Source organism: Kitasatospora sp. NPDC127035 (assembly GCF_042726075.1).
Classification (GTDB): domain Bacteria; phylum Actinomycetota; class Actinomycetes; order Streptomycetales; family Streptomycetaceae; genus Kitasatospora.
Genome location: NZ_JBHXDN010000012.1, coordinates 1 through 43,054, shown reverse-complemented (window position 1 = coordinate 43,054; position 43,054 = coordinate 1). Strand labels below are relative to the sequence as shown.

General features: G+C 74.8%; 41 protein-coding genes and 1 pseudogene. 18 read left to right on the top strand and 24 right to left on the bottom strand.

Annotated features, from left to right (window positions below):
* The 10 genes from ACFWIC_RS10605 to ACFWIC_RS10560 form a co-directional block, all read right to left on the bottom strand.
* The coding region (locus ACFWIC_RS10605) for a chitinase (protein WP_380517654.1) at window positions 1-1,242 on the bottom strand (1,242 nt) is incomplete at its 3' end.
* A gap of 693 nt (window positions 1,243-1,935) precedes the next feature.
* Entirely contained in the window at window positions 1,936-2,592 is a 657-nt protein-coding gene (locus tag ACFWIC_RS10600; RefSeq protein WP_380517651.1) for a hypothetical protein, read from the bottom strand.
* A 313-nt stretch (window positions 2,593-2,905) separates the two neighbouring features.
* Window positions 2,906-3,859, bottom strand: coding sequence for an ABC transporter substrate-binding protein (locus tag ACFWIC_RS10595; RefSeq protein WP_329879527.1), 954 nt, complete (start codon window positions 3,857-3,859; stop codon window positions 2,906-2,908).
* A gap of 188 nt (window positions 3,860-4,047) precedes the next feature.
* On the bottom strand, window positions 4,048-4,740 hold the full coding sequence (locus ACFWIC_RS10590; RefSeq protein ID WP_329879528.1) for an ABC transporter permease: 693 nt from the start codon (window positions 4,738-4,740) through the stop codon (window positions 4,048-4,050).
* Window positions 4,737-5,405: an ABC transporter permease gene (locus ACFWIC_RS10585; RefSeq protein ID WP_329879529.1), complete on the bottom strand. Its 669-nt coding sequence runs from the start codon at window positions 5,403-5,405 to the stop codon at window positions 4,737-4,739. The genes ACFWIC_RS10590 and ACFWIC_RS10585 overlap by 4 nt, the downstream gene beginning before the upstream one ends.
* Window positions 5,395-6,579, bottom strand: coding sequence for an ATP-binding cassette domain-containing protein (locus ACFWIC_RS10580; RefSeq protein WP_329950452.1), 1,185 nt, complete (start codon window positions 6,577-6,579; stop codon window positions 5,395-5,397). The genes ACFWIC_RS10585 and ACFWIC_RS10580 overlap by 11 nt, the downstream gene beginning before the upstream one ends.
* 326 nt (window positions 6,580-6,905) lie before the next feature.
* Window positions 6,906-7,292 carry a rhodanese-like domain-containing protein gene (locus tag ACFWIC_RS10575; RefSeq protein ID WP_329950453.1) on the bottom strand — a complete coding sequence of 129 codons (387 nt, stop codon included), beginning with the start codon at window positions 7,290-7,292 and terminating at the stop codon, window positions 6,906-6,908.
* Window positions 7,286-8,008 (bottom strand): cysteine dioxygenase, encoded by a 723-nt coding sequence (locus ACFWIC_RS10570; protein WP_380517646.1) that lies wholly within the window; start codon window positions 8,006-8,008, stop codon window positions 7,286-7,288. The genes ACFWIC_RS10575 and ACFWIC_RS10570 overlap by 7 nt, the downstream gene beginning before the upstream one ends.
* A 190-nt stretch (window positions 8,009-8,198) precedes the next feature.
* Entirely contained in the window at window positions 8,199-8,276 is a 78-nt protein-coding gene (locus ACFWIC_RS10565; RefSeq protein WP_101948289.1) for a putative leader peptide, read from the bottom strand.
* A gap of 47 nt (window positions 8,277-8,323) precedes the next feature.
* Window positions 8,324-11,818, bottom strand: a complete 3,495-nt coding sequence (locus ACFWIC_RS10560) for a hypothetical protein (protein ID WP_380517643.1) — start codon at window positions 11,816-11,818, stop codon at window positions 8,324-8,326.
* Between the two features lie 480 nt (window positions 11,819-12,298).
* On the opposite strand from ACFWIC_RS10560, the gene ACFWIC_RS10555 reads away from it, so the two are divergent.
* From ACFWIC_RS10555 to ACFWIC_RS10545, 3 genes are all read left to right on the top strand, one after another.
* A complete protein-coding gene (locus ACFWIC_RS10555) occupies window positions 12,299-13,141 on the top strand; it encodes a nitrilase-related carbon-nitrogen hydrolase (RefSeq protein WP_380517640.1) in 843 nt (280 codons plus the stop codon).
* A gap of 16 nt (window positions 13,142-13,157) precedes the next feature.
* The gene (hydA, locus tag ACFWIC_RS10550) at window positions 13,158-14,573 is read left to right on the top strand and encodes a dihydropyrimidinase (protein WP_355399700.1); all 1,416 of its coding nucleotides are present in this window, start codon (window positions 13,158-13,160) and stop codon (window positions 14,571-14,573) included.
* A 116-nt stretch (window positions 14,574-14,689) separates the two neighbouring features.
* The gene (locus tag ACFWIC_RS10545; protein ID WP_380358660.1) at window positions 14,690-15,706 is read left to right on the top strand and encodes a TIGR03842 family LLM class F420-dependent oxidoreductase; all 1,017 of its coding nucleotides are present in this window, start codon (window positions 14,690-14,692) and stop codon (window positions 15,704-15,706) included.
* A gap of 189 nt (window positions 15,707-15,895) precedes the next feature.
* Here ACFWIC_RS10545 and ACFWIC_RS10540 read toward each other — a convergent pair whose 3' ends face one another.
* Together ACFWIC_RS10540 and ACFWIC_RS10535 are read right to left on the bottom strand one after the other, a co-directional pair.
* Complete coding sequence (locus tag ACFWIC_RS10540; protein WP_329879537.1) at window positions 15,896-16,240, bottom strand: hypothetical protein; 345 nt, start codon at window positions 16,238-16,240, stop codon at window positions 15,896-15,898.
* Between the two features lie 563 nt (window positions 16,241-16,803).
* Complete coding sequence (locus ACFWIC_RS10535) at window positions 16,804-18,054, bottom strand: glycosyltransferase (RefSeq protein WP_380517635.1); 1,251 nt, start codon at window positions 18,052-18,054, stop codon at window positions 16,804-16,806.
* A gap of 140 nt (window positions 18,055-18,194) precedes the next feature.
* On the opposite strand from ACFWIC_RS10535, the pseudogene ACFWIC_RS10530 reads away from it, so the two are divergent.
* The 3 genes and pseudogenes from ACFWIC_RS10530 (at window position 18,195) to ACFWIC_RS10520 (ending at window position 19,464) form a co-directional block, all read left to right on the top strand.
* A pseudogene (locus ACFWIC_RS10530) lies at window positions 18,195-18,460 on the top strand (GlsB/YeaQ/YmgE family stress response membrane protein).
* 69 nt (window positions 18,461-18,529) lie between these two features.
* Window positions 18,530-18,826: a barstar family protein gene (locus ACFWIC_RS10525; protein WP_329880630.1), complete on the top strand. Its 297-nt coding sequence runs from the start codon at window positions 18,530-18,532 to the stop codon at window positions 18,824-18,826.
* A gap of 230 nt (window positions 18,827-19,056) precedes the next feature.
* Window positions 19,057-19,464, top strand: a complete 408-nt coding sequence (locus ACFWIC_RS10520; RefSeq protein ID WP_329950460.1) for a VOC family protein — start codon at window positions 19,057-19,059, stop codon at window positions 19,462-19,464.
* Window positions 19,465-19,516: 52 nt separating this feature from the next.
* Here the strand turns inward: ACFWIC_RS10520 and ACFWIC_RS10515 are convergent, their stop codons facing one another.
* Window positions 19,517-20,107, bottom strand: a complete 591-nt coding sequence (locus ACFWIC_RS10515; RefSeq protein WP_380517632.1) for a TetR family transcriptional regulator — start codon at window positions 20,105-20,107, stop codon at window positions 19,517-19,519.
* Window positions 20,108-20,269: 162 nt separating this feature from the next.
* A complete protein-coding gene (locus ACFWIC_RS10510; protein ID WP_380517629.1) occupies window positions 20,270-21,286 on the bottom strand; it encodes an aldo/keto reductase in 1,017 nt (338 codons plus the stop codon).
* Window positions 21,287-22,344: 1,058 nt separating this feature from the next.
* Between ACFWIC_RS10510 and ACFWIC_RS10505 the strand changes: the two genes are divergently transcribed.
* From ACFWIC_RS10505 to paaE, 6 genes are all read left to right on the top strand, one after another.
* Entirely contained in the window at window positions 22,345-23,937 is a 1,593-nt protein-coding gene (locus tag ACFWIC_RS10505) for a M20/M25/M40 family metallo-hydrolase (RefSeq protein WP_380517626.1), read from the top strand.
* A gap of 507 nt (window positions 23,938-24,444) precedes the next feature.
* Window positions 24,445-25,425 carry a 1,2-phenylacetyl-CoA epoxidase subunit PaaA gene (gene paaA, locus ACFWIC_RS10500; protein ID WP_329880671.1) on the top strand — a complete coding sequence of 327 codons (981 nt, stop codon included), beginning with the start codon at window positions 24,445-24,447 and terminating at the stop codon, window positions 25,423-25,425.
* Window positions 25,422-25,715 (top strand): 1,2-phenylacetyl-CoA epoxidase subunit PaaB, encoded by a 294-nt coding sequence (paaB, locus tag ACFWIC_RS10495; RefSeq protein ID WP_030056311.1) that lies wholly within the window; start codon window positions 25,422-25,424, stop codon window positions 25,713-25,715. Before paaA ends, paaB begins: the two co-directional genes overlap by 4 nt.
* 17 nt (window positions 25,716-25,732) lie before the next feature.
* Window positions 25,733-26,614 carry a 1,2-phenylacetyl-CoA epoxidase subunit PaaC gene (gene paaC / locus ACFWIC_RS10490; protein WP_380517623.1) on the top strand — a complete coding sequence of 294 codons (882 nt, stop codon included), beginning with the start codon at window positions 25,733-25,735 and terminating at the stop codon, window positions 26,612-26,614.
* Entirely contained in the window at window positions 26,611-27,219 is a 609-nt protein-coding gene (gene paaD / locus ACFWIC_RS10485; RefSeq protein WP_380358674.1) for a 1,2-phenylacetyl-CoA epoxidase subunit PaaD, read from the top strand. The genes paaC and paaD overlap by 4 nt, the downstream gene beginning before the upstream one ends.
* Window positions 27,220-28,305: a 1,2-phenylacetyl-CoA epoxidase subunit PaaE gene (paaE, locus tag ACFWIC_RS10480; RefSeq protein ID WP_329880617.1), complete on the top strand. Its 1,086-nt coding sequence runs from the start codon at window positions 27,220-27,222 to the stop codon at window positions 28,303-28,305. It abuts the gene before it with no gap.
* An 81-nt stretch (window positions 28,306-28,386) separates the two neighbouring features.
* Here the strand turns inward: paaE and ACFWIC_RS10475 are convergent, their stop codons facing one another.
* On the bottom strand, window positions 28,387-29,520 hold the full coding sequence (locus tag ACFWIC_RS10475) for an NAD(P)-binding domain-containing protein (protein ID WP_380517618.1): 1,134 nt from the start codon (window positions 29,518-29,520) through the stop codon (window positions 28,387-28,389).
* A gap of 159 nt (window positions 29,521-29,679) precedes the next feature.
* Window positions 29,680-30,054, bottom strand: a complete 375-nt coding sequence (locus tag ACFWIC_RS10470) for a YbjQ family protein (RefSeq protein WP_329880614.1) — start codon at window positions 30,052-30,054, stop codon at window positions 29,680-29,682.
* Window positions 30,055-30,199: 145 nt separating this feature from the next.
* Between ACFWIC_RS10470 and ACFWIC_RS10465 the strand changes: the two genes are divergently transcribed.
* Together ACFWIC_RS10465 and ACFWIC_RS10460 are read left to right on the top strand one after the other, a co-directional pair.
* A complete protein-coding gene (locus ACFWIC_RS10465; RefSeq protein ID WP_329880612.1) occupies window positions 30,200-31,129 on the top strand; it encodes a hypothetical protein in 930 nt (309 codons plus the stop codon).
* A gap of 102 nt (window positions 31,130-31,231) precedes the next feature.
* Entirely contained in the window at window positions 31,232-31,945 is a 714-nt protein-coding gene (locus ACFWIC_RS10460; protein ID WP_380517614.1) for an aminoacyl-tRNA hydrolase, read from the top strand.
* A 132-nt stretch (window positions 31,946-32,077) separates the two neighbouring features.
* Here ACFWIC_RS10460 and ACFWIC_RS10455 read toward each other — a convergent pair whose 3' ends face one another.
* From ACFWIC_RS10455 to ACFWIC_RS10445, 3 genes are all read right to left on the bottom strand, one after another.
* The gene (locus ACFWIC_RS10455; RefSeq protein WP_380517611.1) at window positions 32,078-32,611 is read right to left on the bottom strand and encodes an SRPBCC domain-containing protein; all 534 of its coding nucleotides are present in this window, start codon (window positions 32,609-32,611) and stop codon (window positions 32,078-32,080) included.
* Window positions 32,612-32,711: 100 nt separating this feature from the next.
* Window positions 32,712-33,515: an ABC transporter permease gene (locus ACFWIC_RS10450; protein ID WP_380517608.1), complete on the bottom strand. Its 804-nt coding sequence runs from the start codon at window positions 33,513-33,515 to the stop codon at window positions 32,712-32,714.
* A complete protein-coding gene (locus ACFWIC_RS10445; RefSeq protein ID WP_380517605.1) occupies window positions 33,512-34,441 on the bottom strand; it encodes an ATP-binding cassette domain-containing protein in 930 nt (309 codons plus the stop codon). The genes ACFWIC_RS10450 and ACFWIC_RS10445 overlap by 4 nt, the downstream gene beginning before the upstream one ends.
* 182 nt (window positions 34,442-34,623) lie before the next feature.
* Here ACFWIC_RS10445 and ACFWIC_RS10440 point away from each other — a divergent pair, with 182 nt between their 5' ends.
* Together ACFWIC_RS10440 and ACFWIC_RS10435 are read left to right on the top strand one after the other, a co-directional pair.
* On the top strand, window positions 34,624-35,919 hold the full coding sequence (locus tag ACFWIC_RS10440) for a sensor histidine kinase (RefSeq protein ID WP_380517602.1): 1,296 nt from the start codon (window positions 34,624-34,626) through the stop codon (window positions 35,917-35,919).
* A complete protein-coding gene (locus tag ACFWIC_RS10435; protein ID WP_380358698.1) occupies window positions 35,919-36,581 on the top strand; it encodes a response regulator in 663 nt (220 codons plus the stop codon). The genes ACFWIC_RS10440 and ACFWIC_RS10435 overlap by 1 nt, the downstream gene beginning before the upstream one ends.
* A gap of 147 nt (window positions 36,582-36,728) precedes the next feature.
* Here the strand turns inward: ACFWIC_RS10435 and ACFWIC_RS10430 are convergent, their stop codons facing one another.
* The 5 genes from ACFWIC_RS10430 to ACFWIC_RS10410 form a co-directional block, all read right to left on the bottom strand.
* On the bottom strand, window positions 36,729-37,856 hold the full coding sequence (locus ACFWIC_RS10430; RefSeq protein WP_380517599.1) for an ABC transporter ATP-binding protein: 1,128 nt from the start codon (window positions 37,854-37,856) through the stop codon (window positions 36,729-36,731).
* A gap of 151 nt (window positions 37,857-38,007) precedes the next feature.
* Complete coding sequence (locus ACFWIC_RS10425; protein WP_380517835.1) at window positions 38,008-38,892, bottom strand: ABC transporter permease; 885 nt, start codon at window positions 38,890-38,892, stop codon at window positions 38,008-38,010.
* On the bottom strand, window positions 38,892-39,731 hold the full coding sequence (gene modA / locus ACFWIC_RS10420) for a molybdate ABC transporter substrate-binding protein (RefSeq protein WP_380358696.1): 840 nt from the start codon (window positions 39,729-39,731) through the stop codon (window positions 38,892-38,894). Before modA ends, ACFWIC_RS10425 begins: the two co-directional genes overlap by 1 nt.
* A 709-nt stretch (window positions 39,732-40,440) precedes the next feature.
* Window positions 40,441-40,845, bottom strand: a complete 405-nt coding sequence (locus ACFWIC_RS10415; RefSeq protein ID WP_329950473.1) for a hypothetical protein — start codon at window positions 40,843-40,845, stop codon at window positions 40,441-40,443.
* Between the two features lie 216 nt (window positions 40,846-41,061).
* Window positions 41,062-41,259: a hypothetical protein gene (locus ACFWIC_RS10410; RefSeq protein WP_329950531.1), complete on the bottom strand. Its 198-nt coding sequence runs from the start codon at window positions 41,257-41,259 to the stop codon at window positions 41,062-41,064.
* Here ACFWIC_RS10410 and ACFWIC_RS10405 point away from each other — a divergent pair.
* On the top strand, window positions 41,173-41,712 hold the full coding sequence (locus tag ACFWIC_RS10405) for a sigma-70 family RNA polymerase sigma factor (protein WP_380517833.1): 540 nt from the start codon (window positions 41,173-41,175) through the stop codon (window positions 41,710-41,712). The genes ACFWIC_RS10410 and ACFWIC_RS10405 overlap by 87 nt on opposite strands.
* A 45-nt stretch (window positions 41,713-41,757) precedes the next feature.
* Window positions 41,758-42,897: a hypothetical protein gene (locus ACFWIC_RS10400; RefSeq protein ID WP_380355030.1), complete on the top strand. Its 1,140-nt coding sequence runs from the start codon at window positions 41,758-41,760 to the stop codon at window positions 42,895-42,897.
* The last annotated feature ends 157 nt before the right edge of the window (window positions 42,898-43,054 follow it).

Genomic DNA, 43,054 nt, shown 5'->3' with positions numbered 1-43,054 from the left:
GGCGTTGACGCCGGCCGGGGCACCCGAGACGGTGAGGCTGACGCTCTGCGCCGAACCGGTGGTGACGGCGGTGGTGATGTTCGCGCTGGTCGACGAACCGGCCACCACCGAACCCGAGTCGGGGCTCACGCCGACCGAGAAGTCGTTCGTCGGCTGGGTGTTGCTGGTGAACGCCTTGAAGATCTTGGTGAAGTCCCAGGTGTTCTGGCTGATCCCGGAGCAGTTGTCACGGGCGGTGGCGCCCGGGCAGCTGCCGTTGTCGCGCTGCAGCGCCCAGAACGACAGGGTGTTGATGCCCTTCGAGACCGCCCAGTTGTAGACGGTGGTCGCGTTGGCGAGCGTGAAGGTCTCGGCCGGACCGAAGTCGTCGACGCCGATCATCTCGGTGACGCCGATGGAGCCCCACAGCTGGGCGGGCGTCTTGGTCGGGTACAGCCGGGCCAGCTGGTTGTAGAGGCCGGTCGCCGCGGTCTGGGTGTCGGCGGCCATGTCGTGCTGGGCGTTGTCGTAGTAGTCGAAGGTCATCAGGTTGACGACGTCGATCCGGGCGTTGTTGGTGACCGCGTTCCGCAGCACCGCGAGGCCGCTGGCGGCCAGGCCGGTCGGCGTGGTCGGCAGGGTGTAGGAGAACTGGATCTGCCGGCCGTTGGCGGCGGCCCAGTCCTGCACCACCTTGATCGCCTTGTTGCGGCGGTCGATGCCCGCGGTGTTGTCCAGCGAGTCGACCTCGATGTCGAGGTCGATCCGGCTGATCTCGTACGTGGTGATCAGCTTCTGGTACGCGGCGGCGATCTGGTTGACGTCGGTGCAGCTGTCGGCCAGCTCGGTGCCGGTGGTGTCGGCGGTGTAGCCGCCGAAGGACGGGATGACGTCGCCGCCGTTGGCGCGGATGGTGGCGATGTCGGCGCCGAACGAGGACTGGGCGACCGGCAGCGAGGTGTCGCCGTTCCAGTACGGCGTGCACGAGCCCTTGGTCGCGGTCTGCAGGAACGCCATCGTCAGGTGCTTGGCACCGGACTGGGCGGCCAGGGCGGCCGGGCTCTCGCCGGTCCAGGCCTCGAAGTAGGGGGCGAACACCCGGGTGGGCAGCGGGGTGGCGGCGGCCGAGGCGGAGACCGACGAGGTGGTCGCTGCCGTGGGGGCCGCTCCCGCGGTGGTCGCCCCGGCGGCGACGATTCCGGCCGAGGCGGCCAGGGTGACACAGGCCGTCAGGGCGGCCTGAATCGTTCTGCGTAGACGCATTGGTTCTCCAACAGACTTGGTGGGGCCGGACGTTGGTGAAGTGTGCGGAGTTTCGCGGCGGAACGGTCGAACGGTGGGGGCCGTGGAGCGGGGCACTGTGGAGCGGGAGATGCGAACCGTGCGGCGGGGGCGGCGGAGCGGGCATGCGCACCCCGTGGACACGCGGCACGGACGGCCGGCGGTGCGCGAACGCGCGGACGCCGCAGCGGGTCTGGGGGTGGAGCATGGCAGGGCATGGCAGTGCCTCAGCCGCCGGTGGTCACACCCCCACAGTGCATCCCGGTCGGATCGACATGCTTATGGTTGGACTAGACCACTCGTCTGTCAAGACTCCTAACAGTTCGTCGGCGGAGCATGTGCGCCCACCTCGTGGCCGTGATCCGGCCTGCCGGCGGGCCGGGGCCGGCGGTGGGCCGGGTGGTTCGTGCCGCCGTCCGCCGGTGTGGTCACGGCAACGGCCGGCGCGGCGGTGGGCGGCGGCGCCGGGTGCGGTTCACGGCCGGCGCTCTGCGGCCCCGTCCGTCGTCCGGGCGCGCCGGCGCCGGACGCACAGGCGGTGGCGCAGGCCGCCCGCTGACGGCGGGCGTGCGGGCGCCGGGCATGCGGGTGCCGTGGCCGCGCGCTGGTCGACGCGCGCGGCCACGGCGGCCCGGCGCTCAGGACACCGGGCCGTCCAGGGTCTGCCGGACCGGCTCAGGCCGGCGGGCAGAGGGTGGAGCGCAGTGCGTCGAGGATCTTCTCCGCCTTCTCGGCGCCGAAACCCTGAGGACGGTCGGGTGTGGTGAACCGCTGGTCGGCGAGCTCGACCAGCTTGGCCCTGTCCTTGGGGAACTGGTACATCGACTGGCACTGGGCGCGAGCCCTGTCGACGGCCTGCTCCGGCTTGCCGCCCACGATCGCCGGGTCGATCGCGTCCAGCGCGGCGACCAGTTGGGCGGAGACGTCGGCGGCCGGCTTGCTCGGCAGGCCCGCGTCCGTGGGCGGGGCCGGCTTGGGCGGTGCGGAGGCCGGGGCCCCCGGGGAGTCGGCGGCGCCGGGGGAGCTCGGGGCGGGAGCGGCGGTCGCGCCGGGCGCGGTGGCGCCCGGAGCGTCCGGGGTGGCCGCCGGGGTGGGCGGGGCGCCGGTCGCGGACCCGGTCGGGGCTCCGGACGTGCCCCCGCCGGTGGTCGCGCCGGTGGCGGTCGGGGCCGGGGCGGACGCGGTGGCGGTCGGGGTGTCGCCGGTGGACGTGGCGGGGGTGCCGGATGCGGAGGCGCCGGCCGCGGCGGTGCCGGACTCCGAGCCGGAGCAGGCGGCGAGGCTCACCGCGGCGAATGCCGTGAGGGTGGCGGCGAGGAGACGAGTGCGCATGTCGTCACACTGTCATGTCCGCGCCGCTCAGGGGAAGATCTGCCGAACCGGAGATCCAGGTCACCGGCCCGGTCGGGCGGTGGTCACCCGGCGGCTCCGGGTGGAGCTCCGGACGGCTCCGGGCGGTCCTCCGATCGGCGCTCGACGGCGAGGGACGGCTGGGGGCGACGGGGGACGGCTGGGGGTGGCAGGGCGGCGGGCGCGGTCCGGCCGCGAGAGGTCCGCGCCGGGTGTCCGCCCCGGAGGTGTCCGCGCAAGGGTGATCCGCCCGCGCGCGGGGCCGTCCTCCCGACCGGCCCCGCGCGACGCGGTGTCAGCCGAGCCCGTTGCTCTTCAGCCAGTCCTTGGCCACCGCCGACGGGTCCTCCTTGTCGATCGCGACCTTCTTCATCAGCGCCAGCAGGCCGGCCGTGTCCAGCTTGGCCGACACCGCGTTGAGCGCGGCCGACGACGTCGCGTCCACCTTCGCCTTGTTGACCAGCGGGGTGACGTTCTGCGCACCGAACAGGTTCTTCGGGTCGGTGAGCGCGACGAGCTTCAGCTGGGCGATCTTCGGGTCGGTGGAGAAGACGTTGCCGACCTGGATCGACCCGTCCTTCACGGCGTTGGCGGTGGTCTCGCCGGTGGGCTTCCACTCCTTGAAGGTCAGCCCGTAGACGTCCTTGAGCGGCTGCTCCTGGCGCGACTTGAACTCCGGCGGGCCGCCGATGGTGAACTCGCCCGCCTTTCCGGCCAGGTCGGCGATGCTCTTGAGGCCGTACTTGTCGGCGCTCTCCTGGCTGACGCTCAGGGTGTCCTTGTCCTCGGCGGGGGAGGAGTCGAGGATCGCCAGCGAGGCCGGCAGCGTCTTCGCCAGCTCGGCGTTGACCGCGTCCTTGGTGGGCTCGGCCGTCTTGCCGCCGAGGTAGGCGAGCAGGGCGCCGTTGTACTCGGGCAGGACGGTCAGGCTGCCGTTCTGCAGCTGCCCGTAGAGCACCTCGCGGCTGCCGATGTTGAACTTCTCCTCGACCTTGACGCCCTTGGCCTTGAGCGCCTGCGAGTAGATCGAGCCGAGCAGCACGTTCTCGGGGAAGTTGGCCGAGCCGACCACCACCGTGCCGCCGGACCCCGCGCCCGTCGCGGCGGAGCCGCCGGCCGTCGAGGGTGCGGCGGCCAGCGGGTCGCCGCCGGAGGAGCCGCAGGCGGTGGCGGTGAGGGCGAGTGCGGCCAGGGCGGCGAGGGCGGCGGCCCGGTGGCCGGTTGCTCTGCGCGGCACGGATGTCGACATGGTGATACGGGTCCTTTCGGGATGTACGTGTCGGGTGTCAGGTGCGTCGGGAGTCTGAGGACGTGGGGGCTCCGGCCGCCCCGGGAGGCCCGGGGCGGCCGGAACGCGGAGCTGTCGCGGCGCGCCCCGGGCGGCACGGACCGCCCGGAGGGCCCGGTCCTCCCGGGCGCTCCGGTGGCCGTCCGGCGTCACGACGGCTGCCGCGACGCGGCCCGCTGCTGTGCGCGCAGGCCGGGAGGCAGCGCGTACCGGGCGAGCAGGGCGAAGAACAACTGGGCGGCGACGGCGAGCAGCACGACCAGCAGCGCGCCGCCGATCGTCATCGCGAAGTCCCGGGTGGCCAGGCCGTCGATGACGTACCGGCCGAGCCCGCCGAGCCCGACGTAGGCGGCCACCGTCGCGGTCGCGATGACCTGGACGGTCGCCGTCCGGAAGCCGGCCAGCAGGGTGGGGAGGGAGGACGGCAGGCAGACCTGCCACAGCACCTGCGGGTGCGTCAGCCCGACGCCCCGCGCCGCGTCCCGGACGTCCGGGTCGGTGCCGCGCACCCCCTCGACCGCCGCGACCAGCAGGGGCGGCGCGGCCAGCGCGACGAGCGGGAACAGGACGGCGGTGTCGCCGACCCCTGCCAGCAGCACCGCCAGCGTCACCAGCCCGAGCGTCGGCAGGGCGCGGGCGGCGCCGGCCATCGCGGTGACCACGGTGACGCCCCGTCCGGTGTAGCCGATCAGCAGTCCGAGCGGGACGGCCAGCACCGCGGCGTACAGCAGCGCCTCGCCGGAGAGCAGCAGGTGTTCGGCGATCCGGTGGACGATCGCGTTCGGACCGCTCCGGCGGTCCGGGGCGGAGAAGAAGTCCCCCAGCCAGCTGAGCCAGTTCACCGGCCCGCCCCCTTCTCCCGGACGGCCCAGGGCGCGAGCACGCGGCGGGCGCCGACGAGCACGAGGTCCACGGCCAGGGCGAGTGCGGCGATCAGTACGATGCCGGCCACGATCGGCGTCGGGAAGGTGCGCTGGAACCCGTCGATGAAGAGGTAGCCGAGCCCGCCGCGGCCGACCAGGGCGCCGACCGAGGCGAGCGAGATGCTGGAGACCGCGGCGACCCGCAGGCCGGCCACCAGGTACGGCACGGAGGCGGGCAGCTCGACGGCGGCCAGCCGGTGCCACGGCCCGTAGCCCATGGCGGTGGCCGCCTGCCGGACCGCGTCCGGGACGGCGCGCAGGCCGTCCACGGTGGTCGGCAGCAGGACGGCGACCGCGTAGAAGGTGAGCGGGATCATCACGGTGGCCTGGGTGGCCAGCCCGGTGTAGGGGATGAGCACCACGAAGACGGCCAGCGAGGGCAGGGCGTAGACGATGTTGAAGACGGCGGCGAGCGGCTGGTACAGGCGGGGGAAGCGGGTGCAGGCGAGGCCGAGCGGGATCGCCAGCAGCAGGCCGATCAGCACCGGGAGCAGCGCGATGACGGCGTGGTCGGCCAGCAGGTCGCCGAGGTAGCCGAGATGGTCGCCGATCCAGTACCAGCGGATGATCGGTTCATCGTCCACCGCCGGCTCCGTCCGCGTCGCTTCCGGTCCCGGTTCCGGCGCCGGCCTCGCCCGCTCGTGCCTCGCCTGCTCCGGTGCCGCCGGCGCGCGTGGCCACGTCCGGCCCGCCGGGCCCGGCGGATCGTCCGACCGTCACCGTCGGCGCCCCGGCGAGCGCGGCCAGGACGGCCTCCCGGTCCGCCGTGCCGGTGGCCCGGCCGTCGGCGTCCAGTGCGACCGCGACCCCGGAGGGGGACAGCACGGCGGCGTCCAGTGCGCCGCGCAGGGTGTCGGCCTCGGGGTGGAACCCGGGCGCCGGGTGCAGGACGGCGGAGGCCGCGTCCCGGTCTATCCAGCCGATCGGCCGGCGCTCGTCGTCCAGCGCCAGCTCCCAGCCGCCGTACCTCGGCCCGTCGTGGACCGGGTGCACGGCGACGGTGCGTGCGGAGCGCAGGCCGAGCCCGCGCAGGCCCCGGTCACGGCCGAGGAACGCGGCGACGTCCTCGTCGGCGGGCGCGGTGAGCAGCGTGTGCGGGTCGGCGAGCTGGGCGATCCGGCCCTGCTCGCGCAGCACCACGACCTGGTCGCCGAGCCGGACGGCCTCCTCGATGTCGTGGGTGACGAACAGGACGGTCTTGTGGAGCTCGGACTGGAGCCGCAGCAGTTCCTCCTGGAGCCCGGCCCGCACCACCGGGTCGACGGCGCTGAACGGTTCGTCCATCAGCAGGACCGGCGGGTCGGCGGCCAGCGCCCGGGCGACGCCGACCCGCTGCTGCTGGCCACCGGAGAGCTGGAACGGGTACCGCTTGGCGGTCTCGGGCGCGAGCCCGACCAGGTCGAGCAGCTCGGCCGCCCTGGCGCGGGCCTTCTTCCGGTCCCAGCCGAGCAGGTAGGGGACCGTCGCGATGTTGTCGATCACCCGCCGGTGCGGGAACAGCCCGGCTTGCTGGATCACGTACCCGATGCCGCGCCGCAGTTTGGCCGGGTCCAGGCGGGCGACGTCGTCCCCGTCCAGCAGGACCCGCCCCGAGGTCGGCTCGACCATGCGGTTGACCATGCGCAGCAGGGTCGTCTTGCCGCAGCCGGACGGGCCGACCAGCACGGTCGTGCGCCCGGTGGGGACGTCGAGGTCGAGGCCCTCGACGGCGATGGTGCCGTCGGGGTGGCGCTTGCCCGCGCCGTCGAATCTGATCACGGGGAGTTTCCTCGTCTCGGCGGCCCCCGGTGGCGGCGCCGATGGTGGTGTAGGTCGGTCGATAGGCGGTGGGAGAGTGACGGACGGTCGGGTCGGTGGCGTTTTGTCGACAAACTGCGGCGTGTGACGTCGTCGTCTGCCCGGGCGTTCCTCCGCCCGCGTGGCTGCCCAGTATCGAACCGGCTGAAACTCCGATCAGCCTATGACCTCATGAACCTCCTGTCCCTGATTTCCCGGCCGCCGCAGGACGGCGGACGATCCAGCGGCGTCGAGGCCGGCGGATCGGCGGCGTCCTGCGGCGCCGGTTTCACGGTCCTGGCGCGGGATCAGCCGCCCTGACGCGTCGGCAGTCCGGCGGCGGCCCACCCGACGAAACCGCCGTCGAGGTCGGTCGCCCGGTGCAGACCCAGCTCGCGCAGCGAGGCGGCCGCCAGGCTCGACGCGTACCCCTCCGAGCAGACCACGACCACCGCCACGTCGTGTCCCGCGGCCTCCGGGATCCGGTGACTGCCCGTCGGGTCGAGCCGCCACTCCAACACGTTCCGCTCGATGATCAGCGAGCCCGGGATCTCCCCCTCGGCCGCCCGCTGCGCCGCCGGCCGGATGTCCACCAGCAGGGCGCCGTCCAGCTGGGCCCGGTAGGCCTCCTCGGCCCCCGGCCGGTGGACCCCCTCACGGGAGCGCGCCACCAGGTCGTCGATCGTGGTCACCACTGTTCGGGTCCTTCCTCGGAGGTGCGGACCAGGCCGCCGGCCCGCAGTTCGTAGTGCGCCATGGAGCTGAGCGGCGGCGAGTACGCGTGCAGCGTGACCGCCGGTCCGGACGCGGTGTTGCGGACGTCGTGCACGTACTCGGGCCCGAACGCGCGGGTGGTTCCGGACTGGATCCGGCGGATCAGCAGGCCCTGCTCCGGGCCGCCGAGCGACAGCTCCTCCAGCTCGCCCAGCGCCACGGTGAACGCGCCGCGCGAGCCGCCGTGGTCGTGGAACCCGGTCGACTGGCCGGGCAGCCAGCTGATCAGCCAGACCTCGTGGTCGTCGTCGGCGACCAGCCGCCGGTACCAGCGCTCCTCGGTGGAGAGCCGGACGTGGTGGATCCACTGGTCGGGCTGCTCGGCCAGCTCGCGGACGACGGCCCGCAGCGCGCTCGGGGTGAGCGGTACCCGGCCCTCCTCGGTGACGACGGTGCCGGACCCGGTCGGGGCCGCCGTGCCGGTCGCTCTCCCGGCCGCGCTGCCGCCGGGAGCGTCGGCGCCGGCGGTGGAGGCGCCGGTGACGGGGGCGCCGGGGGCGGACGTGCCGGGAACGGGGGCGCCGGGGACGGACGCGGCCGGGGAGGCGGTGGCAGGGGACGCCGCAGCCGAGGTGGCGGCGGCGGATGCGACGGATACGGCGGAGGCGAGCGTGTCGGTGGCGAGGTCCAGGCTCATGTGGGTGTCCTCGGGGAAGGCGGGCGCTGGGTGGTGCCGTGCGGCGGCGGTACGGCCGTGCCCGGGTGCGGTGCGCCGGGCCGACGGGGCGGCCGGAGGCGGGTCACACGGGGAGGCGCGTCAGGAGAGCGGGTGCGCGGCGCGGGTCCTGGGGAGGGTCACAGGGAGGGGCCGGCGGGGAAGGACAGGGTCAACAGGCACAGATGGAACTCGCCTGGCGTCGGAGATCGACGTGCAGGCGGCAGACCAGAGTGGTGCCGGAGTCCATGCGCCGGATCCTTCCCGACGGAACGGGCACGAGTCAAGCGAGCACCCTCATGGTCGCGGGCCGCGCGCCCGATCGGGCGGGGCGGGCGGACCGGTCGGCGGACCGCCCGCCACCTCGGCGTCCGGCGCCGGAGCGGGCCCGGGCAGAGGAACCGACGCGGCCCCCGACGGGGGCGCCGGTCCGGTGCCGGGGGCGGCCCCGGAAGCGGTATCGGCGGCGGTCCCGGCCGGGGTCCCGGTCCCGGTTCCGGAGCCCGAACCGGCCCGGGTCCCGGACGTGGCTCTCGGCCCGGCGCCGGACAGGGCCGCCTTCACCGCGGGTTCGGCCTGCTCGCCGAGGTACCGGCCGAGGGTCTGGTAGGCGTCGAACTGCCGGTGGTCGAACCACTGGTCGCTGGTGCTGTCGTTCGGGAAGGACGCGTCGGTCATCGCGTACGCGTGCAACTCGTACGGCATGCCGGCGGTGAGGGCGGCCTGGGCGACGATCAGCGTGCCCCGCCGGGCGGCCGACGGATCGGCGCCGTCCGCGGAGCGGCCGTCGTCCAGGTCGAGCGGCCACGGGTACTCGATGTCACCGACGACCACCGCCCGGGCGGAGAGCCGGTCGGCCAGCCGCGCCGCCAGGCCGCGCAGTGGCGGGTGCCCGGCCCCGTCGGAGGAGGGGCTCCCGTGGGGGCCGTCCCCGGCGGCGCCCGCGGTCCCGGCGCTGCCCGGGATCAGCAGGTCCGGTTCGCGGAGGGTGATGGTGATGCCCAGCTCCTCGCGGGCCAGGGTGATCGCCGCCGCCAGGGTGGCGGCGAAGGTCGAGTCGCCGCTGGCGTCGATGCAGACCGCCGTCCGCACGCCGTGCCGCAGGAGTTCGACGAGTCCGAGGTTCTCGTAGTGGCCGCCGTCGGTGGTGAGCAGGAACCGCGCGTCCATCGGGTACCGGCCGCAGACCTCGCGCAGCTGGTAGGGGAGCCGGCGGACGGCGGGCTGCGGCGCGTACCGCCAGTCCCGGTCGGCGGCCCAGAGCGGGGCGAGCGCCGCCGGGTTGGGCAGCCAGGTCCCGAGCCGCGCGTTGGTGATCGCGAACAGCCCCTGGTAGCCGCGCGACTGACGGCCCATCGCGGACGAGAACGCCGCGCCGGAGACGGCCATCGCGGACTGCACCGTGAGGTCCCGGCCGATGTGCCGCCGGGTGCGTCGCTCCAGCAGGTCGGTGCGGGCGTACCCGACGTCCGGTCCGCCCACGTAGTCGGACGAGAAGGTGAACGAGACCGCCCGGCGGCCGGGCGGCGTGCGCGCGTTGCCGGAGAGGTTGGCCGCCGCGGCGAAGATCACCTGCGGGAAGTCGGGGTGCCGGGCGCCGTAGTGGCTGAGGCGGGTCTGCTCGCGGAAGAAGTGGTACGGCCGGGCGAGCACCTCCCCGCCGTCACGGTCACTGGCACTGGCACTGGCACTGGCACCGGCACCGTCCTGGCCGCCGTCACCGCGCTCGACCGAGCGGCGGACGGCGAACGCGGCGGCGAGGCGCCGACGGTAGAAGGGGTGCAGGCCCATCCATGTCTGGTCGAGGTTGAGGCCGACGGTGCCGAGGACCAGGGGCAGCAGGAGCTGCGCGGCCGGCGGCCAGGCGTGCCCGGTGGCCACCGCCCAGCCGAGCGCCAGCAGCGCGCCCGCGGTGAGCGCGGCCAGCGCCGACCAGAGCACCAGGTACTCGGCGATCCGCCCGGTGAGGCTGCCGCCGATCCGCCGGGTGCCGCGGACCAGCCCGCCGAGCACCGCCGCCCCTTGTTCGATGGCGTGCCGGCCGTGCCAGAGGATCCCGAGCAGCAGGGCCAGGTAGCTGAGCAGCACGGTGGCGCTTATGCCGGCGCCGGTCTGCCGTGCGCCGACGGCGAGCGCCTGTTGCAGCCGGACCGCGCCCCAGGCCAGCCCGGGTACGGCCAGGACGCCGAGCGTGACCAGGGCCGCCACGGCGAGTGCGGCCTGCGAGAACCGGCGCAGGACGCGCGGCAGGAGGGTGTCCCAGCCGAGCCAGGAGAAGGTCAGCAGCCAGAGCAGCCAGCCCAGGGCGGCCGCCGTCAGCAGCCCGGCCAGGGTGAGCAGGGCGGGGGCGCGGAGGGCGAGCGGGCCGAGCCCGGGCCCGCCGACGCCGCCCCCGGTGACCGGGCCTTGGGTGTGCAGGCCGACGGCGGCCAGGGCGTCCAGGTCGGTGAGCGGTACGAGGTGGTAGAAGCGGCTCAGCCCCAGGCCGATCACCAGGACGGAGGCGAGCAGCAGGGCGAGCGCCGCGACGAGGCCGCGCAGCAGCGTGCCCAGGGCGACCAGCCACTCGCCCGCGCCGTCCGCCAGGTACTTGGCGTGGCGTCGGAGGTGGTCCTCCTCGGGGGATCCGGGCTCCAGCACGGTGTCGGCGGTCAGACCGGAGACGGCCCGGACGGGGCAGGCCGGCGCGGAGTCGCTGAGCGCCAGCTGCATGGCGCCGACCGTGTAGCCGCCGCCGGAGACGGAGACCAGGTAGCGGGCTTGCTTCAGCCACGGGCGCAGGGACTGGAGGGCCCCGAGGGTGACGCAGGCCGAGCGGATGCCGCCGCCGGAGACGCAGAAGCCGAGCGGGGCGTGCTCGCGGCCGGGCGGGACCCGGGCGGCGTTGCGCCAGCGGGCCTGTCGGGTGAGCGGCCCGTGGGTCCGAGGTCCGGGTGGCCACCGTCCGCCCCGCGCCGTCGCCACCGGCCACGGGGGGATCAGCTCCGGTCCGCGGTCCGGTTCGGCGTCGGGTCCGCCGTCGGGTCCGTGATCCGGTCCGCCGTCCGGTTCGTCGCCGTGGACGGCGCTCGACCCGGCCTCCGGTACGACGCTCGTCCCGCCGTTCGGCCCGCGGTTCGGACCGTGGGTCGTCTCGCCGTCCGGCCCGCCGTTCGGCCCGCCGGCCGTCTCCTCCGCAGGCCGCCGCAGCACCCCGCGCGCGGCCCGGTGGACGGTGGCGGAGCAGACCACCGTGCCGACCACCCCCGCGGGCAGGAGCAGCAGCCACTTCACGGTGGCGAACGCGGCCGCCGCCAGGAAGGGTGTGTCACCGCCCGCCGGTCCGGGACCGCCCCCGCCCAGCCCGGCGTCGAGCAGGAGGTCCTCGGCGAGGTCACAGGCACCCGCCAGCACGCCCGCGAGGCCGGCGACGAGCGCGACCAGCCTCCAGTGCGGCCGCGTGAACACGTATCCGCCGAGCATCCCGGCGGCCGTCAGCGTCACCGAGTAGCCGCAGACCAGCCAGAGGTCCGCGTCCAGGGACGCGCGGAAGTCGGCGGCCCGGTCGGCGACCACGGCCGCGGCGGCGGAGCGGGAGCCGGCCAGCTGGAGGCGGATGTCCCGGGCGCCCTGGCCGTCCGCCGTCCACCGCGCGAAGAGCAGCCACCCGAGGGCGGCCGGTACCGGGACGCCGAGCCCGAGCAGGACTCCGGCCCACGCCGGTACCGGGCGTCGGCGCGCCGGGTGCGGAGGCGCCGGGTACGAGCGGGCCGGGTGCGCGGGGCCTCCGCCCTCCTCGGGTACAGCCGTCACGTCCACCTCCCCCTGCACACGCGTGAACGACCGAACGCCGGGGCCGGGGACCGGCGGTGGCTCACCGTCGGCGACCGCCCGGCGACGGACCGGAGCAGCATCATCAACCCTCTTGCCCGGACCCGCACCACCTCGCACACGATTCACCCGAATGAGTAAGGCGAGCACTGCCGGGGTAGATGACCGTTTCATCCCATCTACGAGACCCCGCGTGTCCGCGTAACAGGATCGCCCCGGGCGCGTTACGTCCGACGTATTGTCAGGCGACCGAGGCCGGGCCTACGGTCGACGCACCAACTTTCTACGCACGTAGACACCGTGCACGGTCGTGCCGGAACGCGCCGGCGCGCGGAGCCGTGCGCGGCGCTCCACGTGGCCCGTAGTGCGGTGCCGTCCGCGGTGCCGCAGGCAGAACCGCCCCGTCAACCCTCAGACCGCAGGCCCGACCCCCGGACGGACCGCGGAGTTGCGGAGGTACCCATGTCGCAGATCGTCCGTGCCGCCCTCGTCCAGACCCGGTGGACCGGCGACCAGGAGAGCATGATCGCCCTCCACGAGCGGTACGCCCGCGAGGCCGCCGCGCAGGGCGCGCAGATCCTCGGCTTCCAGGAGGTCTTCAACGCCCCGTACTTCTGTCAGGTCCAGGAACCCGAGCACTACCGCTGGGCCGAGCCCGTGCCCGACGGACCCACCGTCCGCCGGATGGCCGAACTCGCCCGCGAACTCGGCCTCGTCCTCGTCGTCCCCGTCTACGAGGAGGAGCAGCCCGGCGTCTACTACAACACCGCCGCGGTGATCGACGCCGACGGCAGCTACCTCGGCAAGTACCGCAAGCACCACATCCCGCAGGTCAAGGGCTTCTGGGAGAAGTACTACTTCAAGCCCGGCAACGTCGGCTGGCCCGTCTTCGACACCGCCGTCGGCAAGGTCGGCGTCTACATCTGCTACGACCGCCACTTCCCCGAGGGCTGGCGGGCCCTGGGACTCGCCGGCGCGCAGATCGTCTACAACCCCTCCGCCACCAGCCGCGGCCTCTCCGCGTACCTCTGGCAGCTCGAACAACCCGCTGCCGCCGTCGCCAACGAGTACTTCGTCGCCTCCATCAACCGCGTCGGCACCGAGGAGTACGGCGACAACGACTTCTACGGGACCTCCTACTTCGTCGACCCGCGCGGACGGTTCGTCGGCGAGGTCGCCTCCGACAAGGAGGAGGAACTCGTCGTCCGCGACCTCGACATGGGCCTCATCGAGGAGGTCCGGCAGCAGTGGGCGTTCTACCGCGACCGCCGCCCCGACGCGTACGGGCCGCTGGCCGAGGCGTGAGGGGGACGACCACACCATGACCACCCGCACCGTCATCCGCGGCGGCCTCGTCATCACCGCCACCGAGGAACTCCGCGCCGACGTCCTCATCGAGGGCGAGCGCATCGTCGCCCTCGCCACCACCGGCAGCGAGGCCGCCCTCGCCTGGACCGCCGACACCCTGATCGACGCCGCCGGCCACTACGTGATCCCGGGCGGCGTCGACGCCCACACCCACATGGAACTGCCGTTCGGCGGGACCCACGCCTCCGACACCTTCGAGACCGGCACCCGCGCGGCCGCCTGGGGCGGCACCACGACCATCGTCGACTTCGCCGTCCAGCCCGTCGGCGGCAGCCTCCGCGAAGGTCTCGACGCCTGGCACGCCAAGGCCGACGGCACGTGCGCCGTCGACTACGCCTTCCACACCATCGTCTCCGACGTCAACGACGCGGTCCTCAAGGAGATGGACGCCCTCGTCGACTCCGGCGAGTCCACCTCCTTCAAGCTGTTCATGGCCTACCCCGGCGTCTTCTACAGCGACGACGGCCGCATCCTGCGCGCCATGCAGCGCGGCGCCGCCAACGGCGGGCTGATCATGATGCACGCCGAGAACGGCATCGCCATCGACGTCCTCGTCGAACAGGCCCTCGCCGCCGGCCGCACCGCCCCCCGGTACCACGGCGAGGTCCGCCGCGAACTCCTGGAGGCCGAGGCCACCCACCGCGCCATCAAGCTCGCCCAGGTCGCCGGCAGCCCCCTCTACGTCGTCCACGTCTCCGCGGCCTCCGCCCTCGCCGAACTCGCCCGGGCCCGCGACGAGGGCCTCCCCGTCTTCGGCGAGACCTGCCCCCAGTACCTCTTCCTCTCCACGGACAACCTCGCCGAGGAGGGCGCCGACGGCTTCGAGGGGGCCAAGTACGTGTGCAGCACGCCGCTGCGCCCCCGGGAGCACCAGGAGGCGCTCTGGCGCGGCCTGCGGACCAACGACCTCCAGGTGGTCTCCACCGACCACTGCCCGTTCTGCTACACCGGGCAGAAGGAGCTCGGCCGCGGCGACTTCTCGAAGATCCCCAACGGTCTGCCCGGCGTGGAGAACCGCATGGACCTGCTCCACCAGGCCGTGGTCGACGGGCGACTGAGCCGCCGCCGCTGGATCGAGATCGCCTGCACCACGCCCGCCCGGATGTTCGGCCTGCACCCGCGCAAGGGCACCATCGCTCCCGGTGCCGACGCCGACGTGGTCGTCTACGACCCCAACGCCGTCCAGACCGTCTCCGCCGCGAGCCACCACATGAACGTCGACTACTCGGCGTACGAGGGGCGCACGCTCACCGGCCGCGCCCGCACCGTCCTCTCCCGGGGCACGGTCGTCCTCGACCACGGCACCTGGCTCGGGCGGGCCGGCCACGGCACCTTCCTGCGCCGGGACACCTGCCGGTACCTGGACTGAGCCCCGCCCGTCCGGGCCCACCTCCCCGGCCTCCGGCCGTCCTTGCCCCTCCGCCCGCCCGGGTCACGGCCCGGGCGGGTTCCCGTTCCCCCTCCTCCCGACCTCCGGAGCCCGCCATGGACATCGGCCTCGTGCTGCAGACCGACCCGCCCGCCAGCCTGCTCGTCGACCGCATGGTCCGCGCCGAGCGGGCCGGCTTCAGTCACGGATGGACGTTCGACTCCTGCGTCCTGTGGCAGGAGCCCTTCGTCATCTACAGCCGCATCCTCGCCGAGACCAGCACGCTCACCGTCGGCTCGATGGTCACCAACCCCTCCACCCGGACCTGGGAGGTCACCGCCTCCCTCTTCGCCACCCTCAACGACATGTACGGCAACCGCACGGTCTGCGGCATCGGGCGCGGCGACTCCGCGATGCGGGTCGCCGGCCGGCATCCCGCCACCCTCGCCCGACTGTCCGAGGCCATGCACGCCATCAAGGAGCTGGCCGAGGGCCGGACCGCCGAGGTCGACGGCACGGAGATGCACCTGCCGTGGGTCGGCGAAGGCGCCGCCCTGCCGGTCTGGATGGGCGCCTACGGGCCCAAGGCCCTCGCCCTGACGGGGCGCCAGGCCGACGGCTTCATCCTCCAACTCGCCGACCCCTACCTCACCGAGTACATGGTCAAGGCCGTCCGCCGGGCCGCCACCGAGGCGGGCCGCGACCCCGACGCGGTGACCGTCTGCGTCGCCGCGCCCGCCTACGTCACCGCCGACGACTCGCCGGCCGCCCTCGCCCACGCCCGCGAACAGTGCCGCTGGTTCGGCGGCATGGTCGGCAACCACGTCGCCGACCTCGTCACCCACTACGGCGAGCACTCCGACCTCGTCCCCGAAGCCCTCACCGCCTACATCAAGGACCGGCAGGGCTACGACTACAGCCACCACGGCCGCGCCGGGAACCCCGACACCGCCTTCGTCCCCGACGAGATCGTCGACCGGTTCTGTCTCATCGGCCCGCCCGACGCCCACCTCGCCCGCCTCGAACAGCTCCGCTCCCTCGGCGTCGACCAGTTCGCCATCTACGCCATGCACGACGCCGTCGAGTCCACCATCGACGCCTACGGGACCGACCTCATCCCGCGCCTGCCGTAGCCAGGCCGCCCCGGCGCCACCACCCCCCGGAACCCACTTCGCAGGCGCGCGGGGAGGGTGCCTACCGCGCCAACGGGCCGCCCGCAGCACCAGCCGTCTCCCGCCAGTCGACCACGGATCGGGAAGACCGGCCGGAGCACCACAGGCCGGCGGGCGAGCGGCCGCGGGCCGGTGGCCCACTACGCCCGACTACGGCACGAGGAGGATGGAGTTGATCGGCGTGAAGTCGATCGAGGGGTAGTCACCCGTGGTGCGGTACGTGATCGAGCAGTCCGTGCCGTTGTAGCCCCGGCAGAGCTCGAAGCCCGCGCCGCCGGTCTGGCTGTTGGCGAGTATGTGGTACCCGGTGACGTTGTCGAGGTTGTGGGCGCCGTAGCTGTAGAAGATGTTCTTGCTCAGGATGTCTCCGCCGAACTCGCGGATACAGACCGCCCCGCTCGGGCACGTCGTCGCCGCCACGGCGCCGGGGGCCGCGGCGATCCCCGTTCCCACGGCGAGCGACAGGGCGGTCATGGCCATCGCGATCTTGCGCATGCTTCTTCCTCATCTCTTCTCGGACGGTTCAGGTGCGCCTTGGTGCCGTTCGCGCCGTCCCGGCCCCGGGATGCCGGACCGGACGTAGGGCCAACTGACGACGTCCGCGGTGGGCCGGTGACCGGTCGGTACGGCAGCCGTACGGACACGTACAGCCTGTCGATTGGCATGAACATTTGCAAGGAAGGGTAAGGAGGATGGCCGGTACGCCACTCTCCATGGCCGGCCGGACAGGCGGGCGATCTCCCGCACATGGCCCGCGGCGCCCAAGGCGGCACGGCGCCGGCAGACGGCGAAGGCGGCACCCCCACAGGCGCGGGGAGCAGGTCGAGGGGAAGCGCAGGGCGGAGGGCTGGCAGGGAACATCCCCGCAGGCGCGGGGAGCAGCTCTTGAGGAACTCCTTCACCCCGCCCGGGTCGGGAACAGCCCCGCAGGTGCGGGGAGCAGAGTTCGGGAGCTGGGGGGTTGTCAGGGGTGGTGGGTGGTTCGAGCAAGTTGCTGGGGTTCGGTCATTTCGGTCGTTCGGGGCGAGTTGGGCCGTCGGCGGGATCCGGCCGTCAGGTTACCGGGAGTGGGAGTCGGTGAGGCGGTCGATGGCGGTGAGGACCTTGGCGGTGCCGTCCTCGGCGGTGAGGGCGGTGGCGAGGGCCCGGGCGCAGTTGCGGTGGTGGGGGGTGTCGAGGGTCCGGCGGATCGCGGTGGCGAGGCGGGCGGCGGTGAGCTGGGGGAGGGGGACGGGGCCGGGGCTGGTGCCGAGGCGGGTGAGGCGGGTGGACCAGAACGGGGCGTCGAGCTGGGCCGGGACGGGGACGGTCGGTGTGCCGGCGCGGAGGGTGGCGGCGGCGGTGCCGGCGCCCGCGTGGTGGACGGTGGCGGCCACGCGGGGGAACAGCCAGTCGTGCGGGGTGTCGCCGATGGTGAGGACGTCGTCGCTGTCGGCGGTGACGAGGCCGCTCCAGCCGGACTGCAGGACGGCGCGGACCCGGGCGGCGCGCAGTGCGGCGAGGACCGTCCGGGTGAGGCGTTCGGGGTCGGGCACGACCAGGCTGCCGAAGCCCACGTAGACGGGCGGAGGCCCGGCGGCGAGGAAGTCGAGGAGCCGCTGCGGAGGTTGCCAGCCGGGATCGGTGTGCGGCCACCAGTACCCGGCGACGGCGAGCCCGGGGCGCCAGTCGGCGGGCCGCGGGACGACGACCGGAGAGAAGCCGTGCAGGACCGAGTGGGAGCTCCTCGCGTGCGCCACGCTCCGCTGGGGAAGGCCGAGTTGGCGGCGGAGACCGCGTACGGCCGGGGCGAAGAGGTGGTCGACGGCGGCCTGGACCGCGTGTCCGGCGAGCAGGTTGCCGGCCGCGCCGAGCGACCGGGTCCCGGTGACCACCGGGGCGAACTCCCTGGTCGGGGCCATGGGTTGGAGCTGGAGTGTCAGGGTGGGGATCCCGGCCGCCTCGGCGACCACCTGGCCGAGGGCGGCCGTGGTGCCGGTGGTGAGCAGCAGGTCCGCGCCGGCCGAGGTGGCCGCCGCGATGGCGTCGCCGAGCCCCGGCATGAACGACCGTGCAAGGCGCGTGAGGTGGACGATGCCGAGCGGGCCGGTGCCGGTCCGGAGGAGGTTCTGCCCCCGTTCGGAGGCGAGTTCGGCGCGCGGGTCGACGGGCAGCGGCCAGAACTCCAGGCCGGCGGACCGGACCGTGTCCGCGAAGGTGGTGTGGGTGGCGACGGCGACTTGGTGGCCGGCCGCGTGCAGCCGCGCTCCGAGCCCGGTGAAGGGGGCGACGTCGCCGCGTGAGCCGGCGGTGGCGATCAGGATGCGCATGGCGGAAGTATCCCGGTGGTGCCGGGCGGTGCGGCCGGTGCCACGCCCGGCGCACCGGAACCACGGGGGCGCACGGCGGCGTCCCTCCGGGCAGGACGGCCGGCGCGGGCCGCCGAGCCGACATGAGGGCGGGAGGACGCATGAGCTTCGTTGCATGGATCGTGCTGGGCCTGGTGGCCGGAGCCCTGGCCAAGCTGTTGCTGCCGGGGCGGGACCCGGGGGCCTGGTGGTGACCACCCTGATCGGCGTCGCCGGCTCGTTCGTCGGCGGCTGGATCTCCGCACGCTTCCTGGACCGGCCGGTGACGACGCAGTTCTTCGACCTGGCGACCTGGGCGTCGGCGATCGGCGGCGCGCTGGTGCTGCTGCTCCTCTACCGGATCTTCTTCGGGCACTCCAGGGACTGACCGCCGGGTGCCTCCCGGGCCGGCCGCCGGGTCCGCCCGGGTCCGCCCGGGTCGGGCTACCCTGCTGTGATGACGCACAGCGAGTTGATCGTCAACCTGCGGGGCCGGCCGATCGACTCCCTCGACGATTTCTGGGACGCGGTCGCCGGTCCGTGCGGCCTGCCGGTGTGGTTCGGCCGGAACCTGGACGCCTGGGCGGACACCATCGACACCCGGGGCATCTCCGAGGTGATCGACGACCACGACCTCCTGACCGTCCACGTCGACCGGCAGGGCCTCTTCGCGGGCGGCCGACGCGAGGCCCGGGCCCTGGGCGCCACCTTCGACGGGGAGCGGAACCGGCTCGTCGTGCATGCACGGGACTGACCGGGCCGACCCGTTCGACCCGGCGGTGGCGGACCGCCGCCCCGACGGCTCCGGGGCCCTCCGGCTCGGGGCCCCGCTGTCCGGGCCTTCGGACCCTGGTGCCATGACCCCGGAAGACCCGCGCGACGGGCCGGGCGACGGGCCGGGCGTTGGACCGGGCGACGGTCCGGCCTACGGATCGAGCAGGATTCGAGAAGCGGGTGACCCGGCTGCCGCCTAGCGTGACTCGCATGGACATCGCACTGAAGTACTGCAACATCACCGTCAACGACCTGACCGACTCGCTCGCCTTCTACCGCGACGCGCTCGGTCTTGAGGTGCGGAACGACGTCGCCTCGGGCGACTTCCGCTGGGTCACCCTCGGCAGTGCCGCCCAGCCGGGCCTGGAGATCGTGCTCTCGGAGCCGCACGCCGGCCGCTCCCAGGCGGACGGCGACGCCCTCCAGGCGCTGCTGACGAAGGGCGTGCTGCCGATGTTCGTCTTCCGCACCGACGACCTCGACGCCACCTTCGAGAAGGTCCGGGCCTTCGGGGCCGAGGTCCTCCAGGAGCCCGTCGACCAGGCCTGGGGCCCGCGCGACTGCGCGTTCCGCGACCCCTCGGGCAACACGGTGCGGATCACGCAGTCGGAGAAGTAGCGGCGCCGGGGCTGCCCCGGACGGTCGACGGGCGCCCGGGCGCCCGCTGTCGTCAGGGCTTGGCGGCCAGGCCGCCGAGGACGAGCCCCCAGAGCGCCTCGAACCGTTCCTGGGCCGCCGGGTCGGACCACTCGCCCGCGTACGCCGGGTCGTGGAAGTGCGCGGTCGCCTCGAACACCGCGCGCGCGGTCGAACCGGTCCCGGAGTCCCGGAGCTCCCCGGCCTCGACGCCGTCCCGGACGATCTGGCCGATCTGGCGGATCAGCGTCTCCACGTGGGCCTCGACGGTGCTGCTGTTCTCGCCGACCAGCGTCATGTAGGTGGCGAAGAGCTGCGGGTCGTCGAGCGCCTTCTTCCTCTTGGCGGCGAACAGCGTCACCAGCCAGCGGTGCAGGCGCTCGGAGGCCGGGCCCGCCTCGGCGGCGACGGACTGCAGGTCGTGGTGGGCCTGGTCCAGCCACCGCTGGGTGACGGCCTCGCGCAGTGCCGCCTTGCTCGGGAAGAACCGGTAGACGCTGCCGTGGCTCACCCCGAGGGTGCGGGCCACGTCCACGACGGTGGCCTTCGCCGGGCCGAAGCGCCTGAGGGCGTCCTCCGTCGCGCTCAGGATCTGCTCGGCGGTGAGTGCGCTGTCCGTGGCCACGGGGGCGGTACGTCCTTACGGGTGGTGCGTCCGCCCGCGGGGTGGCGGGCGGGCGTCGGGCTGACGGGGGTGTCCGTACCCGTACCGGCGGGCGGTGCGGGTACGGACGGCCCTTTTCCGGCAGCGTACTGCGGTCGCGGCGGACGCCTGCGCCCCCGCGGTTCAGTGCTCGCTGTCGAGATGGGCCATCTGGGCGGCAGCGTACCTGTCCCCGGCGGCCGACCCGGCGGGGACCGCCGCCTCGATCGCCGCGAGATCGGCGCCGGTGAGGGTCACGTCCAGGGAGCCGAGCGCCTCGGTGAGCCGGTTCCGGCGGCGGGCGCCGACCAGCGGGACGACGTCCTCGCCGCGGGAGGCCACCCACGCGATCGCGACCTGCGCGACACTGGCGCCCCGCTCGGCGGCCACGGCGCGCAGCGCCTCGACGAGCCGGAGGTTGTGGGTCAGGTTGTCGCCCTGGAAGCGCGGGCTGTGGCCGCGGAAGTCGGTGCCGGACAGCGCGCGGTCGTTCTGCCAGTGGCCGCTGAGCAGGCCGCGCGACAGGACTCCGTACGCGGTGACGCCGATGCCCAGCTCGCGGGCGGTGGGCAGGATCTCGGCCTCGACGGAGCGCGAGATCAGCGAGTACTCGATCTGAAGGTCGCTGATCGGGTGGACGGCGGCGGCGCGGCGCAGGGTGTCGGCGCCGACCTCGGACAGGCCGATGTGGCGGACGTAGCCGGCCTTGACCAGGTCGGCGATCGCGCCGACGGTCTCCTCGACCGGCACGGCCGGGTCGAGCCGGGCCGGGCGGTAGACGTCGATGTGGTCGGTGCGCAGGCGGCGCAGGGTGTAGGCGAGGGCGGTCTTGGTGGCGGCGGGGCGGGCGTCGTAGCCGAGCCACTGGCCGTCCGGGCCGCGCTGGGCGCCGAACTTCACGCTGATCCGGACCTCCTCGCGGTCACGGCCGCGCAGCGCCTCGTGGATCAGCAGTTCGTTGTGGCCCATGCCGTAGAAGTCGCCGGTGTCGAGCAGGGTGATGCCGGCGTCGAGCGCGGCGTGGATGGTGGCGATGCTCTCGGCCTCGTCGGCCGGGCCGTAGAGGTCGGACATGCCCATGCAGCCGAGGCCGAGGGCGGAGGTGGTGGGTCCGGTGGCGCCGAGCGTGCGGCGGGGGACCGGGTGGGCGGTGGCGGACATGCGCGACTCCTGGCGGGGTGGGGGAGGGGACGGGCCGGAGGGAGGGTGGCCCGGTTCGACTATGGCACGGGTTCTGACAGAATTCAAAATCTGTCATCTGTCATTTGTCAATCGGCGGCTCGATCCACCATCGAGCGGATGTCGCCGCCCTGCTCGGCGCCGCCCCGGCACCTTCCGTCGGGACGCTCCGCCGACACCTCCGTCGGCACGTGGGCGGGGTGGCACACGAACGGGCGGGGGTGGGGGCCTGTGCGGAAGCAGGGGTCGGCCCGGAGCTGATCCACCGTCATGGAATCGAGGCCGAGGGTGCCCGGGCCGGTCGGTGGGCGGGCGCCCCTCCCGCCCCCGTCCTGATCCCTCGCCCGGTTCGTTCGGTCCCCGTCCGACCGTCCGACCGTCCGACCGTCCGACCGTCCGACCGGTCGCCCGGTTCCGCTCCGGGGGATTCAGCATGGTTCACCCTGGTTCGTTCCGTCCTGATCCGTTCGTACCGGGCGTTCCCGACCACTGTCGGCCAGTACTGTCGGCCGAGTCGGTGTCACCCATCTGGCCTGGAAAAGACGAGCCTTGGCGTCTTGCGCTGCCGAACCCCGGCGTCGGGTCCATGGTGGAGGTGGGCGCGATCCGGCGACCGCGTCCGTGCGTCGAGTCAGGCCCGCACGCCGTGCGCCGACTGTCGTTCCGCGGTCGGACGTTCGGGGTGGGGCCCCGTCCCGGCACTCTGGGAGCAGGGCCACCTCGCAGGAAACCGAACGGTTCTTCTAGGCTCACATCTCGGCTTCTCTGTGGTGGTGCAGGTGTCTGCGCCCGCCGTGGTCGATGCCGATGTCCACCGGGGGCCCCGGGACGACCGGGGCCGCCGGATCGAGCGAGGAGGACGAAATGCCAAGCATGCCGCCCAGCCGTTCCAGCGCACTTGGACCGGACGGACCGTTCCGACGGGCCGCCGTTCCCACCGGTCCCGCCGGTTCTGCCGGTCAGGTCGGGGCCGGGCAGCCCGGCCGGCCGGGCCGTCCGGACCGGCCGCTGTATACCGGCGGCGGCCGGGGAGGCGAGCGTTGAGTCCTCAAGCCGTCCGGCCGTCCGCCGCACCGACCGTCACCACTGTCACCGCCGACCCGACCGGCGCGACCGATCCGACCGATCCGACTAACAAGATCAGTACGACCGGCAAGGCCGGCAGGACCAGTACGACCAGTACGACCGGCCCGGCCGGTGAAACCGCCACGACCGGTGCGGCCGTTGCCGCAACGACCGTTGCCGCCACCTCCACCGACACGGTCGTCGACACAGCCGTCACCACGGCCGAGCCGACCAGGACCGCCGCCGCACCCGGCGTGACCGGGCCCGGAACCGCCGTCAACGCCCGAACCGCCCTCGCTCCGGCCACCCCCGCACCCGCCGCCGCACCACCCCCCGCAGCGGCCCCCCACACTCCGGCCGTTCCCGAAGGCGAGGGCCAGACCGGTCCCACCGCCGCGCTTCCCGGTCTGCCCCAGGCCCTCACCACCCGGGCCCGGACGCTGGCCGGCGCCGTCCGCCGCCGCTGCGCCGACCTCGCACGGATCGAGTCCCCCAGCGGCGACGCGCCCCGACTCGACGCCCTCGCCGAGGAGTTGGCCGCGGGCTTCCGGGCCACCGGTGCGACCTTCCGGCGCGAACCCGGCCCGGCAGGTGATCACCTGGTGTTCCAGTGGGAGGGGCGGGACGAGGCGCTGCCGCACCTCCTGGTCGTCGGACACCACGACACCGTCTGGCCCGTCGGCACCCTCGCCGACTGGCCGGTCACCGAGCAGGACGGCGTCCTCAGCGGGCCGGGCGTGGTCGACATGAAGGGCGGACTCGCCGCTCTGGAGGGCGCGTTCGCGCTGCTCGCCGACCTCGGCCAGCAGCCGCACCGCACCGTCCGCCTGGTCGTCGTCTCCGACGAGGAGGTCGGCAGTCCGGACGGCCGCCGCGTCGTCGAACGTCAACTGCGCGGCGCGGCCGCCGTGCTGGGTCTCGAACCGCCGCACCCGGACGGTCGGCTCAAGACCGCCCGCCGTGGCTCGACCCGGGTGCGGCTCACCGTCACCGGGCGCGAGGCGCATGCCGGGAACGACGCCGCCGAGGGCGTCTCGGCGGTGGACGAACTGGTCGACCAGCTGGTCGCGGTACGGGGCCTCGTCAACCAGCCCGGCACGGAGCTCAACGCGGGCCGGATCAGCGGCGGCAGTCGTGCCAACGTGGTGGCCGGCCGGGCCGAGGCCGAGCTCGGCCTGCGGTTCTCCACCACCGAGGCGCAGCGCGGCACGCTGGACGGTCTCGCCCGGCTGACCGCACTCCGGGCCGGGGCGAAGGTGCGGACGGAGGTGCTGTCCAGCCGTCCCGCGTGGCCGGAACGGTCCGGCAATCCGCTGCTGCGTCACGTCCGTTCGCTCGCGGCGGTGCTCGGCCAGCAGTTGGACGGCGGTCCGGCGGGCGGGGCGGGTGACACCAACCTGCCGGGCTCCCGCGGGCTGCCGACGCTGGACGGGTTCGGCGCGGTCGGCGGAGGAGCCCACGCGCGGCACGAGCACATCCGGATCGACCAGCTGGCGCCGCGGATCGCGCTGCTGGCGGCGCTCCTCGCCGTGCCGCTGCCGCGCCTGCGCGACCGCTCGGAGGGCTGAGCGTCACCCCCGCGGTGCGGCCACGGCCGTACCGCGGGGGTGACGGCCGAGGCTGGCAGCCGCCGGTGGTGGGTCGAGGGCCGGTGGCCGAGGTCGGCGGTCGGCGGATTCCAGGATCCGCCGGTCGCCGGCCGCCGGCCACCAGTCACCGGCCGCCCGGAGCGCTCGCCGGCCGTCACCTGCCGTGACGGCCCGTTCCCGCTTTCCGCCGTGCCGTGCCGTCGATGTCTCTTGTCATGCTGCCGCCTCACCGCGCACAATGGTACCGACCGAACGGTCAGTCGGTTGCTCGGTCGGTGGTCGAGGCAGGTCGTCGACGCACCGGGGCAGCGGTACACGGACAGGAGAGAGGGGACCGCGGTGACAGCAGAGGTGGCCGAGCCGGTCCCCGAGCACGCCCGGCAGTCGCCCGGCACGAGCCCGGCGGACGAGGCGGGCCGGGCGGACGAGGCGGGCCGGGCCCACGGAACCGGCGGGCCCGGCTCGGAGCGGCAGACGCCGGAGGAGCTGTTCGAAGCGGTCATCGCGGCCGAGCAGCGGATCGAGCCCCGGGACTGGATGCCCGACGCCTACCGGGCCACCCTGATCCGCCAGATCGCGCAGCACGCGCACTCCGAGATCATCGGCATGCAGCCCGAGGGCAACTGGCTCACCCGGGCGCCGTCCCTGCGCCGCAAGGCGATCCTGCTCGCCAAGGCCCAGGACGAGGCCGGTCACGGCCTCTACCTCTACGCCGCCGCCGAGACGCTCGGGGTGGACCGCGCCGAGCTGACCGAGAAGCTGATCTCCGGCCGCCAGAAGTACTCGTCGATCTTCAACTACCCGACCCTGACCTTCGCCGACGTCGGGGTGATCGGCTGGCTGGTCGACGGCGCCGCGATCTGCAACCAGGTCCCGCTCTGCCGTTGCAGCTACGGCCCGTACGCCCGCGCGATGGTCCGGATCTGCAAGGAGGAGTCGTTCCACCAGCGTCAGGGCTACGAACTGCTCATGACGCTGATGCGCGGCACCGAGGCGCAGCGCCGGATGGTCCAGGACGCGGTCGACCGCTGGTGGTGGCCGTCGCTGATGATGTTCGGCCCGTCGGACGCCGACTCGCCGAACACCGCCCGTTCGATGGCCTGGCGGATCAAGCGGCACACCAACGACGAGCTGCGGCAGCGCTTCGTCGACATGACCGTCCCGCAGGCCGAGCACCTCGGGGTCACCCTTCCCGACTCCCGCCTGAGCTGGAACGAGGACCGCGGCAGCTGGGACTTCGGCGAACCGGACTGGTCCGAGCTGACCCGGGTCATCCACGGCCAGGGCCCGTGCAACGCCCAGCGGACGGAGCGCCGCCGGGCCGCCCACGAGGACGGCGCGTGGGTCCGCGAGGCGGCCGTCGCCTACGCGGCGAAGCGTCGCGCGGAAGCCCGCCACCCGGCGGAGCCGCAGCAGGCGGAGCGGCCTGCGGAGTCGCAGCAAGCGGAAGAGGAGAACGGGAAGTGACCGAGTCCAAGGCCGGCTGGCCGCTCTACGAGGTGTTCGTCCGCCCCCGGCGCGGCCTGAACCACGTCCACGTCGGCTCGCTGCACGCCGCCGACGACCGGATGGCCCTGCTCGCGGCCCGTGACCTCTACACGCGCCGCAACGAAGGCGTCAGTCTCTGGGTGGTCCGCTCCGACGCGATCACCGCCTCCACCCCGGACGAGCGCGACCCCTTCTTCGAGCCCAGCGGCGACAAGGTCTACCGCCACCCGACCTTCTACGACATCCCCGAGGATGTCCCGCACATCTGACCGGGAGCAGCCGAACCATGACCGACGACCACGTGTACCTGAGCCTCGCCGAGGCGTCCCCCGAGCCCGAGGGCGAGGGCCGCTGGGCGTACGGGACGGGCTTCGCCGACCCGCTGCTCGGGGTGGACACCACCGTGCCGCCCGGGCTGGACGGCACCGACCTGGCCGCCTACTGCCTGATGCTCAGCGACGACGCGCTCGTCCTCTCCCAACGGCTGATCGAGTGGTGCACCCGGGCCCCGGAGCTGGAGGAGGAGGTCGCGCTCGCCAACCTCGGCCTCGACCTCCTCGGCCAGGCCCGCCAGCTGCTCACCCGGGCCGGGCAGGCCGACGGGTCCGGGCGCACCGAGGACGACCTGGCGTACTGGCGGGAGGAGCGCGACTTCCGCAACGTCCGCCTGGTCGAGGCGCCGAACGGGGACTTCGCGTTCTCGATCGCCCGGCTGCTGCTCTTCTCCACGGCGCGCGGCGCGCTGTACGAGGCGCTGGCCGGGCACGCGGACCCGGTGCTGGCGGCGGTCGCCGCGCGGGGCGTGAAGGAGCTCGCCTACCACCGCGAGTACGCGACGGCCTGGACGCTGCGGCTCGGCGACGGGACGCCGTACTCGGCCGGGCGGATGCAGGCCGGGGTGGACGCGGTCTGGCCGCTGCTGGAGGAACTGTTCACGGCGCATCCGGTCGAGCTGCGGGTCGGTACGGACCCGGCGACGCTGCGCGAGCCGGTGCTGGCCTCGCTGGCGGGCGTGCTCGCGGAGGCCGGGCTGGCCGTGCCGGACGTCCCCGGGCTGGCGGCGGTCGGCGGCCGGGCCGGCCGGGACGGGGTGCACACCGAGGCGCTGGGCCTGCTGCTGGCCGAGCTCCAGGTGCTGGCCCGGGCACACCCGGGGGCGACGTGGTGACCGCGGCCGGAACGGTCGCCCGCGGCAGGGCGTGGGAGGTCGCGTCGGAGGTGCCCGATCCGGAGCTGCCCATGCTGACCCTCGCCGACCTGGGCGTGCTGTCCGAGGTCGAGGTGGACGGCGGCGCCGTGACGGCGTGGCTCACCCCGACGTACTCGGGCTGCCCCGCCGTCGCCGAGATGGCCGCGGACGTGGACCGGCGGCTGCGCGCGGCCGGGTACGCGGACGTCCGGGTCCGGCTGCGGCTCGACCCGCCCTGGTCGACCGACCTGATCACCGCCGAGGGGCGCCGCAAGCTCGTCGAGGCGGGCATCGCCCCGCCCCGTCCGGGCGTCGCGGCCTCCGGCGGCGGCCCGGGGCCGGGTCTGCTGAGCCTCGGTCCGACCCGGCGCGCGGACCGGTCGGACGCGCCGGACGCGGGGACGGGCGCCGGCGCGCGGCCCGCTGCCGTGCGCGGCCACGTCGCCCCCGCGGCCCCCGTCGTCTGCCCGCTCTGCGGCTGCGCCGACACCGAGGAGCTGTCCCGGTTCGGCTCCACCGCCTGCAAGGCGCTGTGGCGCTGTCGCGACTGCCGTGAGCCCTTCGAACGTGTCAAGGAGATCTGAATGGCCGCCGTCCTGCCCGCCCGCCGCCCCACCTTCCACCTGCTGCGGGTCGCAGCGGTGGAGCGGCTCTGCGAGGACGCCGTCGCGGTGACCTTCGCGGTGCCGGACGGGCTCACGGACGCGTTCGCGTTCCGGCCGGGGCAGACGCTGACGCTGCGCCGGGTGGTGGACGGTGTCGACGAGCGCCGCTCGTACTCGATCTGCGCCCCCGCCGGCGGTCCGCTGCGGATCGCCGTCCGGGAGGTGCCCGGCGGGCTGTTCTCCCGCTGGCTGGTGCGCGACGCGGGCCCGGGGGAGGAGGTCGAGGTGCTGACGCCGTCAGGTCTCTTCAGCCCCGACCTCGCCGAACCCGCCGAGCACGTGCTGCTGGCGGCCGGCTCCGGCATCACGCCGATGCTCTCCATCGCCGCCTCCGTCCTGGCCGCCGACCGCACCTCGACCGTCACCCTCCTCTACGGCAACCGGCGCAGCGACACCGTGATGTTCTCCGACGAGCTGGCCGACCTGAAGGACCGCTACCTCGGCCGGCTCCAGCTGGTGCACGTGCTCTCCCGGGAGACCCGGGACGCCGAACTGCTCAGCGGTCGGCTCGACCCCGAACGGGTCGGGGCCCTGCTCAAGGCGCTGGTCGACGTGGAGGCCGTCGGCCACTGGTGGCTCTGCGGGCCGTTCGGGATGGTCGCGGGGGCGAAGGAACTGCTGGCCGGGCTGGGCGTGCCGGCCGCGCGGGTGCACCAGGAACTCTTCCACGCCGAGGACGAGCCGATCGCCGAGCGCGTGCAGGACGGGCCGGGCCCGGACGAAGGGGAACGCAGCGAGGTCACCGTCGTCCTCGACGGGCGCGGCAGCACGCTCGCCCTGCCGCGCGACCGGTCGATCCTGGACGGTGCGCAGCGCTCCCGCCCGGACCTGCCGTTCGCCTGCAAGGGCGGGGTCTGCGGCACCTGCCGCGCCCTGGTCACCGAGGGCGAGGTGAAGATGCGGCGCAACTTCGCCCTGGAGGAGAAGGAACTGGCGGCCGGCTACGTCCTCACCTGCCAGGCCCGCCCGGTCACCGACCGGGTGACGGTCGACTACGACCGCTGAGCGGCTCGACCGCCGAGCAGCTCGGCCCGGTGCGCTGCGAGGAACTTGGCCGGCGGGGCGGGCTCACGGCCGGGCGGCTGCTCAGCCGGCGACCGCGGCGTCGGCCCCGGCCGGGTCGCCGAGCAGCGTGACGATCTCGTTGACCGCCGCCCGGCCGGCCCGGTTGGCGCCGATCGTGCTGGCGGACGGGCCGTAGCCGACCAGGTGGACCCGCGGGTCGGCGGTGGCGCGGGTGCCGGTGAGGGCGATGCCGCCGCCGGGGGAGCGCAGGCCCAGGTCGGCGAGGTGGCCGACCTCGGGCCGGAAGCCGGTCGCCCACACGATCGCGTCGACGGCGAGTTCCTCGTCGCCCCAGGCCACCCCGTGCTCGGTGAGGCGGTCGAACATCGGGCGGCGGTGCAGCGCGCCCAGCTCCTCGGCACGGCGGTAGGCGACCGACGGGCCGAGCCCGGTCACGCTCACCACGCTGCGCACCGGCAGGCCCCGGCGGACCCGTTCCTCGACCTTGGCCACCACCTCGCGGCCGTACTCGGAGGTGAACGGTCCCTCGTGGTAGACGGGCGGGGTCCGGGTGACCCAGACCGTCTCGCCGACGGCCGCCACCTCCGAGAGCACCTGGATCGCCGACGCCCCGCCGCCGACCACCAGCACCCGTCGGCCGGCGAACTCCTCCGGCCCCCGGTAGTCGGCGTAGTGGAGCCGGCGTCCGGCGAAGTGCCCCGGGTAGTGCGGGAGGAACGGGCGGGTCCACGTCCCGGTGGCGTTGATGAGGGCCCGCGTCGACCAGGTGCCGGTGTCGGTCTCGACGAGCAGCCGGGCGTCCGGGCTCGGGGACTCCGCCCGCACGGCCCGAACGGTCACCGGGCGCACCACCGGGAGCGCGTGCTTCGCCTCGTACGCCGCGAAGTACCCCGGTACGACCTCGCGGGCGGGCGCCTCCGGGTCCGGCTCGGGGAGCTCGAAGTCGGGCAGGTCGTGGAAGCCGTGCACGGTGGCCATCCGCAGCGACGGGGAGCGGTGGGCCCAGGCACCGCCGGGGGCCGCGTCGGCGTCCAGGACGACGAACCCGCCCTCCTGGCCGGTGCCGGTCGGGGAGGGGGCGAAGCCGCGGCGGCGCAGGTGGTAGGCGGCTGACAGACCGGCCTGGCCCGCGCCCACCACCAGGACGTCGACGTGTCGTACCTCGCCCGGGTTGGTTGCACCGTAAACAGTCACGCCGGTGAAACATCGGTGGGGTGGCTCGTGTTCCCGCCGCCCGCGGCCTGCCGCCCGAGGCCCGCCGCCCGTCGCCCGCCGCCTGCCCGCCCTGGTGGCGGGCCTCGGCCCCGAGGGTCGCCACCGGGCCGGCGTCCCGGCGCAGGAACCGTCCGCCGCCTACGGGACGGCGGGGGAGATCACCACCGCCGTGCCGTAGGCGCAGACCTCGGTGCCCACGTCCGCGGCCTCGGTGACGTCGAAGCGGAACATCAGCACCGCGTTCCCGCCCCGTGCCTTGGTCTGCTCGACCAGCCGCGCCATCGCCTCGTTGCGGCTCTCCACCAGGGTCTTCGTCAGACCCCGCAGCTCGCCGCCGACCAGCGACTTCAGCGAGGCGCCGATCTGGCTGCCGATGTGCCGGCTGCGCACGGTCAGGCCGAAGACCTCGCCGATCACGTGGTCGACCCGGAAGCCGGGGATGTCGTTGGTGGTCACTACCAGGACCTGGGCGTCCGGGTGCTGCCCGCCGCCGTACTCGTCGATGTTTGCCATGGGCTCATCCTGTGGGCGGGCGGCCCTCCCGGCACAGAGGCGCGCGGCCCGGACTCGCCGCGGGGCGGCCCGGTGACGGCGAGAACGCGTAGGGTAGCCGGAACAGACCGGTGATCGAAGGCCCGAAAGGCCGTACCGTAGCCCCATGGGCGAGCGAAGCGATCATCCACAGGGGCCGGGCGCGGCGGAGGACTCCGGCGCGCAGGAGATCGAGGCGACGGTGGTGCTGGGTCTGCGGATCAGCGACTGGCCCGCGCTGCGGGCTGCGGCGATCGCGGCCGTGGAGGAACTGGACTTCGAGGGCATCGATCCGGCCGGGCAGCGCCGTGAGCTGCTGCGCGAGGTGGCCGAGGACGCCAACGCGGCGCTCGGCGCGCTGTTGCACCCGGACCGGCTGGTGGCGGCGATCCCGGGCGTCGAGGCACTCGGGGGGACGTTGGAGATCAGCGTCACCGAGGACTTCGCACCGGACTTCGCCGAGCTGTTCCCGCTGGACGGCGACGAGGAGGACGGCGGCTCGTCCGGCGACTGGACGCTGACGCCCCGTACGGCCTGCCTGCTGCACGCCCAGCTGATCGGCCTGGCCGACGCCGCGTACGACGACTTCGACGAGCACGAGGACGAGCCGGTCGTCGACGGCGAGGAGACGGACTGGACGGTCTTCAGCCGGCTGCCGCAGCGCACCTGGCGGTTGCACCGGGCCTGGCGCCGCACGATGGCCCGGGCCTTCGACGACCTCGCCGACGATCTCGCGCTCGGCGAGTGGCCGCTGCCGCGGTGCCTGGCCGAGGAGATCGCGCTGCGGCTGGCCCTGGTCGACGCCCGGACGCTGCTCGGTGCGCAGCCCGAGTCGGTCGCCGACATGATGGGCGACCTCCCGGCCGACCTGTACGACTACGACTGGGACGGCTGCCACGACGAGCTGTTCGGGGTTTACGGGCCGGACGACGGCGACGCGGAGCTGAACGCGGAGCAGCGGGCCGAGCTGCTGCTCGCGGCCACCCACCCCGAGGGCTGGTTCCTGACGTACGAGGACGCGGAGGAGCGCGACCCGCAGCGCGGCTTCCGGCGCTGACGGGCCCCGGCCGGCCCCGAGCGGTGCCGAGCGGCCCCGACCGGTGTGCCGAGGCGGGCACCGCGGTGATCTCGGCGCCTCGGGGGCTGGCATGCTGGACCGGTGACTTCTCCGTTCGACGCCCCCGTCCCCGACCCGACGCCCGAGGACCGCGATGCCCGGCCGCAGTACGTGCTGCCGCTGGTCGTCCGGCTGGAGCGGACCGCGCCGCCCGGCCGGACCGATGCCCTGGAGACCTCGGCGCGGGCCGTGCTGACGCTGCTGAGCGACCGCCGGGTGACCGAGCCGGACGGCGAGTGGACCGAGCTGGTCGAGGCGTGGGAGGACGCGCGGATCCGCAAGGTGGTCCGGCGGGCGCGGGGCGGCGAGTGGAACCGGGCGGGCGAGCTGCCGGGGATCACGGTGGCCGGGCGGGAGGCGGAGGTGCGGGTGTTCCCGCCGGTTCCGCTCGACGGCTGGCCCAAGGAGCTCGCCAAGCTCCAGGTGTCCGGCACCGAACTGGAGGAGAGCGGCCCGGTCGACGCCCCGGCGCCCGGGGTGCCGGTGCTCTGGCTGAATCCTGAGGTGGAGATGAGCGCCGGCAAGACGATGGCCCAGACCGGGCACGCCGCCCAGCTCGCCTGGTGGCGGTTGGACGACGCGCAGCGCAAGGAGTGGGCCGAGTCCGGCTTCGCGCTCGCCGTCCGGACGGCCGGGCCCGAGGCCTGGGCGGAGCTGGTGGCGAGCGGTCTGCCGCTGGTGCAGGACGCGGGCTTCACGGAGATCGCTCCGGGGAGCAGCACCGTCGTCGCGGACCACCCGGCACTGCGGGGCTGAGCTGGCGGCCGGCTCCGCCTCGACCGGCGCAGGCCCGTGCGGTGCGGGCTCGTGCGATGCGGGCCGGCCTGAGACGACGACCGGCCGAATTGCGACAGCTGACGGACGGCAGGTGTCAGATCCTGTCGTCCGTCAGCTGTTTTCCGTCATTCGAGGTCGCCGGGCGGTGATCCGCTCCGTGTGGCAGGCCAGCTCGGTCAGTTTCCACGTCCAGTCCGTCCCGTCCTGCTCGCACCGGATCCGGGTGTCGGCGGTGAGCGGGGCGAGCGCGGTGAACCCGCTCTCCACCATGCGCAGCCGGGTGTGGTTGCCCGGTTCCCGGGTCAGGGTGAACTCGACCAGGGTCGATCCGCCTGCCGCCGCCCCCGTTCCGGCCTCCTCGCCGGACGCGGACGCGGACGCGGCCACAGCTGCCCCCGTTCCGGCCGCGCCCGGCGACCAGCGGAAGGAGAAGCGGCCCGGTCCCTCCACCCGTTCGATCCTGGCCGGCAGCCTGCCGCGCGGCCCGTGGTCGAGGACCATCCGCCCGCCGGGCCTGAGGTCGATCTCGGCGGGTGCGTCGGCGCCGAACCAGGCGCCCAGGAACTCCGCCTGGGTGAGCACTTCCCAGACCCGTTCGCGCGGTGCGGCGATGACGATCTCGCGTTCGATGCTGCCGGTGACCATGCCGTGAACCTCCCCGATCCGTTGCCCGAGGATCGCACGCCCCCGCCACCACGTGCAACTCCAGGGTTGCACATGGCGGCGGGGGTGGGGCGGACCCGGGTCAGGCCTCGTACCGGCGGAGGGTCCGCAGGCCGCCGTACGCGGCGGCGGCGGCCCAGCCGGCCATGATCAGCAGGCCGGTCCAGTGCCCGTACGCGACCTGCGGGTCGTCGACGTAGAGCAGCGCGTACTGGCCCGCGCGGTCCGGGAGGAACTGCACGGCGTGACGGACGACCGGCACGCCGGACAGCAGCGGGGTGAGCAGGAAGACCGTCGGCACCAGCAGGCCCATCGCCGCGGTGAGGTTGCGCAGCACGGCGGTCAGGCCGAGGCAGAACACGACCAGCAGCGCCGGATAGAGCACCCCGGCGGCGGCGCTGCGGACCAGTCCGGGGCCGTCCCAGCCGGCGGGCACGAAGGCGGCGTAGCCGGCGAGGGAGCCGGCGCTCCCGAGCAGCCCGGCGCCGAGGCCGACGGCCGCGCCGAGGGCGAGTTTGGCGGCGTAGAGGCGGCCTCGGCGCGGGACGGCGGTGAGCGAGACGCCGATCATGCGGGTGTGGAACTCCTGCCCGACCAGCAGCACCCCGAAGCAGACCAGGGCGGCCTGACCGAAGTTGAGGCCGTAGTGGATGCCCACCCCGGGGTCGTCGGCGAGGCCGGCGTCCTTCTCGCCGAGCGTCGCGGCGACGGCGGTGCCGAGGCCGACGGTGAGTGCGACGGCGACGAGCGGGGTGATCCAGAGCGGGCGCAGGGTGGTGAGCTTGATCCACTCGCCGCGGAGCGCGGCTCGGAGCGCGGCGGTCGGCGGAGCGGTGGTCGGCGGAGCGGCGGTCGGCGGCGCGGTGGGGGTGGCGAGGGCGCTCATGCCGCCACCGCCCGGTACTCGACGCTGTCGGCGGTCATGCGCATGAAGGCCTCCTCCAGAGAATCCTGTTGAACCGCGATCTCGTACAGCACCACGCCGGCGGCGGCGGCGAAGGCGGCGATCTGCTCGGGTGCCGCGCCCCTGACCTCCCAGGCGCCGCCGTCCACCGGTTCGGCGGTGGCGTCGGCGAGACGGGCGCCGAGGCCGGCGCCGCCCAGCAGGGCGTCCAGCTTCACCGGGTCGACCGCGCGCACCCGGATCCGGGTGCGGCCGTGGCGGTCGATGAACTCCGAGGTCGCGGAGTCCGCCAGCAGCCTGCCCCGGCCGATCACCACCAGGTGGTCGGCGGTCAGCGCCATCTCGGTCATCAGGTGCGAGGAGACCAGCACCGCGCGGCCCTCGGCGGCCAGGCCCCGCAGCAGGGTGCGGATCCACCGGATGCCCTCCGGGTCGAGGCCGTTCACCGGCTCGTCGAGCATCAGCACCGGCGGGTCGCCGAGCAGGGCGGCGGCCACGCCGAGGCGCTGGCGCATGCCGAGCGAGAAGCCCCGGATCCGCCGGCCGGCCGCGTCGGCGAGGCCGACCTGGGCGAGCACCTCGTCGACCCGGCGGTCCGGCAGGGCGTTGCAGGCGGCCAGCCAGCGCAGGTGGCCGCGCGCCGTGCGGCCACCGTGCAGGGCGTGGGCGTCGAGCAGTGCGCCGACCTGCCGCAGCGGAGCGTCCAGTTCGGCGTACGGGCGGCCGTTCACCAGGGCCCGGCCGGCGGTCGGCCGGGCCAGACCGAGAACCAGCCGCATGGTGGTGCTCTTGCCCGCTCCGTTGGGCCCGAGGAACCCGGTCACCACCCCGGGCCGGACCTCGAAGTCGAGGCCGTCCACCACGCGTGCCCCGGCGTACTCCTTGGTGAGGCCCTCAACCTTGATCACGTCTGCCCTTCCCCTCTCCACCGCTCGTCGCGGACCGTCGGCGGCTCCGCTTCCGACGGGCCGCCGCTCCGACGTCTCCATGGGACCGCGGCGGACCCCGGTGGCGGATCCCGCCCGGGAGGGGATGCTTCTCCCTCCCGAGAGGGAGGCCACCCGCAGTGCTGACCTGGCAGGATGGCGCCATGCCCCGGATACTCGCGCCCCTGCTGAGCGCCGTGACGTACGCGCGCTGGCTGCATCTGGTGATCGGGTGCGTGTTCTCCGGCGTCGTCCTGATGGTCTATCCGGGCGTCTCCGGACCGAGCCTGGCCGAACTCCTGGTCCGGGCCGTGCCGGTGGACGCGGTACTGCTCGTGGCGGCCGCGCTGGTGCCCGCGATGCGCCGGGCGGAAGGGGTGCAGGCGAGGCTGCTGCTCGTCCCCGACCGGGAGCGGGACATCGCCGCCGAGCCCGCCCGCACCTGGGCCGACCGTCGACGGACGGCGGTCTGGCTGGTCGGCCGGGTCGGGCTCGGGACGGCCGTCGGCACCCTGTCGGTGCTGGTGCCGGTCGCCGCCGTCGACCTGCTGACCACCAGGACGCCGGATCTGCAGGGCGTCCGGCTCCCCGCGTTGGAGGGGCCGTCCTGGTACCCGCTGCTGGCGCCGGTGCTGCTGTTCGGGCTCGGATGGCTGATCGTCTGGGCGGGCCGGCTCCAACTCGCCATGGCGGTGCGGCTGCTGGGGCCTTCACCGGCCGAGCGGCTGGCCGCCGCGGAGCTGCGCGCCGAACGCCTGCTGGAACGCAACCTGTTGGCCCGCGAGCTGCACGACTCCATCGGCCACGCACTGACGGTGACGGTCCTTCAGGCCGGGGCGGCGCGCGAGGTCGGCGATCCGGCGTTCGTCGCCAAGGCGCTCGAAGTCATCGAGGAGACCGGGCGGCAGGCGATGGACGACCTGGAGCGGACGCTCGCGCTGCTCCGTGACACGCGGGAGGACGGACCGGGCGCGGCGGGGGAGGCGGGAGGTGATGCCCTCGGGTCCCTCGGGTCCCTCGGGTCCGGCGAGGCCGGGAGCAGGGGTGATGCGCGCGAACGGCCCGGGATCGAGCAGTTGCCCACGCTGTTCGACACCGCGCGGGCGGCGGGCAGCCCGGTGGAGGCGTGGATCGACGTGGCGCCGGCGAAGCTCCCCGGCGTGCTCTCCCGCGAGGGCTACCGGATCGTCCAGGAGGGCGTCACCAACGCCCTCAAGTACGCGCCCGGCGAACCGATCACCGTCCGGATCGCCGTCCGGGACGGCCGGTTGGAGCTGCGCTGCGCCAACGCCTCCCGGACGGGCGGCGGGACGGCGGTCCGGCCGTCACCGCGACGGGGCGGCAAGGGACTTCGCGGCATCCGGGAGCGGGCCGTGCTGCTCGGCGGGGAGGCCTCGGCCGGGGTGGAGTCCGGCGAGTGGGTGCTGGCCGTTCGCGTGCCCCTACGCTTGGGCGCGTGATGATCGACATTCTGCTGGCCGACGACGAGGAGCTGGTCCGCGCCGGACTGCGCGCCGTCCTGGAGGCGCAGGGCGACCTACGGGTCGTCGGCGAGGCGGCCGACGGCGCCGAGGCGCTCGCCCTGGCCCGCCGGCTGCGTCCGCACGTGGTGCTGATGGACGTCCGGATGCCCGGGGTCGACGGACTCACCGCCACCCGTGAGCTGGTCCGCGACGCGGCCGCCCCCGGGGGGTACGCGCCGAAGATCCTGGTCGTCACCACGTTCGAGATCGACGACTACGTCTACCAGGCCCTGCGCGCCGGGGCGGACGGCTTCCTGCTGAAGCGCACCCGGCCGGCCGAGATCGCCCGGGCGGTCCGGCTGGTCGCGGCCGGGGAGTCACTGCTCTTCCCCGCCCAGATCCGCCGCCTCGCCGCCGGGCAGGGCAACCGGGAGGCGCGCGAGACGATGGCCCGCGCCGCTCTGACCGACCGTGAGGCCGAGGTGCTGCGTCTGGTGGCCCGCGGCCTGACCAACGGGGAGATCGCCGCGCACCTGGTCCTCGGGGTGCAGACGGTGAAGACGCACGTCAGCAGCGTGCTGGCGAAGCTCGGCGCCCGCGACCGCACCCAGGCGGTGATCGCCGCGTACGAGGCGGGCTTCGTGGTGCCCGCCGAGTAGCCGCCCGGCAGTCCCCGGCAGTCCCCGGCAGCCACCCGCAGCCACCCGCAGGTGCTCCCGGGTCCGGCGCGGGTCCGGCGCGGATGCCGATGGCCGCCGCCGGGCGGGCGCCACCCGGCGGACGGGCGGGCGGGAGGAGGCGGGGCGTCAGGCCGGGTACGCGTGCGTCTGGGCGGCCTTGACCGCCGCCCACACCGTCGCCCCGGGAGCGAGGTCGAGCTCCGCCGCCGCGGCCGGGGTCAGGTCGGCGGCCATCGGGACGGGGCCGGCCAGATCGGCCCGGACCTGGTCGCCGTGCAGGTCCAGCCCGGTGACCGTCAGTTCCCAGACGTTGCGCGCACTGCCCGTCGGCCGTTCGCGGTGCAGCGTGACGGCGGACGGCGGGAACGCCACGAAGGCCGGTCCGGACAGCTCCTCGGTGGTGGCCAGCGCCGTGCCGTTCGCCAGCGTGACGCGACGGCCCTCGGCGGCGCCCTGGTACAGGTTGAGGCCGACCAGCCGGGCGATGTAGTCGGTGCGCGGGCGCCTGGAGATCTCCGCGGGACTGCCCGACTGCACCTCGTGCCCGTCCTCGATCACCACCAGCCGGTCGGCCAGCACCATCGCGTCCAGCGGGTCGTGCGTCACCAGGACCGCAACTGCCTCGAACTCGGCCAGATGGCGCCGCAGTTGAGCCCGGACGTCGAGCCGGGTGCGGGCGTCCAGGGCGGCCAGCGGCTCGTCCAGGAGCAGCAGCCTCGGGCGGACGGCCAGCGCGCGGGCGAGTGCGACCCGCTGCTTCTGACCGCCGGAGAGCCGCCCCGGGCGGGCCTCGGCGTGCTCGGCCAGGCCCATCCGGTCCAGCCAGCCGGCGGCCTCGGCGCGCGCCTCCCGTTTGGGGCGGCCCTGGCAGCGCGGGCCGAAGGCCACGTTGTCGAGCGCGCTGAGGTGCGGGAACAGTAGGTAGTCCTGGAAGACCACGCCGACCGGACGCTCCTCGGCCGGGGTGTGCAGCCGCCGGGCCGGGTCCTCCAGGACCCGGCCGTCCAGGCTCAGACGGCCGTCGGTGAGCGGGAGCAGCCCGGCCAGTGCGCGCAGGGCGGTGGACTTGCCCGCGCCGTTCGGCCCGAGCAGGGCCACCACCTCGCCGGGGGCGGCGGAGAGGGCGAGGTCCAGGGTGAAGGAGGCGCGGTCCACCCGCAGGCGGGCGTCGAGGCCGGCGGCAGCGGGAGCCGGGCCGGGGTCCCGGCCGGGCGGCGGGGCGGCGGGGCCGGTGGGGTCGGTGGCGGGTGTCATCGGCGGGGCGGTCCAGGGGTATGGCCCGGGGCGGTACCCGGGGCGCGTTCCGGGGAGGGGCGGGGCGAGGGACGCCGGGCCACGCGCGGCAGAAGGCCCGGTGCGAGGCCCGGTGCGGGGCCCGGTGCGGGCCGCCGGGCGGTGGCCGGGCTCACGGCGTGGACATCCAGCGCTCGCGCAGACCGGCCAGCACGGCCACCGACACCACCAGCAGCACCAGCGACAACGCGATCGCCGCCTCCGGGTCGGATTCCATCGCCAGGTAGACGGCGAGCGGCATGGTCTGGGTCCGGCCCGGGAAGTTGCCCGCGAAGGTGATCGTCGCACCGAACTCGCCCAGCGCCCGCGCCCAGGCCAGTACCGCGCCGGCGCCGATGCCGGGCGCGATCAGCGGCAGCGTCACCCGGCGGAAGGTGGTCAGCCGGGAGGCGCCCAGCGTGGCCGCCGCCTCCTCGTAACGCGGGTCGGCGGCCCGCAGCGCGCCCTCGACGCTGATCACCAGGAACGGCATCGCGACGAACGCCTCGGCGATCACCACACCGGTGGTGGTGAACGGCAGGGTGATGCCGAAGGCCGAGTCCAGCCACGAGCCGACGATGCCGCGCCGCCCGAGCACCAGGAGCAGCGCCACGCCGCCGACCACCGGTGGCAGTACCAGCGGCAGCGTGACCAGGGCCCGGATCAGCCGGCGGCCCGGCAGTTCGGTCCGGGCCAGCAGCCAGGCCAGCGGCACCCCCAGCACCAGCGACACCCCGGTGGCAGCCGTCGCGCAGACCAGGGAGAGGCGCAGCGCCTCCCACACCTGCGGGCTGGTGAGCTGGTCGGACAGCGAACTCCAGGGCGCCCGGACCAGCAGCCCGACCAGCGGGAGGACCAGGAACGCCAGGCCGAGCAGCGCCGGGAGCAGCAGCGTGAGCGGCACGCGGTGCGCCCGCCGCCACGGGCGGGTCCGGGGCGTGCGGGGGCCCCGGACCGGCGCGCCCGCGGCGGTCGGTCGGGCGCCGTCCCCGGTGGACGGGCCGGCGGTACGGCGGATCACGGCGCCTGGAAGCCCGCCGCGGTGAGCACCTGCTGAGCCTCGGGCGACTGGACGTAGGCGACGAAGGCGGCGGCGCCGTCCTTGTTCGGGGCCTTGGCCAGGGCGGCGATCGGGTAGTCGTTCACGGCCTGGGCGGCCTCGGGGAATTCCACGCCGTCGATCTTCGCAGCATCGGCCTTCACATCGGTGCGGTACACCAGCGACGCGTCGACCTCGCCGAGTTCGACCTTGGTCAGCGCGCCCTTGACGTCCTGCTCCAGGGTGACCGGGGTGAGGGCGACGCCGGCGGCCTTGAGCGCCGTCAGGGCGGCGGCGCCGCAGGGCACCTCCTTCGCGCAGAGCGCGACCTTCACCCCGGGGGCGGTGAGGTCGGCCAGGCCCGCGACGTGCCGGGGGTTGCCCTTGGGGACGGCGATGGCGAGCGTGTTCTTCACGAAGGTCTTCGGCGCGCCGGTGGCGCCCCCCGCGTCGGTGACGGTCTTCATGGTCGCCGGGCTGGCGGCGGCGAAGACGTCGGCCGGGGCGCCGGAGTTGATGCTGGCGGCGAGGGCGGAGCTGCCGGCGAAGTTGAAGGTGACCTTGGCGCCCGGGTTGGCGGCCTCGAACTTCTTGCCGAGCTCGGTGAAGCTCTCCTTGAGCGAGGCGGCGGCGAAGACGGTGACGGAGCCGGAGGCCTTCGGAGCCCCGGCGGTGGCGCCGCCCGCGGTGGTCGCGATGCCGGTGGTGCCCGGGCTCCCGGCGCCACCACCGTTGCCGGCGTCGCTGCTGCACGCGGTGGCTCCGAGGCCGAGGACGAGGGCCGCGGCGGTGGCGACGGCGAGTCTGCGGGTGTTCATGTCCCTTGCTTCCCCTCCCGGGCGCGCCGGAAGGGCGCGGGGTCTTCACCGCAGGTGCGGCGATTTCGGTGATTATAGTGCCGCAATTGCGAGTGGATAGTCGCCTGTCTCATCGCACAGGCGAGGGTGGTCGAAGGTGGCGGGTCCGCTGTCGGAAGACGCAAGCCCGGTCGCCGCGGGAGCGAAGCCCCTTGGCACGCGCGTGGCTCGAAAGGCCGGAGCGGCTCCTACCCGGACGCCGTGCGCGCAGTCGGCCGACCGGCCGGGCCCCACCTACGGCGGGTCCGGCCGCTCCGAGAACCCCGGCTGCGCGGCGTTCGATGGCTCGGTCGTGCCGGCCGGCCGACCGGCCTGGCTGCTGTTCGCCCGCCTGCTGTCCGCCGGGGCCGCCCGGGGCCGCCCGGGGCCGCCCGGGGCCGCCTGCTGTCCGCCGGGGTCCGCCCGGGGCCGCCCGGGGCCGCCTGCTGTCCGCCGGGGTCCGCCCGGGGGCTGCGGGCAGGCGGGAGGGGTGGGGGGGGGCCGCGGGCCGGCCCCCCCCCCCCCGGGGGGGGGGGGGGGGGCGCCCCGCCCCCGGCCCCGCCAAACCGGCCACCCGGAGCCCCCGGGGCCCGCCTGCGGACCGCGGGGCGCCGCCGGGGGGCGGGGGGCTGGGGGGTGGGGGCCGGGCCCCCCGCGGCCCGGCACCCCCGTCGTGGTGGGCGCGGCCGGGTCAGCCGCGCGACTGGAACGCGATCCGGGTCCAGCTGGAGCCCGGGCAGTTGCCCCAGACCGCCCACGGCTCGGTCCGGGCGCCGATCCAGAGGCCGGTGCTGGACGTGCCGTTGGCGCAGTACGTGATGGTGCGCAGCTCGCCGGAGTAGATCCGGCAGTTGCCCTCCCAGCGCCAGCCGAAGTCGGCGGTGATGACGCAGTGGTAGGAGGCGGTGATCGCGGCGGGCGACGCGACGCCCGATCCGGCCGTGATGGTCTGGTCGGCGGCGCGGGCCTGCTCGGCGGCCGGCGCGTGGGCGGTCGGCCCGGCGGTGGCCGGGAGGGTGGTGGTGCCGAGCACGCCGAGGGCGGCGGCGGCCACCATCCCGAGCCTGGCGATGTTCCGGGCGATACAACCGGTCATGGCGTTTGTCTCCTCGCTCATGTGATGTGGCCCCGGCCGGGCGGCGAGGAAAACCAATTCCCTTGCGCCGTCCGGACGGTGACGTATTGCACACGAATGACTGCGCACAGTGGGGTGACGAACTATGATGTGACCTGCGTCACAGTCCGGGTGGCCGGTGCGTGCCACCTGGTCTTTCGGGTGCCGATTTCCGAGGGGAGCGGCATGGAGTTCTCGTCAGGCTGTCGAGGTGAACCGGATCCGGACGCCGGTTCCGATGCCGACCGGGCCGATTTCAATCGGGTGTTCACGGAATTGCTGCCGAGGCTCCATCGGGCGGCCGTTCAGCTGACCGGAAATTCGTTCGGCGCGGGTGATGTCGTCCACGACGCCTATCTGCGAATAGCGCGCCGCCCCGACCGATTCCTCCGCCATCCGCAGCCGTACGCCTATGCGTTCACGACGATGGTCAACATCCTCCGCGACGAGTGGCGCCGCGACCGTCGCCGCACGGTGCTGTCGGAGGCGGCCGAGGACGCGTACGGCGGGCCGGGCCGGGCCGGACGGGCCGACGCGTCGGGCGGTGGCGTGGGGGAGCTCCAGGCGCACTGGGAGGTGGTCCGGCTGTTGGGCTGTCTGACGGTAAAGCAGGCGCGGGCGGTGCTCCTGATCGACCTCGACGGGTACAGCCTGGAGGAGGCCGCCCGCTTGCTCGGCGTGCACCGCTCCACCCTGGCCGTCACCCGGCGGCGGGCTCTCGCCCGGCTCCGCGCCGTCCTCGAACGGGAGAGCGGTCCGGGGGCGGGCGCGCCACCCCCGGGGCGGCTGCCGGCACCGCGGGACGGGGCGGGCGGTCCGGCCTCCGCCGGTTCCGACGCACCGAACTGACGACAAGTCAGCTCGTCCGGCGCATCGGCCCGTACGCTGAAAATCGTGATCACGTACGAGGAGCACCGGCTCCTTTCCCTGGCCGACGACGGCCGCTGGACCGAACTGCTGGGTGCCTACCGGCAGGCCCGGTCCGCCGCCATCGCGCTCGACGGCCGTGCCGGCTACGGCGGTCATGACGGCTACGACGGCTACGACGACCGCGGCGGCTGCGAGAGCTGCGGGAGCTGTGACGGGCCCGGCGGATACGGCGCCCACGCCGCTCCGGGCGCCGCTCCGGACGGGCCCGGCGGCCCCGGTGGCCCCGGCGGCGCCGGACGCGTGCTCGACGGCGCCGCCCGGACCCGGGCCGCCGTCGCGACCGCGCCCCTCGGCCACCTGATCGCCTACGCGGCGCCGCCCGAGGTGGCCGCCCGGCTGTTCGACGCGGACGGCGGCCCCGGAACCGCCGCCGGTGCGGACGACCACGACGCCGGGCCGCTCTGGGAGGTGCTGGCGACCCGGCACTCCTGGCGGCGGCTGGCCCCGCTGCTCGGCCCGGCGGAGGTGCGGCGGCTGGTCGCGCAGACCCGGGTGCTGCTCGGCGAGGACCTCTCCTACGGCGCCGAACCGGACCTGGAGGGCGTCCCGCTGCTCCTGGAGCCCTGGGAGTCCGCGGGCTGGGGCGAGGGGGTGCGCGTCCGGGAGTACCTGCCGGGCGGCGGTTCGCGCAGTGCGCTGCTGACCCTGCCCGCCAGCCGGGAGGGCCTCGGCCCGGTGGAGCTCCCCGGGCCGGGGACGCGCCTGCCCGGGCAGGCGGCCACCCGGGCGCTGGCCGAGCTGGCGGGCTGGGCGGTGGCGGTCTGCGTCCGGGGGACCGCGCAGTGCGCCGCCGCCCAGCTGGCGCCCGGGCGGCTGGTGACCGGCGGGTACCTGCCGTTCGCGCTCGCCTGCCCGGCGCTGGTCCAGGCGGGCGTCGCGGACCGGACGCGCGGTGCGGCCCACGGGCGGCTGGCGCTCTGGCGGGTGCTGGCCGCGATGACCGGCGCGGACCGCCCGGACCGGGGGGAGGTCAACGCCCTGGTCGCGCGGATGCGCTGCTTCACCTGGGACGACCCGGCGGACCGGCTGCGGCACCTGCACCTCGCGCTGGAGGACCCGGCGACCGGCCTGAGCTGGGCGGTCAGCGGGTCCGAGGAGATCTGAGAGCGCGTCCGTGGACGGGTCGGCCGACGTGGTCGGTCCGTCCGGGTTCCGGCGAGGGCGCCGCGGCCCGGTCGTGGGCCGGGCAAGGGGGGGCCCCCGGCCCCGCGCCGGTGCGGGGGGGTTGGGGGGGCGCCGGGGCGGGGGGGGGTAATCGGGG

What these genes read in the sequence shown, in the direction of transcription:
- ACFWIC_RS10600 (WP_380517651.1), bottom strand. Translation starts at nt 2,592, where the DNA reads ATGCGCACTCGTCTCCTCGCCGCCACCCTCACGGCATTCGCCGCGGTG.
- ACFWIC_RS10595 (WP_329879527.1), bottom strand. Translation starts at nt 3,859, where the DNA reads ATGTCGACATCCGTGCCGCGCAGAGCAACCGGCCACCGGGCCGCCGCC.
- ACFWIC_RS10570 (WP_380517646.1), bottom strand. Translation starts at nt 8,008, where the DNA reads ATGAGCCTGGACCTCGCCACCGACACGCTCGCCTCCGCCGTATCCGTC.
- ACFWIC_RS10565 (WP_101948289.1), bottom strand. Translation starts at nt 8,276, where the DNA reads ATGGACTCCGGCACCACTCTGGTCTGCCGCCTGCACGTCGATCTCCGA.
- ACFWIC_RS10555 (WP_380517640.1), top strand. Translation starts at nt 12,299, where the DNA reads ATGTCGCAGATCGTCCGTGCCGCCCTCGTCCAGACCCGGTGGACCGGC.
- hydA (WP_355399700.1), top strand. Translation starts at nt 13,158, where the DNA reads ATGACCACCCGCACCGTCATCCGCGGCGGCCTCGTCATCACCGCCACC.
- ACFWIC_RS10545 (WP_380358660.1), top strand. Translation starts at nt 14,690, where the DNA reads ATGGACATCGGCCTCGTGCTGCAGACCGACCCGCCCGCCAGCCTGCTC.
- ACFWIC_RS10540 (WP_329879537.1), bottom strand. Translation starts at nt 16,240, where the DNA reads ATGCGCAAGATCGCGATGGCCATGACCGCCCTGTCGCTCGCCGTGGGA.
- ACFWIC_RS10535 (WP_380517635.1), bottom strand. Translation starts at nt 18,054, where the DNA reads ATGCGCATCCTGATCGCCACCGCCGGCTCACGCGGCGACGTCGCCCCC.
- ACFWIC_RS10525 (WP_329880630.1), top strand. Translation starts at nt 18,530, where the DNA reads ATGACGCACAGCGAGTTGATCGTCAACCTGCGGGGCCGGCCGATCGAC.
- ACFWIC_RS10520 (WP_329950460.1), top strand. Translation starts at nt 19,057, where the DNA reads ATGGACATCGCACTGAAGTACTGCAACATCACCGTCAACGACCTGACC.
- ACFWIC_RS10510 (WP_380517629.1), bottom strand. Translation starts at nt 21,286, where the DNA reads ATGTCCGCCACCGCCCACCCGGTCCCCCGCCGCACGCTCGGCGCCACC.
- paaC (WP_380517623.1), top strand. Translation starts at nt 25,733, where the DNA reads ATGACCGACGACCACGTGTACCTGAGCCTCGCCGAGGCGTCCCCCGAG.
- paaE (WP_329880617.1), top strand. Translation starts at nt 27,220, where the DNA reads ATGGCCGCCGTCCTGCCCGCCCGCCGCCCCACCTTCCACCTGCTGCGG.
- ACFWIC_RS10470 (WP_329880614.1), bottom strand. Translation starts at nt 30,054, where the DNA reads ATGGCAAACATCGACGAGTACGGCGGCGGGCAGCACCCGGACGCCCAG.
- ACFWIC_RS10465 (WP_329880612.1), top strand. Translation starts at nt 30,200, where the DNA reads ATGGGCGAGCGAAGCGATCATCCACAGGGGCCGGGCGCGGCGGAGGAC.
- ACFWIC_RS10455 (WP_380517611.1), bottom strand. Translation starts at nt 32,611, where the DNA reads ATGGTCACCGGCAGCATCGAACGCGAGATCGTCATCGCCGCACCGCGC.
- ACFWIC_RS10450 (WP_380517608.1), bottom strand. Translation starts at nt 33,515, where the DNA reads ATGAGCGCCCTCGCCACCCCCACCGCGCCGCCGACCGCCGCTCCGCCG.
- ACFWIC_RS10440 (WP_380517602.1), top strand. Translation starts at nt 34,624, where the DNA reads ATGCCCCGGATACTCGCGCCCCTGCTGAGCGCCGTGACGTACGCGCGC.
- ACFWIC_RS10435 (WP_380358698.1), top strand. Translation starts at nt 35,919, where the DNA reads ATGATCGACATTCTGCTGGCCGACGACGAGGAGCTGGTCCGCGCCGGA.
- ACFWIC_RS10430 (WP_380517599.1), bottom strand. Translation starts at nt 37,856, where the DNA reads ATGACACCCGCCACCGACCCCACCGGCCCCGCCGCCCCGCCGCCCGGC.
- modA (WP_380358696.1), bottom strand. Translation starts at nt 39,731, where the DNA reads ATGAACACCCGCAGACTCGCCGTCGCCACCGCCGCGGCCCTCGTCCTC.
- ACFWIC_RS10415 (WP_329950473.1), bottom strand. Translation starts at nt 40,845, where the DNA reads ATGACCGGTTGTATCGCCCGGAACATCGCCAGGCTCGGGATGGTGGCC.
- ACFWIC_RS10410 (WP_329950531.1), bottom strand. Translation starts at nt 41,259, where the DNA reads ATGGCGGAGGAATCGGTCGGGGCGGCGCGCTATTCGCAGATAGGCGTC.